The 56621-nt window shown below is 37.8% G+C and carries 62 protein-coding genes (2 of these 62 cut by a window edge); 48 read left to right on the plus strand and 14 right to left on the minus strand.

Annotated elements, in window-relative coordinates; genetic code table 11:
- Together CEQ21_RS20435 and coaW are read left to right on the plus strand one after the other, a co-directional pair.
- On the plus strand, window positions 1-44 hold the 3' end of the coding sequence (locus CEQ21_RS20435) for a glutathione peroxidase (RefSeq protein ID WP_185766086.1). The gene continues 433 nt to the left of window position 1, outside the view; the window shows 44 of its 477 coding nt (coding positions 434-477); the start codon falls outside the window, past its left edge; its stop codon occupies window positions 42-44.
- A 60-nt stretch (window positions 45-104) separates the two neighbouring features.
- Window positions 105-905, plus strand: coding sequence for a type II pantothenate kinase (gene coaW, locus CEQ21_RS20440; RefSeq protein ID WP_185766087.1), 801 nt, complete (start codon window positions 105-107; stop codon window positions 903-905).
- Between the two features lie 72 nt (window positions 906-977).
- On the opposite strand, the gene CEQ21_RS20445 is transcribed toward coaW, so the two are convergent.
- On the minus strand, window positions 978-1562 hold the full coding sequence (locus CEQ21_RS20445) for a MerR family transcriptional regulator (protein ID WP_185766088.1): 585 nt from the start codon (window positions 1560-1562) through the stop codon (window positions 978-980).
- A gap of 270 nt (window positions 1563-1832) precedes the next feature.
- On the opposite strand from CEQ21_RS20445, the gene CEQ21_RS20450 reads away from it, so the two are divergent.
- From CEQ21_RS20450 to CEQ21_RS20520, 15 genes are all read left to right on the plus strand, one after another.
- Window positions 1833-4916 (plus strand): GNAT family N-acetyltransferase, encoded by a 3084-nt coding sequence (locus CEQ21_RS20450; protein ID WP_185766089.1) that lies wholly within the window; start codon window positions 1833-1835, stop codon window positions 4914-4916.
- A gap of 32 nt (window positions 4917-4948) precedes the next feature.
- A complete protein-coding gene (locus CEQ21_RS20455; protein ID WP_185766090.1) occupies window positions 4949-5803 on the plus strand; it encodes an amidohydrolase family protein in 855 nt (284 codons plus the stop codon).
- Window positions 5804-6125: 322 nt separating this feature from the next.
- Window positions 6126-6782: an HD domain-containing protein gene (locus CEQ21_RS20460; protein WP_185766091.1), complete on the plus strand. Its 657-nt coding sequence runs from the start codon at window positions 6126-6128 to the stop codon at window positions 6780-6782.
- The gene (locus tag CEQ21_RS20465; protein WP_185766092.1) at window positions 6763-8646 is read left to right on the plus strand and encodes an ABC-F family ATP-binding cassette domain-containing protein; all 1884 of its coding nucleotides are present in this window, start codon (window positions 6763-6765) and stop codon (window positions 8644-8646) included. The genes CEQ21_RS20460 and CEQ21_RS20465 overlap by 20 nt, the downstream gene beginning before the upstream one ends.
- A gap of 33 nt (window positions 8647-8679) precedes the next feature.
- Complete coding sequence (locus tag CEQ21_RS20470) at window positions 8680-9810, plus strand: conserved virulence factor C family protein (protein WP_185766093.1); 1131 nt, start codon at window positions 8680-8682, stop codon at window positions 9808-9810.
- A 92-nt stretch (window positions 9811-9902) separates the two neighbouring features.
- Entirely contained in the window at window positions 9903-10181 is a 279-nt protein-coding gene (locus CEQ21_RS20475) for a YrhK family protein (RefSeq protein WP_185766094.1), read from the plus strand.
- Between the two features lie 78 nt (window positions 10182-10259).
- Window positions 10260-10694: a BrxA/BrxB family bacilliredoxin gene (locus CEQ21_RS20480; protein WP_185766095.1), complete on the plus strand. Its 435-nt coding sequence runs from the start codon at window positions 10260-10262 to the stop codon at window positions 10692-10694.
- Between the two features lie 92 nt (window positions 10695-10786).
- A complete protein-coding gene (locus tag CEQ21_RS20485) occupies window positions 10787-11557 on the plus strand; it encodes a class I SAM-dependent methyltransferase (protein ID WP_185766096.1) in 771 nt (256 codons plus the stop codon).
- 178 nt (window positions 11558-11735) lie between these two features.
- Window positions 11736-12326: a YpjP family protein gene (locus CEQ21_RS20490; RefSeq protein ID WP_185766097.1), complete on the plus strand. Its 591-nt coding sequence runs from the start codon at window positions 11736-11738 to the stop codon at window positions 12324-12326.
- A 95-nt stretch (window positions 12327-12421) separates the two neighbouring features.
- The gene (locus tag CEQ21_RS20495) at window positions 12422-13003 is read left to right on the plus strand and encodes a TerD family protein (RefSeq protein ID WP_185766098.1); all 582 of its coding nucleotides are present in this window, start codon (window positions 12422-12424) and stop codon (window positions 13001-13003) included.
- Window positions 13004-13129: 126 nt separating this feature from the next.
- Entirely contained in the window at window positions 13130-13912 is a 783-nt protein-coding gene (locus CEQ21_RS20500) for a TerC family protein (protein ID WP_185766099.1), read from the plus strand.
- A gap of 251 nt (window positions 13913-14163) precedes the next feature.
- Window positions 14164-15363 (plus strand): HpcH/HpaI aldolase/citrate lyase family protein, encoded by a 1200-nt coding sequence (locus CEQ21_RS20505; protein WP_185766100.1) that lies wholly within the window; start codon window positions 14164-14166, stop codon window positions 15361-15363.
- Complete coding sequence (locus CEQ21_RS20510; protein ID WP_235907292.1) at window positions 15302-16660, plus strand: phosphoribosyltransferase family protein; 1359 nt, start codon at window positions 15302-15304, stop codon at window positions 16658-16660. The genes CEQ21_RS20505 and CEQ21_RS20510 overlap by 62 nt, the downstream gene beginning before the upstream one ends.
- Before the next feature lies 1 nt (window position 16661).
- Entirely contained in the window at window positions 16662-17777 is a 1116-nt protein-coding gene (locus tag CEQ21_RS20515; protein ID WP_185766101.1) for a cysteine protease StiP family protein, read from the plus strand.
- Window positions 17774-18595: an HAD family hydrolase gene (locus CEQ21_RS20520; RefSeq protein WP_185766102.1), complete on the plus strand. Its 822-nt coding sequence runs from the start codon at window positions 17774-17776 to the stop codon at window positions 18593-18595. The genes CEQ21_RS20515 and CEQ21_RS20520 overlap by 4 nt, the downstream gene beginning before the upstream one ends.
- Here CEQ21_RS20520 and CEQ21_RS20525 read toward each other — a convergent pair.
- Window positions 18570-18824, minus strand: a complete 255-nt coding sequence (locus CEQ21_RS20525) for a hypothetical protein (RefSeq protein ID WP_185766103.1) — start codon at window positions 18822-18824, stop codon at window positions 18570-18572. The genes CEQ21_RS20520 and CEQ21_RS20525 overlap by 26 nt on opposite strands.
- A gap of 307 nt (window positions 18825-19131) precedes the next feature.
- Here CEQ21_RS20525 and CEQ21_RS20530 point away from each other — a divergent pair, with 307 nt between their 5' ends.
- The 7 genes from CEQ21_RS20530 to CEQ21_RS20560 all read left to right on the plus strand — a co-directional run bounded on the left by CEQ21_RS20530 (window position 19132) and on the right by CEQ21_RS20560 (window position 25411).
- Complete coding sequence (locus CEQ21_RS20530) at window positions 19132-20775, plus strand: YceG family protein (protein WP_185766104.1); 1644 nt, start codon at window positions 19132-19134, stop codon at window positions 20773-20775.
- Between the two features lie 8 nt (window positions 20776-20783).
- Entirely contained in the window at window positions 20784-21881 is a 1098-nt protein-coding gene (locus CEQ21_RS20535) for a toxic anion resistance protein (RefSeq protein WP_185767356.1), read from the plus strand.
- A gap of 62 nt (window positions 21882-21943) precedes the next feature.
- Window positions 21944-22558, plus strand: a complete 615-nt coding sequence (locus tag CEQ21_RS20540) for a TerD family protein (protein WP_185766105.1) — start codon at window positions 21944-21946, stop codon at window positions 22556-22558.
- Window positions 22559-22588: 30 nt separating this feature from the next.
- A complete protein-coding gene (locus CEQ21_RS20545) occupies window positions 22589-23167 on the plus strand; it encodes a TerD family protein (protein WP_127737700.1) in 579 nt (192 codons plus the stop codon).
- Between the two features lie 225 nt (window positions 23168-23392).
- Window positions 23393-24100 carry an anthrax toxin lethal factor-related metalloendopeptidase gene (locus tag CEQ21_RS20550; protein ID WP_185766106.1) on the plus strand — a complete coding sequence of 236 codons (708 nt, stop codon included), beginning with the start codon at window positions 23393-23395 and terminating at the stop codon, window positions 24098-24100.
- A 31-nt stretch (window positions 24101-24131) separates the two neighbouring features.
- On the plus strand, window positions 24132-24926 hold the full coding sequence (locus CEQ21_RS20555; protein WP_185766107.1) for a thymidylate synthase: 795 nt from the start codon (window positions 24132-24134) through the stop codon (window positions 24924-24926).
- Window positions 24923-25411: a dihydrofolate reductase gene (locus CEQ21_RS20560; protein ID WP_185766108.1), complete on the plus strand. Its 489-nt coding sequence runs from the start codon at window positions 24923-24925 to the stop codon at window positions 25409-25411. Before CEQ21_RS20555 ends, CEQ21_RS20560 begins: the two co-directional genes overlap by 4 nt.
- A gap of 35 nt (window positions 25412-25446) precedes the next feature.
- On the opposite strand, the gene trhA is transcribed toward CEQ21_RS20560, so the two are convergent.
- Window positions 25447-26070, minus strand: coding sequence for a PAQR family membrane homeostasis protein TrhA (gene trhA / locus CEQ21_RS20565; protein ID WP_185766109.1), 624 nt, complete (start codon window positions 26068-26070; stop codon window positions 25447-25449).
- 112 nt (window positions 26071-26182) lie between these two features.
- Here trhA and CEQ21_RS20570 point away from each other — a divergent pair, with 112 nt between their 5' ends.
- The 7 genes from CEQ21_RS20570 (at window position 26183) to CEQ21_RS20600 (ending at window position 33247) form a co-directional block, all read left to right on the plus strand.
- Complete coding sequence (locus CEQ21_RS20570) at window positions 26183-26887, plus strand: tubby C-terminal domain-like protein (protein WP_185766110.1); 705 nt, start codon at window positions 26183-26185, stop codon at window positions 26885-26887.
- A 140-nt stretch (window positions 26888-27027) separates the two neighbouring features.
- The gene (gene ilvA, locus CEQ21_RS20575; RefSeq protein WP_185766111.1) at window positions 27028-28293 is read left to right on the plus strand and encodes a threonine ammonia-lyase IlvA; all 1266 of its coding nucleotides are present in this window, start codon (window positions 27028-27030) and stop codon (window positions 28291-28293) included.
- Window positions 28294-28580: 287 nt separating this feature from the next.
- A complete protein-coding gene (locus tag CEQ21_RS20580) occupies window positions 28581-29423 on the plus strand; it encodes a DegV family protein (protein WP_185766112.1) in 843 nt (280 codons plus the stop codon).
- Between the two features lie 319 nt (window positions 29424-29742).
- The gene (locus tag CEQ21_RS20585) at window positions 29743-29901 is read left to right on the plus strand and encodes a YflJ family protein (protein WP_185766113.1); all 159 of its coding nucleotides are present in this window, start codon (window positions 29743-29745) and stop codon (window positions 29899-29901) included.
- 128 nt (window positions 29902-30029) lie between these two features.
- Window positions 30030-31604 carry an ATP-binding protein gene (locus tag CEQ21_RS20590; RefSeq protein ID WP_185766114.1) on the plus strand — a complete coding sequence of 525 codons (1575 nt, stop codon included), beginning with the start codon at window positions 30030-30032 and terminating at the stop codon, window positions 31602-31604.
- Between the two features lie 225 nt (window positions 31605-31829).
- On the plus strand, window positions 31830-32660 hold the full coding sequence (locus tag CEQ21_RS20595) for an SGNH/GDSL hydrolase family protein (RefSeq protein ID WP_185766115.1): 831 nt from the start codon (window positions 31830-31832) through the stop codon (window positions 32658-32660).
- Window positions 32661-32662: 2 nt separating this feature from the next.
- Window positions 32663-33247 carry a YpmS family protein gene (locus CEQ21_RS20600; RefSeq protein WP_235907293.1) on the plus strand — a complete coding sequence of 195 codons (585 nt, stop codon included), beginning with the start codon at window positions 32663-32665 and terminating at the stop codon, window positions 33245-33247.
- A 42-nt stretch (window positions 33248-33289) separates the two neighbouring features.
- On the opposite strand, the gene CEQ21_RS20605 is transcribed toward CEQ21_RS20600, so the two are convergent.
- Window positions 33290-34048, minus strand: a complete 759-nt coding sequence (locus tag CEQ21_RS20605; protein WP_185766117.1) for a DUF4397 domain-containing protein — start codon at window positions 34046-34048, stop codon at window positions 33290-33292.
- A 324-nt stretch (window positions 34049-34372) separates the two neighbouring features.
- Between CEQ21_RS20605 and rsgA the strand changes: the two genes are divergently transcribed.
- From rsgA to msrB, 3 genes are all read left to right on the plus strand, one after another.
- Complete coding sequence (gene rsgA, locus CEQ21_RS20610; RefSeq protein ID WP_185766118.1) at window positions 34373-35431, plus strand: ribosome small subunit-dependent GTPase A; 1059 nt, start codon at window positions 34373-34375, stop codon at window positions 35429-35431.
- Between the two features lie 182 nt (window positions 35432-35613).
- Window positions 35614-36153, plus strand: coding sequence for a peptide-methionine (S)-S-oxide reductase MsrA (gene msrA, locus CEQ21_RS20615; RefSeq protein ID WP_185766119.1), 540 nt, complete (start codon window positions 35614-35616; stop codon window positions 36151-36153).
- Window positions 36146-36577, plus strand: coding sequence for a peptide-methionine (R)-S-oxide reductase MsrB (gene msrB / locus CEQ21_RS20620; protein ID WP_185766120.1), 432 nt, complete (start codon window positions 36146-36148; stop codon window positions 36575-36577). The genes msrA and msrB overlap by 8 nt, the downstream gene beginning before the upstream one ends.
- 38 nt (window positions 36578-36615) lie before the next feature.
- Here msrB and CEQ21_RS20625 read toward each other — a convergent pair whose 3' ends face one another.
- Window positions 36616-37704 (minus strand): SGNH/GDSL hydrolase family protein, encoded by a 1089-nt coding sequence (locus CEQ21_RS20625; protein ID WP_185766121.1) that lies wholly within the window; start codon window positions 37702-37704, stop codon window positions 36616-36618.
- Window positions 37705-37897: 193 nt separating this feature from the next.
- Here CEQ21_RS20625 and CEQ21_RS20630 point away from each other — a divergent pair, with 193 nt between their 5' ends.
- Window positions 37898-38134, plus strand: coding sequence for a YozE family protein (locus tag CEQ21_RS20630; protein WP_144453003.1), 237 nt, complete (start codon window positions 37898-37900; stop codon window positions 38132-38134).
- Between the two features lie 388 nt (window positions 38135-38522).
- Window positions 38523-39218, plus strand: coding sequence for a hypothetical protein (locus CEQ21_RS20635; protein WP_185766122.1), 696 nt, complete (start codon window positions 38523-38525; stop codon window positions 39216-39218).
- 8 nt (window positions 39219-39226) lie between these two features.
- On the opposite strand, the gene CEQ21_RS20640 is transcribed toward CEQ21_RS20635, so the two are convergent.
- Window positions 39227-39379, minus strand: a complete 153-nt coding sequence (locus CEQ21_RS20640; RefSeq protein ID WP_185766123.1) for a hypothetical protein — start codon at window positions 39377-39379, stop codon at window positions 39227-39229.
- Between the two features lie 189 nt (window positions 39380-39568).
- On the opposite strand from CEQ21_RS20640, the gene CEQ21_RS20645 reads away from it, so the two are divergent.
- Window positions 39569-39739 carry a YozD family protein gene (locus tag CEQ21_RS20645; RefSeq protein ID WP_127737719.1) on the plus strand — a complete coding sequence of 57 codons (171 nt, stop codon included), beginning with the start codon at window positions 39569-39571 and terminating at the stop codon, window positions 39737-39739.
- Window positions 39740-39917: 178 nt separating this feature from the next.
- Complete coding sequence (locus tag CEQ21_RS20650) at window positions 39918-40688, plus strand: sporulation protein (protein WP_185766124.1); 771 nt, start codon at window positions 39918-39920, stop codon at window positions 40686-40688.
- Between the two features lie 46 nt (window positions 40689-40734).
- Here CEQ21_RS20650 and CEQ21_RS27295 read toward each other — a convergent pair whose 3' ends face one another.
- Window positions 40735-40860, minus strand: a complete 126-nt coding sequence (locus CEQ21_RS27295) for a hypothetical protein (RefSeq protein WP_259347199.1) — start codon at window positions 40858-40860, stop codon at window positions 40735-40737.
- 239 nt (window positions 40861-41099) lie between these two features.
- Between CEQ21_RS27295 and deoD the strand changes: the two genes are divergently transcribed.
- The 5 genes from deoD to CEQ21_RS20675 all read left to right on the plus strand — a co-directional run bounded on the left by deoD (window position 41100) and on the right by CEQ21_RS20675 (window position 46191).
- Window positions 41100-41801 (plus strand): purine-nucleoside phosphorylase, encoded by a 702-nt coding sequence (deoD, locus tag CEQ21_RS20655; protein ID WP_185766125.1) that lies wholly within the window; start codon window positions 41100-41102, stop codon window positions 41799-41801.
- A gap of 48 nt (window positions 41802-41849) precedes the next feature.
- Window positions 41850-42683 carry a M15 family metallopeptidase gene (locus CEQ21_RS20660; protein ID WP_185766126.1) on the plus strand — a complete coding sequence of 278 codons (834 nt, stop codon included), beginning with the start codon at window positions 41850-41852 and terminating at the stop codon, window positions 42681-42683.
- Between the two features lie 106 nt (window positions 42684-42789).
- Window positions 42790-44286 carry a lmo1851 family serine protease gene (locus CEQ21_RS20665; protein ID WP_185767357.1) on the plus strand — a complete coding sequence of 499 codons (1497 nt, stop codon included), beginning with the start codon at window positions 42790-42792 and terminating at the stop codon, window positions 44284-44286.
- 80 nt (window positions 44287-44366) lie between these two features.
- Window positions 44367-45272: a CobW family GTP-binding protein gene (locus CEQ21_RS20670; protein ID WP_185766127.1), complete on the plus strand. Its 906-nt coding sequence runs from the start codon at window positions 44367-44369 to the stop codon at window positions 45270-45272.
- An 85-nt stretch (window positions 45273-45357) separates the two neighbouring features.
- Entirely contained in the window at window positions 45358-46191 is an 834-nt protein-coding gene (locus tag CEQ21_RS20675) for a hypothetical protein (RefSeq protein WP_185766128.1), read from the plus strand.
- A gap of 78 nt (window positions 46192-46269) precedes the next feature.
- On the opposite strand, the gene CEQ21_RS20680 is transcribed toward CEQ21_RS20675, so the two are convergent.
- Window positions 46270-46512 (minus strand): DNA alkylation repair protein, encoded by a 243-nt coding sequence (locus tag CEQ21_RS20680; RefSeq protein ID WP_144453017.1) that lies wholly within the window; start codon window positions 46510-46512, stop codon window positions 46270-46272.
- A gap of 444 nt (window positions 46513-46956) precedes the next feature.
- Between CEQ21_RS20680 and CEQ21_RS20685 the strand changes: the two genes are divergently transcribed.
- Together CEQ21_RS20685 and CEQ21_RS20690 are read left to right on the plus strand one after the other, a co-directional pair.
- On the plus strand, window positions 46957-47706 hold the full coding sequence (locus tag CEQ21_RS20685) for a CAP domain-containing protein (protein ID WP_185766129.1): 750 nt from the start codon (window positions 46957-46959) through the stop codon (window positions 47704-47706).
- A gap of 283 nt (window positions 47707-47989) precedes the next feature.
- Window positions 47990-48493, plus strand: a complete 504-nt coding sequence (locus tag CEQ21_RS20690; RefSeq protein ID WP_185766130.1) for a GNAT family N-acetyltransferase — start codon at window positions 47990-47992, stop codon at window positions 48491-48493.
- 36 nt (window positions 48494-48529) lie between these two features.
- On the opposite strand, the gene CEQ21_RS20695 is transcribed toward CEQ21_RS20690, so the two are convergent.
- Both CEQ21_RS20695 and CEQ21_RS20700 read right to left on the minus strand, forming a co-directional pair.
- Window positions 48530-48946, minus strand: coding sequence for an Hsp20/alpha crystallin family protein (locus tag CEQ21_RS20695; protein ID WP_185766131.1), 417 nt, complete (start codon window positions 48944-48946; stop codon window positions 48530-48532).
- Between the two features lie 22 nt (window positions 48947-48968).
- A complete protein-coding gene (locus CEQ21_RS20700; RefSeq protein WP_185766132.1) occupies window positions 48969-49445 on the minus strand; it encodes an Hsp20/alpha crystallin family protein in 477 nt (158 codons plus the stop codon).
- Between the two features lie 180 nt (window positions 49446-49625).
- On the opposite strand from CEQ21_RS20700, the gene CEQ21_RS20705 reads away from it, so the two are divergent.
- Window positions 49626-51122 carry an HD-GYP domain-containing protein gene (locus CEQ21_RS20705; RefSeq protein ID WP_185766133.1) on the plus strand — a complete coding sequence of 499 codons (1497 nt, stop codon included), beginning with the start codon at window positions 49626-49628 and terminating at the stop codon, window positions 51120-51122.
- A 34-nt stretch (window positions 51123-51156) separates the two neighbouring features.
- On the opposite strand, the gene CEQ21_RS20710 is transcribed toward CEQ21_RS20705, so the two are convergent.
- The 4 genes from CEQ21_RS20710 to CEQ21_RS20725 all read right to left on the minus strand — a co-directional run bounded on the left by CEQ21_RS20710 (window position 51157) and on the right by CEQ21_RS20725 (window position 55170).
- Complete coding sequence (locus tag CEQ21_RS20710; RefSeq protein ID WP_185766134.1) at window positions 51157-52515, minus strand: MATE family efflux transporter; 1359 nt, start codon at window positions 52513-52515, stop codon at window positions 51157-51159.
- 88 nt (window positions 52516-52603) lie between these two features.
- Window positions 52604-53701, minus strand: coding sequence for a mechanosensitive ion channel family protein (locus CEQ21_RS20715; protein WP_185766135.1), 1098 nt, complete (start codon window positions 53699-53701; stop codon window positions 52604-52606).
- A 113-nt stretch (window positions 53702-53814) separates the two neighbouring features.
- Entirely contained in the window at window positions 53815-54372 is a 558-nt protein-coding gene (locus CEQ21_RS20720) for a GNAT family N-acetyltransferase (protein ID WP_185766136.1), read from the minus strand.
- 258 nt (window positions 54373-54630) lie between these two features.
- A complete protein-coding gene (locus tag CEQ21_RS20725) occupies window positions 54631-55170 on the minus strand; it encodes an undecaprenyl phosphate transporter UptA (protein WP_285849543.1) in 540 nt (179 codons plus the stop codon).
- Between the two features lie 306 nt (window positions 55171-55476).
- On the opposite strand from CEQ21_RS20725, the gene CEQ21_RS20730 reads away from it, so the two are divergent.
- Complete coding sequence (locus CEQ21_RS20730; RefSeq protein ID WP_185766137.1) at window positions 55477-55812, plus strand: DUF4870 domain-containing protein; 336 nt, start codon at window positions 55477-55479, stop codon at window positions 55810-55812.
- Window positions 55813-55922: 110 nt separating this feature from the next.
- Window positions 55923-56621 carry the 5' portion of a patatin-like phospholipase family protein gene (locus tag CEQ21_RS20735; RefSeq protein WP_185766138.1) on the plus strand. Its footprint extends 156 nt past the window's final position, so only the first 699 of its 855 coding nucleotides appear in the window; the start codon lies at window positions 55923-55925; its stop codon lies off the right edge, out of view.

Raw genomic sequence — 56621 nt, forward strand, 5'->3', positions numbered from 1 at the left:
CATCTCCTTTAGAGATGAAAGAGGATATTGAAAAATTGTTATAATAATTCAAAAGGAAGAATAGAGCAATCTGTTCTTCCTTTTTTTCAATGGAGGCGAGCAACTTGGCTGTTATTGGGATTGATGCAGGCGGAACGATGATAAAGTTGGCGTATAAAGATAAGGACAGAGTTCATTTTAAAAAGTATCCCAACACAGAAATAGATGCAGCGATGGGCTGGCTTAAGCTGTTTAAGTGGGAGCAGATAGCTTTAACAGGCAGTCAAGCAGCACATTTGCAATCAAGGCATTTTCCTGACGCACGAATTGTTTCCGAGTTTGATGCTGTATGTAATGGTGCTAAATGGCTGCAGGTAAAACAAAACCAAAGCAGTCAGGACGAATTTATCCTTGTTAATTTGGGAACAGGCACTTCTTGGTTTCACGTAACCAAAACTAGTAATAAACGAATTTTAGGCAGTGGAATTGGTGGCGGTACAATTTTAGGCTTGTCTTCCATGTTGGCGAATGAACAGCATTTTTCCGCGATTACAGACCTTGCAGCAAAAGGCAACCATCACAAGCTTGATTTCCTTGTAAAAGACTTATATACAAAAGAAGATATCGGCATTAATGGAGACCTTACTGCCAGTAATTTCGGCAAAGGACAAGAGGCTGAGGGAAGTCAAGCGGACGTCATTTCATCCTTATTTCAAATGGTAGCTGAAACGATCGTTCTGTTAACACAACAAGCAAGCACTATTCATCAAGTGGATAAGATTATCTATGCCGGCGGTGCTGTATATGGCAATAAACCACTGCAAAAAATCATTACTTCCTTTGATTATTTGTTTCCTACAAAGCAGGTTTTTCTGCAGGACGGCCAGTTTTGCGGTGCGATTGGGGCATTTCTAGAGATTGAGTAAAAAAAGAAGGGATGATGGAATTTATATAGAGGTGATAAGCGTCTATACAAATTCCATCATCCTATTTTGGTGTTAACGGAAAGAAAATAAACGGAAAAACGATCCTCTTCTTACAGGCACTTCCTTTTCCTTTTGCTCCTCTTTCGTTTTTCTGGCACCATAAGTATGCTCATACGGTCTATCTGCGGCAATAGCTAAGGCGGAAATTTGCTCTTTTTGTGTTTCGATGAATTCTTGCTGGCGGTCCATTTCCTCCTGCTGCTTCTTCAATTGCTCTACTAGAACAGAATTAAAGTTAATTTGCAGTTGCAGCTGTTCCTTTGCTGCTTTTAATTCTTCTAAAATCTTTTCTGTCGATTCATCTGTTTGCAGCATAATCGGAGCTTGCTGGGAATCGTTAAGTGTTTCTTCAATTTCTCGCAACGATAATTTGTCGTCATTACGCATTCTTTTTACCTTTTCCAATACTTCCATTGCATTGCTGTCAAAGTAGCGATAGCCATGCTCACCGACGATAGTTGGAATAACACCTTTCAATTCCCTTAACCAATTGCGCACAACTCCAGGTGTTTCTTCAATTTGTACAGCAGCTTCCTTAACACTTAATAAAAGTTCCTCTTTGGCAGCGATTATTTCCTTAACTTGTTCCAACATCATGCTTCAGCACCCTTCTGTTTTGATAGATTAACAAAGACCAAAAACAAAAACGAATCGACTTTAATACTAGTTCGATATAGAAAAAAATTCTCCTTTAGCGAGGTTTGTCTAGTTTTGTTGATTATTAGTTTCTGAAAATTTAAATATAAACTTTACAATAATTTCCATGCATATTAGGATAGATTATAGGGTTAATAAGCGATTTGTGGAAGTAGAATAGAAGGAATGTCATGTAAGAACAATATAGCGAAAAAAGGATGCTGATTCGTAGTGACCAGGGAAAATACTATTTCAAGCATACAGATTGTTGAGTATGAGGACAAGTTTGCAAGCAGTATCGCGAAGATGTGGAATGACAGTAAGGATGCATGGGGAGGCAGTGTCAAAACAGAAGAGCAAATCATCGAAAAGCATCGAAGTTCTGATAATCTCCATACATTTTTAGCAATCGACAATAATCAAGTTGTCGGCTATTGTGGTTTATCTATTTATAAGGAAGATATCGGTTCACTGTATATTCCGTTGTTAAATGTTCGTCCAGACTATTATGGGAAAAAGGTTGGTAAATTACTGCTGCTCCATGCCTTAAAGGTTACTGTTGCAAAAAAATGGCCACGGCTTGATTTATATACATGGGCAGGGAATACAAAGGCTGTCCCACTTTATAAACGGTGCGGATTTTTTTGGGAGGATGAGGACAGCTATACACATTTAATGAATTTCATTCCTGCTGTATTAAATGACAATCTTCTTGCACCATATATAGGTAAAATAGATTGGTATAAAGATATGCTGCGTACTTTGGAATTAAAGCCAGATGGCAGGCAAGAGAATGGCTTTACTTATTACGATTATGAATGGGCAAATGCAGATACATCTTTAACAGCAAGCTTCGAACGAACGGGCAGAGGGTTAAGCAGAATTGAAACAGATGACTTTATTATTAAGCTGTCATTAAAGGAACATGAATTACTAGAAGGCGAAGACCATGAAATAAAATGCTATGTGAAAAATAAATCTGGCAAACCGCTTGCTGTTGAAATTTCTTCCTGCTCGCATGAAAGAGTAGTATGTGATTTCGACCATAAATATTCTGTTGAGGAAGAAGTAACAGCAACAAATACCTTTTATTTAAAAGCAGGACTTGAGCCTGAAAAGGGAAAAACGTTTCCAACTATTTTTGTCGATGTGAGTGTCAATGGTTTGATGACGACGTTCAAGCTAGGGATTAATCCAAAAACACCAATCACCATTGACACAAAAACAATTCCCCATGTGCTAAAAGAAGGTTTTAAGACAACTGTTGATTTGGAGCTGGAAAACAATTTGTTTGAGCCTGTATTGCTAGAATTAGAGCTTCCTAACAATAAATACTTATCGTTTCATAACCCTACCTATCAACTATTGTTAGAGGGGAAAGGAAGAAGATATATATCTATACCTGCGACTGTTTTGTCATTAGGTTTTTTTCAGGAAGACATTATTTGTCGCTTAAAGCTAGAGGGTGACAAGGAGAAGATTGTTACAAAAACAATTTCTGTTGGATTGAAAGGAGCGGGAGAAAGGTTTTTCGGTGAAAACAAACACTCCTATTCTATTTATAATGGAACCTACCGCATCAGGATTTATAAAGCAGATAATGTCATGAAAGTGGGCACCAACCGCATAGGAGAATTACCTTTCGTCATGTTTGCACCAATGCTGGGCAAGCCGTTCTCTAATGAATTATCAAAAAATAAACCGGATAAAACGGAAACTACATTTGACAAGACATCTATCATCCTTGCCCTTTATTTCCAATCTACAGCTCATCCGAACATTCACATCGTACTGCGGATTCAGCTTTATGCGGAAGGGATTGTTAAAAGATGGGTAACGCTGGAAAACAGACAATCATCTCCTGTAAGTGTTCATGTACAGGAAACCTTCTATCATGATTGGTCAGAGCTTTACTTTCCGCTAAAAGGTGATGTTGTGATGTTTAATGAGGCAGATACAGTGGAGCCAGGTGATATTGCATCAAAGGATATAAGCGGCAACTGGTATTTTTCTAAAGATGAGGTAAATCCAATTGGCGTGTTTTGGACAGAAGCAAATAAAATGACAATGGAAGGCTGGAAGATGCATTTTCAGTCGCTGAAAGACTTGAAGGGACATACTAGCTGCAGCTTTCCGCCCATTTATATGTCTATTGGTGCATATACAAGCTGGAGAGACGTAGAACAAGCTGCAACAGGAATGCAGTCTTCTCATACAGCACTTAAAGGGGAAATAATCTTTGCCATAAATGCGAACAATCCTGTTATCGATAACAGCGAATCTATATCCATATTGTTTTCAAGCTATCGAAACAATCAAGCTGATGGCGAAGGCGAACTATTTGTTAATGGCAAATCAGTATCTAAACAGACTTTTCCTGCTAACAATAAGATAAATCTGCCGCTTGAGGAAACAAAATGGAAGGCTGTGAATAAAGTACAGACAATCATTTCGACAGACAAAAGGCAGTCTTACTTTAATACTATCTTATTGCGACCACATGGAGAGATTTTACAGAGCAGGACGACAGAAGAAGGATACGAAATATATAGTATTGATAACGGTATAATAAATTTTCGAGCAGCTCCGCATTATTATCCAGGGCTTTTTTCATTAAAAGTTCAGCAGACTGAATGGCTTGACCAAGCGTTTCCGAACCTAATCCCGAAAAGCTGGTGGAATCCTTGGGCAGGCGGGATAAAAGCAGGTCCACCTGATTTAAGTGTTCATTCGTTATTAAAGGAAAAAACAAAAGCGGAGTTTGTGGAAATTCTAGATAACTTTGATAATGTATGGTCTGGCATAAGGCTTGATACGGATATTAGCCACCATGCAAAATGGAAAGGACTTTCATACTCTCAATATTATGTCACAATGCCCAACATCCCAATTCTTGCTGTTTTTGTCCAAGTACATAATACGGCAGGTAAACGGATGACAGAAGAGGAGTGGCATCATAATCTGTTTTTAAAGACAGGGAAAGAGAGCTGTATACTGCATTTGCATCAGAAAAAAAATCATAATCAAATGTATACTGTTGGCAGGGAGGAGCAGGAAATAATTCTTACAGAAGACTTTTATATTACACAGGCAGCATCTAAGGATAAACTGCACCTGCTAACAGATACAAACAGTCCAGTCCAGTATTATACGAACAAAGAAGTTATTCAGCTTGTTTGTACGAATACGTGTGAAAGGGAGAAGGATGGTTATATCCATATGCAGCCAAGCTTTCTTTATTTTGATGAAGATAGTGTTCCTTTTCACCAGCTAGAATCAGTTCGGCAGCTTCAGTTTAGGCTGTCAGAGGATTGATTTTAAAAAACTTACAGGATAAAGGAGACCGAATGAAAAAAATTATTGACGCACACATTCATCTTTCTAATATTGAATCATTTAAGGAAACAGCGCAATCGCTCTCTAAAGTGGATTATAGCCTAGAAGGCGTCCAAGCAGAGATGGAGGCTGCCAATATTGTCCTGGCCATTGGGATGGGAGTGACAGAAACCCCTAAAATGGGGTTTCCAGATTATGAAGCGAATACTCCAATGGGCCTTGATCTTGGGGAGTCACTGCCGAAAACAATAGTGTATTGTGCAGGCATCAATCCATACAAGCTAGATGCTACTGCAATCGCTGAACTAGAACGGGAGATACAAAAGGACTATGTTGTTGGGATAAAAATTTACTTAGGGTATTATCCGTTCTATGCGTACGATCAAGTTTATGATCCAGTTTATGAGCTTGCCGAAAAATACGACCTGCCCGTCGTGTTTCATACTGGCGACACATATTCAGAAAGGGGATTGTTAAAATATTCTCATCCTCTTGCGATTGATGAAGTAGCGGTTAAACATCGCAATATTCGGTTTATGATGGCGCATTTTGGTGATCCGTGGACATTAACCGGTGCGGAAATATTGTATAAAAACCGCAATGTGTATGCCGATTTATCTGGATTGGTGGTTGGTGCTAGAAAGGAGCTAGAGCAGGCGCAGGAAGGAATATTACTTCAGCATTTAAGACATGCACTTGTGTATTCCAATTCTTATGATAAGCTTTTATTTGGTACAGACTGGCCATTAGCACCATTCGGCCCCTATATCGAATTCATTCAAAATCTGATTCCGGAATCGTACCATGAAGATGTCTTTTATAACACGGCACTTAAGGTTTTTCCGAAAATCAAAAAATTTCTTTAATTGGTATACAACGGGAACGAGACTGCTGTCTTCGCTTATTAATTAAGCTGGCGGCAGTTTTTTTATGCCGGTAAAGCAGAAATAAATTATTCTCCTTAATGGCTCTTAGCAGATTTAGTATAAGTCCACATACTACATCCACATACCACATTCGTAATCACCAGTGATATTCTTCGTATTTGTGTGCTAAATGTCCATTCTATTGCCTTTTTTACATAGTGTTAGGAAAATGGAGTTCCTACCATAACAAACGGTATTGTAGTTGATTTTTTTCTTTCATGTTACAATATTTCGGTAGGATATAGATTGGAGAACTAATACAATGAATATCATTCAATTAACAGAAGCATTTGTGAAGGATAAGTTGAAAGGTGATGTGTCAGGTCATGACTGGCATCATATTGATAGAGTTAGAAATACGGCGCTTTTCCTATGTAAACATGAAAACGATGGTAATTCATTTATTATAGAGCTGGCTGCATTACTCCATGATGTGGCAGATGCAAAATTGAACGAATCTAAGGAGGAAGGTCAGCGCTTGCTTGAGCAGTTCGTTGAAGCCCTTCCTATTAAGGCCAATGAAAAAAAGGAAATTCTTTCTGCAATAGCGACAGTTTCCTATAGTGGTGGCAACAATGAAAATCCTCAAACGAAAGAAGCGCAAATTGTTCAGGATGCAGACAGACTTGATGCAATTGGAGCAATAGGCATTGCAAGAACCTTTGCTTATGGCGGGAAGTCTGGGAGTCCCATTTACAATCCAGCAGCAATTATTCGCAAAAGCATGACAGAAGAGGAATATCGCAGCGGTGAATCCAGCTCCATTCAGCATTTTTATGAAAAGCTGCTTAAATTAAAAGGCTTGCTTCATACAGAATCGGCAAAGGTTATTGCCGAAAAGCGGCATGAGCTGATGGAGGATTATTTGAGAGAATTCTATAAAGAATGGAATGGTAATTATGAAGAGTATTTCAGTTGAGAATTTAACAAAAACATATGGGGAAAAAGAATTATTTAATTCCATATCTTTTGCGATAAGTGAAAAAGAAAGAGTAGGACTAATTGGTATAAATGGGACAGGAAAATCTTCGCTTTTGAAGATCGTCGCAGGAATTGATTTGCCTGATGAAGGAGATATTATTGCCCCAAAGGAATACCGAATTGCTTATTCCTCTCAAAGCCCTGACATTGACCCGGATATGACCGTGTTAGATTATGTCTATACAGGAGACGCCCCTGTTTGGAAGATTGTCCGAAACTATGAGGAAATCTTGCTGAAGCTTGAAACAGACCCGGAGAACAATAAGCTTCATAGTGAACTGTTTGAAGTTCAAAAAAGAATGGATGCGCATAATGGCTGGGATGTTCATACGAACACAAAAACCGTTTTGACTAAGCTGGATGTCAGCTTTTACGACAAGAAAATCGGAGAGCTGTCTGGTGGTCAGAAAAAGCGTGTTTCCCTTGCACAGGTTCTTATCCAAGAACCGGACTTGCTTATACTGGATGAGCCTACAAACCATCTAGACTTTGAAGCAGTTAAGTGGCTGGAGGATTATTTAGGGAAATTTAACGGAGCACTGTTGTTGGTTACACATGACCGCTATTTCTTGGACAGGGTGACAAACAGGATGTTTGAGCTTGAAGGCGGAAATCTATACAGCTATAAAGGAAATTATGCTGAATTCCTCCAAGCTAAAGCAATCAGGGAAGAGAACGAAGCAGCAACGATCGACAAACAGCAAAATTTGTTCAGGAGAGAGCTAGAATGGATTCGCAGGGGTGCTAAAGCTCGTTCCACAAAACAAAAAGCAAGAATTCAGCGGTTTGAAGAGCTGGACGATAAGCTTTCATCCGTTTCTGAAAAAGGAAAGCTCGATATTTCTTTAAAAGGCAGCAGATTGGGCAAACAGGTTTTTGAGCTTGTTTCTGCTACTAAATCGTTTGGAAATAAACCGATTTTAAAGGATTTTAACCTGCTTGTTAAGCCAGGCGACAGAATTGGGATTATCGGTCATAACGGTACAGGAAAATCAACCTTGTTGAATATTCTTGCAGGAAAGATTCCGTTGGATACAGGCGATTATATTATCGGTCAAACCGTGAAAATCGCTTATTATACGCAGGAAAACGAAGAAATGGATCAAAGTAAGCGGATGATTGAGTATTTGAAGGAAACAGCTGAAATCATTGAAACAACAGATGGAAAAACGATTTCTGCTGCTCAAATGCTGGAAAGATTTTTATTTCCGCCACACACACATGGGACAATCATTGGGAAGCTTTCCGGTGGTGAAAGAAGAAGACTGTATTTGCTGAAAATATTAATGGGCGAACCAAATGTTCTTCTTCTCGATGAGCCGACAAATGATTTGGATACACAAACCTTAATGGTATTAGAGGATTATTTAGATGAATTTAAAGGTGTTGTCATCACTGTATCCCATGACCGTTATTTCCTTGATAAAGTTGCACATGAGCTGTTAATCCTGCAAGGAAACGGGCAAATTGGCAGCTATTATGGCAATTACACAGAATATCTGCAAGCAGAAAAGCAAAAGGAGCAGGCAGAGAAAGCAGTAAAGGAAAAGCCGAAGCAGCAGGAACAGCCAAAGCAAAAGAAAGTAAAACTAAGCTATAATGAACAAAGAGAATGGGAAACGATTGATGGAGATATTGAGGCATGCGAACAACGCCTTGAAGAAATCGAGAAGGAAATGGAAAGCATAGGAAGTGACTTTGAGAAAGCAAATGCTCTTCTAAAGGAGCAAGAGGAACAAAATGAAAAATTGGAACATTTAATTGAACGCTGGAGCTATCTTTCTGAAATTGCGGAAGGGTAAACATGGATTTAGTAGATTTGAGGGGGATGCAAGATGAAAATTTTGGCGATTGAACCAACTCCAAGTCCAAATACGATGAAAATCAATTTGAATGAAGAGCTGCCAATGGGTAAAAGCAATAATTATAAACAGGCAAATGCAGAACAGGCACCACAAGTGATTCAGGACATTTTGGCGATTGAGGGAATAAGAGGGGTCTATCATGTAGCTGATTTTCTTGCAGTGGAACGAAATGCAAAATATGACTGGAAGGAACTTCTCTCGAAAGTACGCAATGCATTTGGTGAAGAGGCAGACAGCACAGAAAATGGTCAGGAAATAAATGATCACTTTGGAGAAATCAAAGTATTAGTGCAAATGTATAAAGGAATTCCAATGCAAATCAAGCTAACAGATGGAGCAGAAGAAAAGCGTTACGGTTTGCCAGAGCAATTTATGAAGGCTGTTGCTGAGGTTAGAATGCCGAATGATAATGTTGTTGCCAGCAGAAAGTGGCAAGAATTTGGCGTCCGATACGGTGAGTTTGACGAAATAGGACAAGCTGTGCAAGAGGAATTAATGGCTGCCTATCCACAAATAAGAATTACCACACTAAGTGATGCGGCGAAAAATCCAGAAACAGCAGAAGCAAACGTAATGAAAAGAGAAAAAATCAAGCTGACACTTGAAGATTTGGATCATGAAGATTGGAAAGTAAGATATCAAAAGCTAGAGCAAAGCGAAGATCCAACTGTAGAGGATATCCCTGTTTTAACGAAGGCCCTTGCTGATGACAAACCATCGATTCGCAGACTGGCAACTGTATATTTAGGAATGATAGAGGACCCTGCGGTCTTGCCGTCCTTATACATTGCATTAAAGGATAAGACGGTAACAGTAAGACGAACAGCAGGTGATTGCCTTTCTGACTTAGGCTTTGCTGAAGCAATGGACGAGATGATAATAGCACTTAATGACAAAAACAAGTTAGTAAGATGGCGTGCTGCCATGTTCTTATATGAGGTAGGGGATGAAAGGGCGCTTGAAGCATTAAAAGCCCACGAAGAAGACCCTGAATTTGAGGTAAGTCTGCAAATTAAGATGGCAATTGAAAGAATTGAGCTTGGAGAAGAGGCTAAAGGCTCTGTTTGGAAACAGATGACAGAAGCACGTAAACAGGATTGATTTAGAAAATATTTCTTGTTTGTATAGAATGGTTTATAAACCCTGCTAAAAGGAATAATTCCAGTAATTAATGTTGGCGGGGTGTATAAAGCTTGAAAAAACATATAGATGAAGATAATAATCTCAATATTGCTTTCGGTTCTTTAGCGATTATCCTCAAGGATAAATACCAATTGATATATACGATTAATGATATTCTGATAGGTCTTTTATTCTTACTTGGTACGATTTTTAACATGCTGCTCGGGTGGAAGGTGTTGGGCGCCGTTTTGTATATTTGCGGAAGTATCCTTCTCCTCATTCGCCCAGTAATTCGGACATGCCGCCTTCTGCGAGTGAAACGGTTGAATAAGGAAAAAAGACGGTTCTAACAGAGTCTCATTTCGTTGCATGAACAATTGCAGTGTTGTATGCTATATTCACATGCAATATTAAAGGAGGACATAAAAATGTCAATGGCATACGAAGAATATATGAGACAAATGGTTAAACCAATGCGAGCAGAGCTTGTAAACGCAGGATTCGAGGAGCTGACTTCTGAAGAGGCAGTTGAGGAGTTCATCAGCAATAGTGAAGGGACTTCATTAGTGGTCGTTAATTCTGTGTGCGGATGTGCAGCAGGACTTGCAAGACCTGCTGCAACACAGGCTGTTTTGCAGGCGGAGAAAAAACCTAACCATCTTGTAACAGTTTTCGCAGGACAAGACAAAGAAGCAACGGCTAGAATGAGAGAGTTTTTTGGAGATATCGAGCCATCATCTCCTTCTATGGCTTTAATTAAAGACAACCAAGTCGTTCATTTCATTCCTCGCTACGATATTGAAGGTAACTCAATGGAAGCAATTATGGAAAACTTAATCTCGGCTTTCGAGCAAAACTGTTAACTGCAGCAATAAAAGACGTAAAAGGAGGGCGTGTATACACTGCCCTTCTTTTTTTAACGCTAACTTAGGTTCTGTATGAAAGGTGATAAATAATGATTGTGACAACAGCAGGAAGAACAAATGAAATGATGAAACAGCAGGCGAAAGCCGCTGCTTCCTTTTTGGGATGTAGGTTTGTGGACAGAAATAAAAAGACAGTCCGCTCTCTGTTATCTTTTTATAATGAGGATGTATTAGTAGCAGGCAAAGACAGATATGAGCTGTTCGTCGTAAATGGAGAACAGCCTTTTTTCTTTCATCCCAGCTCTGCTATGTTCCGTGTGAAAAGACTGCAAAAAAAAGAGCATGACCCATTTATAGAAGCATGCAATCTATCAGCAGGAAAGTCGTTTCTCGATTGTACGCTTGGACTCGCATCTGACAGTATTGTCGCAAGCTACGCAGTTGGCGAAAATGGCAGCGTTGAAGGCTTTGAGGCAAGTTCGGTCATTGCCTTCATCGTTAAAGAAGGGCTTGTAAGCTGGCAGTCAGAGGAAGAGGATATTGATAGGGCAATGAGAAGAATAAAGGTTACAACAGGTCATGCCCTCGATGAATTAAAGAAGCGCAAGGATGATAGTGTGGATTGTGTTTATTTCGACCCGATGTTTGAGGAGCAAATTAATTCAGATGGAATAAAGCCATTAAAGAGCCTTGCTGTTTATGAGGAATGGACGAGTGCGATGATAGCGGAAGCTCGCCGTGTTGCAAAGGAAAGAGTTGTCCTGAAGGATCACTATAAAAGCAGCAGGTTTGAAGATTTTAATTTTAAACGCATCGATCGAAAAACAGCAAAATTTCACTATGGTATTATCGAATTATAGGAAAAATTAAGGAAGGCCAGCTATTATTTTTCTTAAATGCTGTATAAATAGTAGCTGAATAATTGAACTTTATTATATACTTGAATAGTACTGTAAATTATTAAGCAAGAACCATTTTAAAGAGATAGAATATTCTTTACATGGATAAGCAGGACCTTTGAAAGTGAGGTGTTTAAAAATGCCTAATTGGATTCGGAAAAGTCTTGTTGTCTTTGTGTCAATTTTAACATTTGGATTGGTTACTCCTTCCCCTTCCGCTTTTTATACTTCGGGAAACGGGGACGAAAAGAAGCCTGCAGATGAGAGACAGCTCCCAGTATCGTCAGAGCTGGAGTTTGAGCCTGTCGGAGTTCTCGATGAACGATCGGAAAGAGAAAAGGTCGTGGGCATGCTGATGGAAGAAGCTGAAGTGCAAAGTTATACGAAGTTCGGAAGCAAAATTAAACCAGTCATTGAAGATGAATTTAAACTGGCGATTTTGCCGAATATAGAAAAAGCGATAAACGATGTGACAAGCAGCTTCCCTGATGAAGATTTGAGCCAGCTTACCATAACTGAAATGCCAAGCCCTGGGACGAGCGAACGAATTTTTCACATTTTGAAAGAAGATCAGGATGTGATCCGTTTTCATGTAAGAAGGGATCGCCCCCCACAAGAAGGCTATTGGTTCAATTTTCATTATCACACGTTTCAGGATAACTTCCAAAATCATTATGCACTAGGCAACATCTATTGGGATAAGAATATGCCGCCAAGATGGATGAGCTAATAAAAACTTTCCCAATAAATTATAATAAAATGTGAAACCCTTGGAGCATCAGAAACGTAGATAATTAAAATGAGAAAAAAATGGAGGAATTAATCATGGCAATTAGTTTATCAAAAGGACAAAAAGTGGACTTGACAAAAGGAAACCCTGGATTAACAAAGGTGGTTGTTGGTTTAGGATGGGACGTTAATAAATACGATGGCGGAAACGATTTCGACTTAGATACATCTGTATTTTTGTTAGCGGAAAATGGAAAAGTAGCTTCTGACGCTGACTTTGTCTTTTACAACAACACAACTGGCGGTAATGGATCTGTCGTTCACTCAGGAGATAACCGCACTGGAGATGGAGACGGTGATGATGAATCTGTCATTATTGATTTGCAAGGTGTACCTGCGGGAGTGCAAAAAATTGCCTTTACTATCACTATTCATGATGGAGACGCTAGAAACCAAAACTTCGGACAAGTTTCTAACTCATATGTGCGCATCCTGAATGAACAAAATAATGAGGAGCTTATCCGTTATGACTTAGGAGAAGACTTCTCTATCGAAACAGCATTAGTTGTCGGAGAACTATACCGTCACAACGGCGAATGGAAATTCAGCGCTACTGGCAGCGGTTATCAAGGCGGCTTGGCAGCGTTAGCAACTGATTTCGGACTACAAGTAGGCTGATTTTAGTAAAAGGGGAAACTCTTTTCGGTTGCATTTCCATTTGATTGCAGGCTGATAAAAAGAAAAAGCAGCATGATTGTTTAATCATGAATGATAAGAGCAATCAATTAGGAGGAACATACACGAATGGGAATTATTGAAAGCATTATCCATACATACTCTCAGTTTTTTAATTGGGAAATGTGGGGGCAGGTACTGACAGACCCAGTAAGCTGGGGATATATTGGAACACTTGTTATTCTTGAAGGGCTATTATCAGCAGACAACGCACTTGTGCTTGCTGTTATGGTAAAGCATCTTCCGCCGGAAAAACGAAAAAAAGCACTTTTCTATGGTTTGCTTGGCGCATACATCTTCCGTTTTATTGCAATCGGAATCGGTGTATTCCTTATTAAATTATGGTGGGTTAAAGTGCTTGGTGCAGCATACTTGGCATATCTGGCAATCAAGTACTTCATGGATAAGCGCAAGGAGAAGAATGCATTAGAAGTTGAAGGCGAAGAAGAATCACATGGCATTAACAAAAACGGTCTCTTAATTCGTCTTTTCGGAACATTCTGGGGTACAGTTATTGCAGTTGAAATGATGGATATTGCTTTTTCTGTAGACAGTGTTCTTGCCGCATTCGGTGTCAGCAACCAGGTTTGGGTACTGCTTGTCGGCGGTATGCTTGGAGTCTTGATGATGCGCGGTGTCGCAGGTGTATTCTTGAAGCTGATTGACCGCGTACCAGAATTGGAAGGCACAGCCTACATTTTGATTCTGATTATTTCTGTGAAAATGCTTTTAGGTGTTATTAATATTCATGTACATCATTACGTATTTTTCAGTATACTGGTTGTCGCTTTTGCCGCAACATTTGTTGTTCATAACCGCAACAAGAAAAAAGCAGAGCAAGGCGAAGCATAAGATAGTAATACTTTAAGAAGGGATAAAGACATCAGGTCTTCCCTTCTTTTATTTCCTTTCCAACCTCCTTTCCTCCCTGTAGCAAAGATAAATCAATCCAATTGATTACAAAATTCCCTATAAAAAGAAATATATTAATGCAAGAAAAACTATATTATATTAAAATAAATAGGTACTATTTTTATAAAATTATTATCGGAATAATCTGAATATATATATATAGGTATTATAGTTGAATGGAGTTAGTGAAAATGAAATTATTTGCTGATTTAAATGATAAGCAACGAGAAAAGCTTTTTTATAAAAAACCTGAAGAGTTATCTATTAATTCGGATAAAGAAATTTTATCCTATGCACTTGCTTCCACCCTGTATATGCCTGCAACAAGACCGAATATATATCATGACCTTCTCATAAAGAAGCATTCTGGGTTAACATCTATGGTCATTTGCCTGGAGGACTCCATTGGTGATCATGAAGTGGAGCTTGCTGAAGCAAAATTAAAAGAAGAGCTTATTAATATAAAAACAAGCATTGAGCAGGGCATTTTATTAAAAGCAGAGATGCCGCTGATTTTTATTCGCATTCGTTCTGTTGAGCAGTTTTTGAGGCTGATGGATTCCCTCCATGAGTGTATCCACTTATTAACAGGAATTGTCATTCCTAAATTTGATGCAGCATTTGGAAGTATTATCCTACAGAAATTGGAAGCATATAATAGCTTAGGCAATTTGCTATATGCAATGCCAATCTTAGAGACGAAAAGAATCATAGAAAAAGAAACTAGACTAGAAGAATTGTTGTCGATTAAGGCAGTTCTCGATACATATAAGCATCTTATTTTAAATGTCCGGATTGGTGCGACTGATTTTTGCGGTTTATATGGGATAAGAAGAAATACAGATACAACTGTTTATGATGTGGCCATTATCCGTGACTGCATCACTGATATCATTAATGTGTTTTTGCGTGCAGATAGTCCTTATGTCGTTTCCGGACCTGTATGGGAATATTTCTCTTCCAAAGAAAGAATGCTGATTCCACAGCTACGGGAAACGCCGTTTAGGAAAAGATATGGCAAGGCGGGCATGCAAATGAGGACACAGCTAATCGACAGACATATGGACGGCTTGATAAGGGAAGTGCTAATGGATATTACTAACGGTTTAACTGGAAAAACAATCATCCATCCATCCCATATTAAGCCTGTACAAGCATTAAATGTTGTCAGCTATGAGGAATATTTAGATGCTGCAAATATCATTGCAAGCAATAATGGAGATATCGGGGTTATGAAAAGCTCCTTTTCCAATAAGATGAACGAAATAAAGCCACATTTTTATTGGGCACAGAAAATCATGCTAAAATCTAGAGTTTATGGGGTGTTCCATGAAGAATTTACATACATTGACTTACTCACACAAGAAAATTTCGTTACCAATCCTAAGTGAATTAAAAATGCATATTGAAATAACGGAAAATCCTTTTGAACTGGAAGTACAAGAGCTGTTTCAAATGGCAGCGAGAATTAATAAAAAAAGATCCTTTTTATTCGTCAGCAAGCTACTTGGAAAACATATTCCTATTAAACCAAAATTAGGATTGTGGACCGGATTTGCGCTTGCTGCCAGATATGAAGAATTAAAGACTGGCGTTGTATCTGCTTCTAGAGATGTATTGCTGAAAGCCTATTATGACAATATTGCCAGCTTTCGTGATGAACCGATTATTGCCAAGGAAATAGCAAGCCCAATTATCATTGGATTTGCAGAAACAGCAACAGCGCTTGGCCATAGTTTTTATAAGGCGTTTTCTCATGCAGCCTTTTTTCATACCACGAGAGAAGTGGTGGATGGTATGGAATCTATCATCTCTTTTGAGGAGGAGCATTCCCACGCTACCTCACATCGCTGTTATATCGACGCCTCCATGCTTGATACACAGCGAGAGGTTATATTAGTTGATGATGAACTGACAACAGGCAATACGGCCATTAATATCATTCGAGATATACAGGCGAAATATCCGCGCACAGAATATACAGTTGTCTCGATACTTGATTGGCGTTCAAAGGAAAATGAAGCAAAGCTTAAAAGCCTTGAACAAGAGCTTGGGATAACTATTCGTTGTGTAAGCTTAATAAAAGGTGTTTTTCAATTAGAAGGTGAGTTAAATAATGTCAGTGACGGACAGGAAGAAACAGGCATATCAACAAATATTGTGGAAACAGAATATATTAGCTTAGCCGAATTTACGAAGGATAACTTGCTGCCTTTTTCCTCAAGAACGCTACTTGACGAACGCAATGTAAGCCCTTATTTAAAGAATACAGGCAGATTTGGTCTCCACTCAAGTGAAATAGATTGGGTGGAGGCAGCGGCGTCCTTTCTTGCCCAAAAGCGCATTGGCAGTCAAACACTTTCCATAGGAACAGGCGAGTTTATGTATATTCCAATGAAGATTGCATCTCTGATGGGAGATGGGGTCTACTATCAATCAAGTACGAGAAGCCCTATTTATCCTCATAATGAACATTATTATGGAGCAAAAACAGCGATTCACTTCCTTAATCCGGAAGATACTAGTATTGACCACTATTTGTATAATTTAACAGAATATGCATATGATGATATTTTTGTATTTTTTGAGAGAAAACTTGACGAAGCAAAGCTCAACCCATTGCTTGACAAGCTAAAGGGCACTGGAGCTAGAAAAATAAACATAGTGTATGCAGCGGGAGGTAAGTGAGATGAAACAGAAAACTGGACAGAGAAGGTTTGGATCATATAAGCAGGAGGATGTCGTTTTTCTGTTAAAGGACTTAAGTGACTTCAGCTTAGAGGGGAATACAGAAGAGCGGGAAAAACGTATACAAGGTGGTCAGCATTATAGTGAGACATTGCCGATTGAATACAATCCTCCAGAAAACTATTTGCAGGTTTTTTGGGAAACTCTCGCAGAATACAAAACTAAGGTAGCCTTTTGCACCGCAGTCGTTGCAGAGCAAATATACAGAAGAAAAGGGCAAAACACTGTCCTCGTTTCTCTTGCAAGAGCAGGCACACCAATCGGTATATTGATGAAGCGATACCTACAATTTAAGTATAGTGAAAACATTCCTCACTACAGCATCTCCATTATCAGGGATAGAGGAATAGACGAAAATGCGCTTAACTACATACTAAACTCTCATCCTGGCTGCAATATTCAATTTGTGGACGGCTGGACAGGTAAAGGAGCAATTTCCATTGAATTGACAAAGTCCGTGCAGGACTTCGAAGAAAAGCATGGCGTAAAGCTTGATGATAGTCTTGCTGTTGTCGCAGATCCAGGCTATTGTACAGATTTGTTTGGCACTAGAGAGGATTTTCTTATTCCAAGCGCGTGCCTTAATTCGACCGTTTCAGGACTTGTCAGCAGAACAGTCCTTAATGATGCTTACATCGGAACAAATGATTTTCATGGCGCAAAATATTATCAAGAATTAGAAGAATATGACGTTTCAGAACAGTACTTAGAACAAATCGCTTCGCGATTTCTACACATAAATGAACATGAATTAGAAGAAGCGATTGCGGAAATCAGAAATGCTGAAGAAGTTTCCTTTAAAGGAATGCAGGAGGTTTTAGAGATAAAGGAAGCCTTTGGAATTGAAACGGCCAATTACGTTAAGCCGGGAGTTGGAGAAACAACAAGGGTGCTTTTAAGACGTGTGCCATGGAAAATCTTAATGAAGGACCCTGATAGCCCTTATGTACGTCATATCATCATGCTGGCAAAGGAACGGAATGTAGAAATAATCCCATATCCAAATATGAGTTATACATGCTGTGGTCTCATTAAAAAAGTGGGTGAAGAAAAATGATGATGTTCGCATCCGATTTGGACAGAACGCTAATTTATTCACAACGTGCCCTTTCTGAAATGGGTACACCACTTAATAAAGAAATGGTCGCTGTTGAAAAAAGGAATGGAGAGAATATCTCTTATATGAAGGAAACAGCACTGAATCTTCTTAAGGAACTTTCTGGTGAACTCCTGTTTGTCCCAGTTACGACAAGAACATATGAGCAATATAAGCGCATCTTTATTTTCACAGAGGAAATACCAGTGACATATAGTGTGACTTCAAATGGAGCGAATATCCATTATAAAGGAGAAATCCTTACTGACTGGACAGAAACAGTACAAAGAAAGCTTGCAGAAGAATGTAGCCATAAAGAAGATTTAATGAAACTTCTGCAAGGATTTAAGCTTCCAGGGGAAATGAAAATAGCAGATGATCTGTTCTTTTATTTTATATTAACAGAACAAATAACGGCGGATACCAAAAGACAGATAGGAGAAATTGCTGCAGAAAATGGCTGGAAGCTGTCATTGCAGGGAAGAAAACTGTACTTCATGCCATCTCCTGTATGTAAGGGAGAAGCAGTAAAGTTTATTCAAAAGCGCGAGGGCATAACACAAATAGCAGGTGCAGGAGATTCCCTGCTTGATGTCCCTTTATTGGATGTGTGTACACATCCATTTATGCCAAGGCATGGAGAAATGGCTTCAGAGCTGATGAGTGCTAATACATTTTCTTTCACGAGAACCAAAGGAGCAAATGCTGGTGAAGAGATTATTGAGTCTGTTCACCAGCTTGTAAAGCGAAGTTCTATTCCTCTGCAGGAGAGTCTTTGAGCCATTTGGATAGAAAATGAAAAATGGTAGCGAAAACTGTATAGAAAATGAAGAAGGCGACTGCGCCAACTAACAGGGAGTTAAAGCTGATTGAAACGGCGAAACTGATCATGATACCGATGAGAAAGAGGTCAATGTACAGGAAAGACTTAGAGCATAGTACTTGCTCCATTTGTTTCATGTCTTCTTTCATTTGATGATAAGACATTTTTCGAAACAGTAATCTCATATTAAACACCTACTTAGCCTAAATTACTGTATTATATGCATTTTGCAAAAAATGGTGAAAGATAGATAGTCTTTATATAAAGGTTATCTTCTTCTGACTTAAATGGCAGCAGGCTTACGTTTAACCTTAAGTAAGGAGAAACGTAAGATTGATGTAGAAAAATGAAACTTTTTGGACAAATAATCGTACTAATTTATATAGGGTAAATATTTAGCAATATTAATATACTGTGCTATGATACATATAAAGCTTTACGCGAAAAGATTATTTTTTATAAAGAGCAGTTCGTTTAGGGAAGTGGAAAAAAATGAATGTTAATTTACACACACTGAATGGGCAGATACTTCCTGTATCATTGGAAAACTGGTACACAACCATGCAACAGCCGCTGAAAAGCCGGCCTTTTTATAAGGAAGAAAACGGAACCATTACCTTTGGGCAAGTGTTTGTTAAGCTTCTTGGTGTGCCGATGGATGAAGATGAATATTATAACCAGCTTTATGATTGGGTTCATGCAGAAGACAATAACTTAGAACTGATTAGCAATAATCATTTGAACCGTGTTTTCGATAACAAGCATTTTCAAGCGATTCAAAAACTAATGAATTTACTTCATGAACAAAATCTTTCTGTTAATCGGTTTGTTGCCTTTTTGGATGGAGAAAATCTCATATTAAAATCAACCAGCCCTTCTATACACCGAAAATTAAGGGAAAGCATGATAAAGCTTGTTGAACGCTTTGCTGAAACAGAACCAAATGGCTTAAAGAGCAGTGAGCTGCGCAGGGTGCTTGTTGATGTTATTAAATGGTCTATCAATCACCTTCAGCCAAGTCTTGAGGCATGCGGTGATAGTGAGAGACTTCCGCAATACTTGTGGTACGGTGCAGGCAATAAAAGCCAAGCCTATTTTTTAACATATTTATCGCAAATCGGGTGTGATTTGTTGATTGTTAGTCCAGATGGGAACGATGTTTTCGAGCAAATTGCCGGTGACGTTCAGCCTGTTTTTATCCATAGATATCCGCAAGCAAAAGAAGCAGAGGAGTTTCCGACGGAAAAAAGGAGAAGAACAGCAACTGTTGCTTACAGAGCGTCAAAAGAAATAGAGAGCATTTTAAATCATGAAGGCTCTGGCCTTTATAAACCATGGCAGCTGAGGGATTACACACCAATGTCCGTCACGCTCAAGACAACATATGACGAGCTTTTTTTGCTGGAAAAAGAAAAAGCGATGATACGTCCAAATTTTGAAGTGAGTAATGGAGAAGTGAAAATTCCTACTATTTTTGCTAAAGTATTTGGTGTAAGCAGCAATAGGAAAGAATATTGGGATAGGATGCATACTCTTGTTAATGTGGAACATGCCCTGTTAATAAAGAATTTTCCTTTTACAAGGGCAATCGTCAGCGATTATCGTTTTCATTATCGCAATGCTCTTGGCAAAGATGGGAAATTGGACATAAACAAAATGATGGGATCAAACTATTGGAGCTACGGCCGTTTGCCAATCGGATTGCAAAAAGGAATCGCATCAAGCATTCGCTCTATTTGCCATAACCCCCGTCTTCAGGCATTGCCGCATGAAACTTCAGAAGAAGCAGCTATTTTCCTGTTCACACAAGGACTAATCATACCTGCTGATATTTTGAAGCTGCTACAGAGGTTTGACTACTCGCAGGAAGTGCCAAGCATCATTCTGTATAAGACAGAGCAAAATGGCATTTTTACGAGAGAGGATGCAGCAATATTGCTGTTATTAAATGCATTCGGAGTGGATATTATTCTATATAATCCGCCAGGCCATATTGACATAGAGCCATTTATTACTGAAGGCTCCTATGATTCCCACTGGCTCGAGGATGTTGTGTTTGAACTGGAATATAAGGAAGAGTCATTCTTTAAGAAAATGATACTGAATGGTTTTAAAAAAAATAGAAGGGGAGATTAGCAGTGAATATGCAATCATCTAATTCTTCAAGCAATGAACACCAAGTTATAGATGTGTTAACGGAAAATAAAGTTTCTGAAATCAAGCTTGCCTTAAGAAATGAACCAGAAGTGCAGCAGTTGGCAAAATCAATTGATGAAAGAGACCAAATTCAAATACTAGAGTTCGGAAAAGAGCCTGCTGTGCAGATTTCTAAATTCTCTGATCAAATCCTCAGCAATATGAGAACAACAAAAGTCGAAGATTCAGGAGAACTGCTGAAGCAGCTTGGCAGGATTATGGATAAGTTCGATAAAAAGGACTTTGAGCAATCCTCAAAGGGCCTGTTTGGAAAGCTGTTCAAAAAAAGCGAAAAAATCATGGAGAAGCTGTTTGGTAAGTACCAGTCAATGGGATCGGAAATTGATAAGGTTTATGTTGAAATTTCCAAATACCAAACAGAGATGGTTGATTCGACAAACATGCTAGACAATATGTATGAGCAAAACTATCAATATTATTTGACGCTTGAGAAATATGCTGTTGCAGGTGCAATGAAATCAGATCAGCTCAAACAAGAGGTGCTTCCGACAATTGAAGCAAAAGCAATCCAAGGAGATCAGCTTGCCTCGATGCAGCTTGATACCTTAAGAAATGCGATTGAACTAATCGACCAGCGTGTGTATGATCTGGAAATGGCCAAAATGGTCGCATTGCAAACAGCACCGCAAATAAGACTGCTGCAGCGCGGTAATACGAAATTAATCGGTAAGATTAACTCTGCTTTTGTTACAACAATTCCGATCTTTAAAAACGGCTTGATTCAAGCTGTTGCAGCTAAAAGACAGAAGCTAGTAGCAGACAGCATGAGCGAGCTTGACCGCCGCACGAATGAGATGCTTGTCCGCAATGCACAAAATATTTCACAGCAAAGTGTGGATATTGCGAGAATGGCAGGTGCGCCAAGCATTAAAATTGAGACAATCGAGGAATCCTGGAATATCATTATGAAAGGTATGCAGGAAACAAAATCGATTGAAGAAGATAATAAGAGGCTCCGTGAAGAAGGTACGAAAAAACTGGAGCAGCTTCACAGTAATTTCAAACAAATGAAATTAAAAGGCTAACAATCAGGGCAGCTCTGCTGCCCTGACATAAAAATACATAATAATAAATTGGAGTGGATAATATGGCAATCAATCTGCAAAAAGGACAAAGAGTAGATTTGACGAAAGGCAATCCTGGTTTATCAAAAATTATGGTAGGTCTTGGTTGGGATCCAGTTCAGCAAAATAAAGGTGGCGGACTGTTTGGTTCTTTATTTGGCGGCGGTTCTGGCGGAGCAAATGTTGACTGTGATGCATCTGTTTTAATGCTTGATGAAAATGGAAAAGTAAAAGGAAACAGTGATGTAATATATTTTGGAAACTTGAAAAGCAGAGATGGCAGCATTCAGCATACTGGCGATAATTTGACTGGTGATGGTGCAGGGGATGATGAACAAATTTTTGTTGAATTAAGCCGTGTTCCTGCTTCCGTACATAAGCTTGTTTTCGTTGTTAATATTTATGATGCAGTGAAAAGAAAACAGCATTTCGGAATGATTCAAAACGCATTTATTCGCATTGTTAATCCAAGTTCTAATGAGTCACTGCTGCACTACAATTTGACAGATAACTATAATGGCATGACAAGCTTAATCGTTGGTGAACTGTACAGACATGGTCAAGAATGGAAGTTTGGCGCAATTGGTTCTGGTACAACTGCTGGCAGTCTTGGTGAAGTAGTAAAATCTTATTCTTAAATAACAAGGATATAAAAGGAGGAGAAAAGAATGAGCATCAATCTATCAAAAGGACAAAGAATTGACCTGACAAAAACGAATCCAGGCCTAACGAGAGCTATTATCGGATTAGGCTGGGACACAAATCGCTATGACGGAGGAGTTGACTTTGACTTGGATGCATCCGCATTTCTGGCAGATGCAAACGGCAAAGTGATAAATGATGTAGATTTCATTTTCTACAACAACCTTGCACATCCGAGCGGCGGTGTGGAGCATACAGGCGATAACCGAACAGGTGAAGGGGATGGGGATGATGAACAAATCGTCATCGACTTTTCCAAAATCCCTGCACATGTTCACAAAGTTGGCATTGCAGTGACAATTCATGATGCAGATTCTAGAAGTCAAAATTTTGGTCAAGTTTCCAACGCGTTTGTTCGTGTTGTGAATGAGGAAACAAATGTAGAAATACTTCGGTATGATTTAGGAGAAGATTTTTCTGTAGAGACAGCCGTTGTCATTTGCGAATTGTACAAGCATAATGGCGATTGGAAGTTTAATGCGATTGGCAGCGGATTCTCTGGCGGCCTTGCAGCACTTTGCCGCAATTACGGATTGGACGTATAATTTTTTGCTGTCAAACAGTTAGTGTGTATGAAACAAACAGCAAGCTAAGCAGCCTTTCAGAAAAGAAGCCTTTCTTGTTTCTTTTTTGAAGGGTTTTTTTTGAAGGTATTGCCAATATTTTTTCTGCCGTAATTAATCTCTCATTCTATGCTATAATCTAAGATATTATCAATCTCCTCAAACATTAAACTTATACATCGGAGAGAAAAGTTGGAGAGAGCAAGGATGAAGCAGTTAAAAAAAATCATGCCTTTTTTTATGATTGGCATCGTTTCTATACTGATGGGTAATTCTCAGCAGGACTCAGGCGGAATCATGCTGAAAGATTTTCCTGTCCAATCGATTGTTAAGGATCATCTTTCAGCAGCTGAACAAAAAAATCTGCAAGCTATTATTTTGCTTCCAAAAGGAAGTTTTGATCAAATGGAAGCAGCAGCAATTGTGAAGCGCCTTAATAGGCTACCATTATCTCTGTTGTCCAAAATAGAAGATAAGGGAATAAGGGTAAAGCTTTTTACGGGGAAGCTAACCGATAATCCAACTGCAAAGCAATTTGCTGGAATTATACCAAGAGGGTATATGACGACAAAAACGTGGGATGATGTACCAGGAATTGGCGGCGGACAAACTGTGCTCGTCAAGATTGGTTCAAGCAGAAAAGGGAGCGGGCACGGTTCGGTAAACCTGGAGCTTCATGAACTGGCTCATTCCATTGACTATAAGGTATTGAATTATTATAGTAAAAAGGAACAATTTCTTTCAGCTTGGAATAAAGAGAAAGCTAGTCTTTTTCCACATAGACTGTATTTTCTAAACTATCCTGAGGAATACTTTGCGGAAGCCTTTGCCATGTATTACCTCGGCGGTTCTTATAAAGAATCATTAAAACAGCTGGCACCTTTAACATATAAACTAATTGCCAGCATTAAATAAGCAAATTTAGCAGGAAAAGGATGTTGAATAAATGAAGCAATATTTAGATCTATGCAGACATGTCTTGACAACAGGAACGAAAAAAGAGGATCGTACAGGAACTGGCACTGTTAGTACATTCGGCTACCAAATGCGTTTCGATTTGGCAGAAGGTTTTCCGCTGATCACGACGAAAAAGCTCCACTTGCGTTCAATTATTCATGAGCTTTTATGGTTCTTAAATGGGGATACAAATATCAAGTACTTACAAGATAATAATGTTCGCATTTGGAATGAATGGGCAGATGAAGAAGGCAATCTTGGACCAGTATACGGCCATCAATGGAGATCATGGACATCAAGGGATGGTAGCACGGTAGATCAGATAGCTGAATTGATTCACACAATCAAAAATAACCCGGATTCGCGCAGAATGATTGTAAGTGCATGGAATGTCGGTGATATACCTGAAATGGCATTGCCGCCTTGTCACTGTCTGTTTCAGTTTTATGTAGCAGACGGGAAATTGTCTTGTCAATTGTACCAGCGTTCTGCCGATGTATTTTTAGGTGTGCCTTTTAATATCTCCTCATACGCTTTATTAACCTATATGATCGCCCAAGTATGTGATCTTGAAGTTGGGGAGTTTATCCATACATTTGGTGATGTTCATATTTATAATAATCATATAGAGCAAGTGGAATTACAGCTTACAAGAGAACCAAAGCCACTGCCGTATCTTGTGCTGAATAAAGAGGTTAAAGACATTTTCTCGTTCAAATATGAAGATTTTGAAATCGTGAATTATGAAGCACACCCACATATTAAAGGAGTTGTTAGTGTATGATTTCTTTAATTGTAGCGATGGACGATAAGCAGGCAATCGGAATAAATAACCAATTGCCTTGGCATTTACCCGAAGACTTAAAGTATTTCAAAAAGGTGACAACAGGTCACCCAATCATAATGGGTCGTAAAACGAGAGATTCGATTGGAAGAAACTTGCCTAACAGGGAAAATGTAATTTTAACGAGAGACAAAAATTATACTTGTGAAGGTTGTACAGTATTGTATTCTATTGATGAATTTAAAAAGTGGCAGGAAGCAAAGGATGAGGAGATTTTTATCATCGGCGGGTCTGAAATTTTTAAAGAAACAATCGACATTACGGACAGACTGTACATTACGGAAATTAGCGGAGAATTTGAGGCAGACACTTATTTTCCTCAAATCGACTGGAATGAGTGGCATGTTATTAGTGAAACAAAAGGCATTAGAGATGAAAAGAATAATTATGATTACCGCTTCCTTGTATATGAAAAGAATAAATAACAAAAAAAAACCAAATCACAGTTGATTTGGTTTTTTTATACATAAAATAAGATGCAAAAATACATGAACGAGCTTCCAGCTAACACAAATACATGCCAGATTGCATGGAAGTATGGGGTTTTTTGGAGCACATAAAATATGCTTCCGATTGTATAAAACAAACCGCCAATAATGAGCAGAATGGCACCTTGTGTTCCAATAGCATGGAATAAAGGAACAATTGCTGAAACTATCAGCCAGCCCATAATGACGTACAGAATTGTGGAGGCAATAATAAATTTCTTCACAAAATAGCATTTAAATACTATCCCTGCAACGGCAAGTCCCCAAACAATCCCGAATAATGTCCAGCCAAGCGGTCCCCTTATTGCTACAAGTAAAAAGGGTGTATACGTTCCTGCAATCAGCAAATAGATGGCAGAATGATCGAGAATTTCAAAGAAATCCTTAAGCTTACTGTATGTTGTGCTGTGAAGAAGAGTCGAGCATAAATACAAGATGACCATTGTTGCTCCAAATATCGTAAAGCTGACGATTCTCCACGGATTATCTGTTTCAGTTGCATAAAGGATTAAAAAAACAAGTGCTGGAATGCTTAACAAAAAGCCGATTCCATGTGTAATGCTGTTGGCTATTTCTTCTTTTACAGAAAAATTCATTCCATCACCTCATCTTTATTCTAAAGGAACAACGGTCGAAAAACAAATGAAGACAAAGAAATGAAACAAAAATAGGTCAGAAACGTACTACTTACTAAGGAGGCTTGGACATTTGATACACTTGAATTTTATATTTTTGCTTATATTGATTGGAACATGTCTACGTTATCTTATTTATGGCGAGTTTGATGCATCATCTATTGTCTTGGCTTCTTTGTTTCCCATTACGTCTGTCTTCATGTATATTGCTGCAAGCCATTTAGCTAAAAAGGAACAAGCATATATACCGAAAACTCACGACAACTGGTCCTTTTATGTGCTGCAAAAACTGCTGCACAAACCGAAGCCTCTTTTTAAAGGGAAGGAAAGTATAGGTGTTTACAAACGCTTTTATGTAAAAGGCTGGCACAGGGTTATCGACAGCCTGTTGGAAGGGAAAGCACCAATGTACTATTCCTTTTTCCTAACTATTGGCGAACATAATTACAAAGTAGAGTGGCAGCGGAATAAGTTTTTTTCCAACAATGATAACTGGGTCATTTATAAAGATGGGAAGTATTTTGGTAAAGCAGCAACTGTTTTTCATTTGAAAAATGCGGTCCAATTAAAAGAATGCATAAAAGCAACATTTGATAATACCGAATTGGTTGCCACCTCACGTACGATAAAGGGGGAAGCTGTTCTACAATGTGATGATAAAGTTGTAGGAACCATAAAGCGCAGCAGTCTGGTGAGCAGTGCTCATATATTATATATGGATGAAGATTTAGATATTTACATTTTGGTATTATTGCTTTTCCGGATGTATTATAAGTGATACTGAAGATGGATTAATAAAAATTCCGATACCTTTCAACTATTTAATGTGAAAAAACAAAAAATTTAGAATTATTTTATGGTTTTACCCTTATGACATGTTATAATGTACAAATTAATGGTGGAAATGAGGGTGTGGATATGGAACAAAATGTAATGAAAAAAATGGTGCAGCTGGAGGATATTCTAATTGCATACCAGCGAATTAAAGACATAGTGGCCCATACTCCTTTACAAAAGAATCATAGATTATCAGAAAAATATGATTGTAATATCTATATCAAAAGAGAAGATTTACAGCATGTTCGTTCCTTTAAATTAAGAGGAGCCTTTTATTCTATGGTAATGCAGGAAAAAGAAAAAATGAAAAATGGAGTAGTATGTGCAAGTGCAGGGAATCATGCGCAGGGAGTCGCCTATTCATGCCGGTATTTAGGTGTGCATGGGAAGATTTTTATGCCTGCAACAACACCGAAGCAAAAAGTAACACAGGTGAAAATGTTTGGTAAAAATTATGTCGAGGTTGTTCTTGTTGGAGATACGTTTGACGACTCGTACGAAGAGGCAATCAAGTGTGCCACTGGGGAAGAGCGCGCATTTATCCATCCGTTTAATGATGAGCATGTGATTGCAGGGCAAGGAACAGTTGGGATTGAGATTATGAATGACATTGATGAGCCTGTCGATTATGTATTTGCAAGCATTGGCGGGGGCGGACTTATGGCAGGATTAAGCACTTATATTAAAGGTGTGTCTCCTGCAACGAAAATGATCGGTGTCGAGCCAGCAGGCGCTCCTTCGATGAAGGAGGCTATCCTGCAGCGCCAAGTTGTCACCCTTAATAAGATTGATAAATTTGTTGACGGTGCTGCCGTCAAGCGTGTTGGCGAAAAAAGCTATGATGTGTGTAAACAGCTGCTGGAGGATATTCTTCTTGTTCCAGAAGGAAAGGTGTGCACATCTATACTCTCCCTTTATAATGAGCACGCAATTGTCGCAGAGCCGGCAGGTGCTCTCCCTGTTGCTGCATTGGATTTATATAGGGACAAGATTAAAGGCAAGAATGTCGTTGTTGTTATAAGCGGAGGCAATAACGATATTGACAGAATGCAGGATATTAAAGAAAGATCCTTGTTATATGAAGGACTGCTTTATCATTTTATCGTCAATTTCCCGCAAAGAGCAGGAGCACTAAGGGAATTCCTTGATGAGGTGTTAGGGCCTGATGATGATATAACAAGGTTTGAATATATTAAGAAAAACAATAAGGAAAATGGACCAGCGTTAGTCGGACTGGAGCTAAAACACAGGGAAGACTATAAAGGACTTATTGAAAGAATGGACATTAAGGGCTTTGCTTATACAGAGCTTAATAAAGATTCTAATTTATTTAATTTGCTCGTTTAAAATCAAGTGCACGGTTGAATGAAACATAAGGAGTCACTTAAATAAGCCTCGGCTGTTATGCGAATTTCTAACTAAATTTCGTTTAATAGCCGGGGTTCTTTCTTTGCAGATTTGTGACTTTCCGGACAAGCCATTTGGATTTGTTAAATCATACAATCTGAATGGATTTCTATATAGAAAGGTTGTTAGATTAGGATATTACTTGCTAACTATAGGTCTAATGTTGTATAATTTATGTTTAAGAAAACGCTTAACAATTGATTAGATTTTTAAAAGGGAAGTGTAAAATGAAAAGAGTTAAAATTGTTACTGACTCCACCGTAGATTTGGCAGATGAATTAATTGAAAAATATGAAATTGAAGTGATTCCTTTATCCATAACAATTAATGGGGAAACTTTTTTAGATAGAGTAGATATTGAACCAGCAGAATTTATTCAAAAAATGAAGGAAGTAGACAATCTTCCGAAAACATCTCAACCTCCAGTAGGCTTGTTTTTGGAAACCTACAATAAGCTTAATGAACAGGGATATGAGATCATTTCTATTCATATGACTGGCGGAATGAGCGGAACAGTCGATTCTGCTCGCAGTGCTGCTTCTTTAACAGAGGCAAATGTTACCGTATTTGATTCTGAGTTTATTTCGAAAGCCTTATCCTTTCAGGTTATAGAAGCAGCAATATGTGCACAAAATGGCAACAACAAAAATGAAATCCTCGAAAAAATTCAGCATATTAAGAAGCATACGAAGCTATATGTTGTGGTGGATACACTTGAAAACCTGATAAAAGGCGGAAGAATAGGCAAAGGGAAAGCTTTTATCGGTTCACTCTTGAACATAAAGCCGATCGCCTCATTAGAAGAAGGAGTATACAACCCTGTCACAAAAGTACGAAGCAGAGCGCAAGCAGTTAAGTATTTGGCAAATGCGTTTGCAGAGGATTGCTTAGGTAAAACAATTAAAAGAGTTGGTATTACACATGCAGACAGTCTCGACTATGCCAAAATGCTTCAGGAAGCAATTGAAAAGGTGTCAGGCTTTAATAAAATCGAAATAGATTTCACTACACCAGTTATAAGTACACACACAGGACCAGGAGCATTAGGATTCAGCTACTACGTTGAATAGACTGAAAATTTTTAAGGTTTGCAGAAAAAGGAAATGCTAGTATTTGCTTAAAACTACATGCAAGCTCCAGTTAAATGAAGTTCACGCTGTGAATTTGTATGTGTTAGCACCTTACAGACAACGTGCATCTTGGTGGAGCCTTTCTCCACAGAATGCTTCAAAAAATTTTCACATTATCAACAAACGTAGAATAAAAAAGTTCGTCGACAGAATAAGGAGATTGATACTATATCAATCTCTTTTTTGTTGTTTCATAGGACTGTGACATGCTTTTGGAACATATATTGTAGTGGGGAAGCGATAAAGGGGGAGTTATTAAATGGCGTATTTTGGTTCGAAAGGCTGGTATGTTAGCCGTCTGAAAGAATTGGGAATAAACCGACATCCACAAGAACAAAGGAAGCTTGAATTATACAAAACATATATGTTAAGGAATTTATATCAGGAGCAGCTCGAAAAAATAAAAGGAGAAGTTTAGTGATATGAAAGTAGTTAGACGCCAACTTGCTTTTAAAAAAAGTTAGCGAAATAAGAGGGAATTAGTATGAATCTGTCGAATTCTTTTAATTAAATTTCTAGAAAAGGAATAAAAAGGATTTGGTGGATATGATGATAAAAAAAATGAAGCAGATTCCTCTATTAAATAAAATTCAAATATTCTCTTTCTGTATGCCTTTATTTCTTTTAGCGTGTGCTGCTATAGCTATTTTTGCAATCTTTTCCTACGAATGGAAGGAAGACTTGACTTATCGTGCTGACAGTCTGTTAAAGAATGCAGAATATCAGCTAACGAATGCTGATAAAAGCAGCACGATAAGTGATCAAGATAAGGAAATGCTCACATCCTTTCTAACAATACAAAATGAACCGGTAGAGAATACATATATTTGCTTATATGATGAGTCCTCTGCATGCCAGGAGTGGTCAGTCATTCATCAGGACGGCACATATTCGTCTGTAAGCAGTACGGCATTACAGGAAATATACAATCAAATTGGGCGAAAAGGCGTTTCACATAACAGTGATGATTTTCTTGGCTTTCATAAGGAAAACAGCAGCTATTTTTATACTGCCTTCCTTCCTTTAAAGGATGAATATGACAATATAGTCGGTGGAATTGGCATGGATATATCTGCAGATGATTTATTTCAGCATATTCATAAGCTACTTGCTGCTATCATTGCTATATTTGTTGTGACTGCACTCCTTTTGTTTGTATATACGAAAATAACCATAAGTAAATACCTCCTTCCATTAAAGGAGGTTATTTGGGGACTTCAGGAGATTAGCAGCGGCAATTTAGAGGTAGAGCTAACTAGCCATGGTGCTTCTGATATTAGGATGATAAGTGAGAGCCTTAACGAGATGGTTAGGAAACTCGCTATGCTATTTACAAGACTGTCTAAAACCTCCAAAGAATTAGGTACTTTATCGCGTGATATCGAATTGAATTCGGTGGAAGAGGCACTGAATGAAATGGATAATATTATGAATTACACGAAAATCCACCGGGAATTGCAGCGTGCAGAAAAAATGAATGCAATCGGTCAACTTGCGGCATCTGTTGCACATGAAATAAGAAATCCGATGACGGTTGTTAAAGGGTTTCTACAAATATTCTTGGCGAAGGAGCATATAAGCGAAGAGGAGCGTATGTACATAAAGCTCATGATTGAAGAAATGAATCGGGCTGAGACAATCATCAATGATTATTTATCCTTGGCTAAGCCGGGAATTGAGCAAACAGAAAAAATTGATGGTCAAGATATGATAATAAAAGTCATTGATCTTATGTACTCCTATGCCATGATGTCGAAAAGTATTACATTTGAACGGGACATCCAGCAAGTATTTTTACGTGCAAACAACAGTGAATTAAAGCAAGTATTAATCAATATTCTTAAAAACGGGATTGAATCGATGCAGCAGGGCGGAGTATTAAGTGTTTATCTATATACAAAAGAAGGGTATGGAATATTTGAAATAAAGGATACTGGTATTGGAATGACAGAGGAAGAATTAAGCAGGCTTGGCACTGCCTTTTATTCCTTAAAGGAAAAAGGAACAGGCATGGGATTAATGGTCAGCTACCAAATGATTGAACAGATGAAAGGCAAAATAGAAGTGGAAAGTAAAAGAGGCGTTGGAACAACATTTAAAGTATTTATTCCACTTTATTAAACATGAAAAAAACTCTATTAGCACTTTGTACATTCTTAAACATTATTGGATTGTTTATATTATTATAAGGGCCTAAAGGATAGGTCTTTTTTAAATAAAACAAGGACGAGTAGAAAAGATTTTCGTATAGTTTTCGTTGATATGTAGAAGGATAAAAATGTAAAAAATATTCTACTGACGATATGTTATAATGATTAAAAATGGAATAAAGGTAGGTGTATATAAATGAGACCATTTACCTTAATAATTTCTATTATTACGCTTTTATTGCTTTCTTCTTGTGGCAACAATACCTCTTTTCATAAAAATAATGGAAAAGAAACTGTATTGGCCATGAAGCAGGAAGTCCCTGAGAGCTTTGTTTCGGAGGAATTGAATGTGGTCGCAGCAGGTGATTCCTTAACACAAGGGGTCGGTGACAGCACTGGTACAGGAGGCTATGTCCCTTATTTACAGAAATTATTTCAGCAAGAACAGGGAATAGGCACCGTAACCATTAGCAATTATGGTGTAAAAGGCAATAGGACGGACCAGCTTTTGAAAAAAATTAAATCTGCTGAAGTGAAGCAGTCCATTAGTGATGCTGATATGGTTATTTTAACAATCGGTGGAAATGATATTATGAAGGTTGTTAGGGACCATATCTCAAATTTACAGCTTGATGATTTTACACCTCAGATGAAAACCTTCGAAACAAATCTTTATAACGTTCTGAGAGAAATTCGCAAAGACAATCAACAGGCAGCAATTGTTCTTGTTGGAGTATATAATCCGTTTACGAAGTGGTTTGCAGATGTTGATGAGATGAATGATATTGTGGCAGAATGGAATCGGACCGGGGAAAACATACTTACCCTTTATGACAACACGTATTTTGTCCCAATTGAACAAATCTTTTCAGATACAACGGAAAACCTATTGTATACAGATTATTTTCACCCTAATGATAAGGGCTATAAGTTGATTGCTGATGAAATATACACGAAAGTTAAAGAAACAGCCATTGGGGATATTTTGGCGACAAAGCGCATGAATAGAGAGAACAGGGGAGAATGAGTTTGTTTAAGAAAAAATGGAAAGCAGCATTTTTACTATTAGCAGGCATCAATATTGTTATACTGCTTGCACTTGTCCTGCTTATATTTTTACCTGCGGACAGGTCAACTTCGGACAATGCGGATGCAGGAAATGATGAGGTTATACCGTTTCAGGTCACAACGAATAAGGAAGACTTGACACTGCTCATCAACAGCTATTTGGAAAAGGAAGGCTTAAATGGACCTGTCCATTATGAGGTTAACCTATCAGATGAAGTAGAGCTTTTCGGTTATTTACCGATTTTTAACAGCGACATTGAAATGAAATTAACATTTGAACCAATCCCGCTTGAAAATGGAGATCTCACATTAAAGCAAAAGTCAATCAGTATTGGACAGCTGTCCTTACCAGTATCTTATGTGATGAAGTTTATTGAAAATCAATATAAGCTCCCAACCTGGGTTAATATTAATCCAGATGATGAGACGATTGATGTACATTTAACAAATATGAAGATTGGGGACGGCATGAGTGCGGAAGTGAAGGAGTTTGATCTTGAAAATGACCGCATTCAATTTAATCTTCTCCTTCCTGTTAATGAATAAAAGTAAATACTTAAAAAAGGGCAGAATGAAATTTCTGCCTTTTTATATGGAAATCAGCAATATTTCGGCGCTTACATCTGCTGAGGTACCCTCTAGAATTAGAGCTGAATAAGCTTTGTTTTCCTTTAATGTGAGCGGAGGAAAGCTTGCTAGTTTGCTGTTTGTTTCCGCATCCTTTGCCTCTAAGTAGACAGTCATAGGGTAAAGTCCAAGATAGGAAGTAGCCGCCTTTAAATGTAAATTGGGGAAAACAACATCACCTTTTTGAACGGCAATATTTAATGCATACATTTTGGGATGAAGATGTATGATACGCAGCTTTGTTTCTGATGGATGGACAAAAGGGTCTTCTTGGTAGGTATAAAGCTTTAAGTAATTATTTGCTGATTCTAAAAAGGTAATGGTATGAAAGATATTGCTTTCAACAAGAATTTTTTGGCTGCAAAGGGAGTCAACCATTGCGCCTGTTTCATAGATGTCAACTTGATAGCGGCCGACTGGCAATGTCATGTCATTTGTTACCGATTTAAAGGAGACCTCTTTAAACAGCTTTACTCCATTTATATAAATATCGACAATAGGCTTTTGGGCAGCTGTATGGATGAATCTTAGTTTGCCGTACTCTGTTTGCCTGTCTAAGTCTGTTGTTATCGAGTTTTGGGGCAATGCTTTTCTAAGAACTTCGAGATGCTTTTGATAATAGTATATATGGAGGTCTGGATTAGTATATTTATAATAATCACTCAGCAGATTGTACATTCCGGCTTCTTGGAAGGGATAGCTGTCTCCTTGTTTTTGCATGGTTTTCACTCCTGTTTCCTAAAAGATGATAACAGTTTATGCATGCATTAAGATACAGTGCCTATTTTAAAAATAATCTTAACAAGGTGAATTTTATGTACAAATTAGAAAGAATGGAATATAATAGTTATTAACTACAACGGAAAGGGTGATGACGATGAAAACAACAATCTGTGTAAATAAGGCAATTGCATTCATCGTACAGCCCACTGCTTACTTGCACCTTAAGTAAGTATCTTTTATCCTGCATATTTCATGCATGAGAAAACCATGGGCTGTACGTCGCTTATGGTTTTTTATTATGCTTAAAAATGGAGGATAAAAATGGATTTAACTAAAATGGGTTTTAATGACAATATAAATAGCGCTTTAGCACAATTAAACAAGGAAGGTCTCATTGCTGGACGGGTTGCTTTAGAGCATAAGAGACTTTATCGAGTATATACGGAAATAGGAGAATTATTGTGTGAGGTTTCAGGGAAACTTTCCTTTGATGCTGTTGGCAGAGACGATTATCCAGCTGTAGGCGATTGGGTGGCTGTATTGCCTCGCAATGGCGAAGCGAAAGGAACCATCATTTCCGTCCTTCCGAGGAAAAGTAAGTTTTCCAGAAAAGCAGCAGGATTGACAACAGAGGAGCAAATTGTCGCCGCAAATGTCGATACTATTTTCCTTGTCAATTCCTTAAATGAGGATTTGAATTTACGAAGAATAGAAAGATACTTGACACTGACATGGGAAAGCGGAGCAAATCCAGTGATCCTGCTTACAAAATCTGAGCTTGCTGACAATATGGCAGACAAAATTGCCAGTGTGGAATCCATTGCATTTGGTGTTCCAGTTATCGCTCTCAGTGTCCATGAAAAGCAGGGGCTTGACTCCTTAAATGATTATTTGCTCCCTCAAAAAACAATTGCGTTATTAGGGTCCTCTGGTGTTGGAAAGTCAACACTGACTAATTATTTGCTTGGTTATGAAAAGCAATTAGTGAAAAACATTAGAGAGGATGATGATAAGGGGCGTCATACAACAACATATCGAGAAATGGTTGTACTGCCTAATGGCTGTGTGCTGATTGATACACCAGGAATGAGAGAGCTGCAGCTTTGGAACAGTAATTCCGGTTTATCAGAAAGCTTTACAGATGTCGAGCACCTTGCAGCAGATTGTCGTTTCAGGGATTGCAGCCATCTAGGTGAAGCCGGTTGTGCTGTTAAGCAGGCCGTAGAGGACGGCAGATTGGAAGAAAGCCGTCTCAACAGCTATTTCAAGATGAACAAAGAGCTCGCCTATTTGGAAAGAAGGCAAAGCAAAAAAGCACAGGCAGATGAAAAGAAGAAGTGGAAAAGTATTCACAAGGCGATAAAAACAAAGCGTAAATAAGCAGACTTTTAGGGAGTGCGGGTCATGCACTCCCATTATAATTTTTCTGATATACAATCATTTTGAGCCGTCTTTTTGCTTTATTGAGCGAATTTGTTTAAGCTAAATAAAAGATGTGTTGTCACACTCCCTTTGGGGAATATAAAAAGATATTTAATATATAGAGAATAGAGGTGTGTCGTATGGAACAACAATACGAAAAAGCAACATTTGCCGGCGGCTGTTTCTGGTGTATGGTTAAACCTTTTGACCAGCAGCCTGGAATTATTTCAGTCGTTTCAGGCTATACAGGCGGACATAAGGAAAATCCTACTTATAAGGAGGTCTGTTCTGAGACAACAGGTCATTATGAGGCAGTCCAGATTACGTTCGATCCTTCGCTGTTTCCTTACGAAAAGCTTCTTGAAGTCTACTGGCAGCAAATTGACCCGACAGATCCGGGCGGCCAGTTTTTTGACAGAGGGTTGTCCTATCAAACCGCGATATTCTATCATAATGAAGAACAGAAAAAAATAGCTGAGGAATCAAAAAAAGCTTTAGGAGAACGCGGCAAATTCAACAAGCCGATTGCGACAAAGATCATTCCCGCAACTGCGTTTTATGATGCGGAGGAATATCATCAAGATTACTATAAGAAAAATTCGCTGCATTATAATGCCTATCATGTAGGATCAGGCAGAGCCGCGTTTATTAAAAATAACTGGGGGGATAAGCATGAATAAAAACGAATTGAAAGAAAAGCTGACACCAATTCAATATGAAGTGACACAAAACAACGGAACAGAACCGCCGTTTCATAATGAGTATTGGAACGAATTTGCGGACGGCATTTATGTCGATGTCATCTCAGGCAAACCATTGTTCAGCTCAAATGACAAGTATGATGCAGGCTGCGGCTGGCCGAGCTTCACAAAACCAATCGCAGAAGAGGATCTTGTTGAAAATACAGATACAAGCCATTTTATGGTGAGAACAGAGGTAAGAACAAAGGAAACTGATTCCCATCTTGGCCATGTCTTCAACGATGGACCACATCCAACAGGATTACGCTACTGCATGAATTCTGCATCGCTTCGCTTCGTTAGAAAAGAAGACCTAGAAGCAGAAGGTTATGGGAAATATAAAGTTTTGTTTGACGAAGATTGATAATAAGGCAAAAGGCAATCCTTTTAGGATTGCCTCTTTTAGTTATCTTGCACGATAACTGATGAAATCTGTACCCTGTGAAAACCGGAAGTATTATGAGAAGAAGACTTTCCTGTCGTCCGAAACGACACTGTGTGCTTGCTGTCAGAAAGCCCGCCGGCTATATAAAGGGAACGAGGCTTTTTGAAGGGCCACCATGTTGAAATGCTCGTGACAAACTCGTCATCAATATAAACATCCACCAAGCCTCCTAAAGGACTTCTTATCATATTTGCCCCAAGATATGTGCCCGTGAAGGTAAAGTCAATGCTTGCTCCTTTTTCATCAGAAGTATAATAGCCTTCCCTTTTAATAAAAGAGCTGTCTTTAAAGATATAGTTGTTTTTTGTTTCCATATTGATGGCCATTGCAGAATACTCATTTTTGGGAACATCTGTGTTTGTATTCCCTGCTTGAATTCTTGCTTCTAAATACTGATAAATATAATCACTATATAGCAAATAGCCATCGTCATTTGGATGGATTAAATCTTTTGTTAAACGTTTCATGCTCTTGCCTGATTCATTAAATGGAATTCTCATATCCAGATTTATCGCATTTACCTCTTTTGATACTTCCGCAATTGTATCTACGAAATTTTCATTGTCTAAGCTGCTTTCCGTTAGTGTAATAATTTCAGCAACCGGGTATTTCTCCTTAACTTGCATAAGCAGCTGGCTGTAAAAGGTGTAGAATACTTCCTTATTCATATATTTACGATCATTTTCACCGAATACGATAAAAACAAGATCAATATTCTTAAGGGAGGAATTTCTGAATTTATATAAGCCTTCGAAAGCTGTAGCCCCGCTTTGTACAAGCATATTCCTCTGCATTGGTGAGCCATGCGTTTCAAACATGGACTGCTCTAACAAGTAAAACCATTTTGTTTGATCCTTGCTTGCACCAGACCCTCTGCCGATACTGTCACCAATTACTAAATAAGATATTGGCTCACTTGATCTAATTTTGTCAAAGACATTTTTGGCGGTAGAGCTTGTCTGTTTTGGCTGGTAGAGGCAATAAAGCAAAACGAAAGCTAATCCAATCACACAGCTGATTAAAAGAGTATAGGTTTTGGTTTTCATAGGATTAACTGTACGCCCTTTCTAATTTTTTTCATGGTTTATTATATCCTAACGAATCTTCAATAAACATAAAGAATAATACTTTTAAGCTTCATAGAATGCTAATTATCTTTCATTAGTGAATAATGCTTGCACCATTATTTCATGTTATGTATAGTATACGTTATATCATTTCGGATAAGGAAGATGCACGATGACAAAATCTTTTTACCATTTTTTAATGAAATTCCGACATCCCGAGCCAAAGGACGCCATCAGCAGATTTGCAAATCATGCTTATTTAGATCACAGTTTTCCTAAAAACAGCTTTGACTATGATGAAGTGAGCAATTATTTGGAGCTTAATGGCCATTATTTAGACAGTATGAGAATCTTTGATGAAGCATGGGAGACCTACTTATTCCAAGAAGAGAAGGAAACACGCTATTAGCATTTTGCAGTTGCTGCTGCAAAATGCTTTTTTTTGTTTAGGAACTTGTAAGCGGCTTTTCTATAATGAGTATTCTAAAATAGTTTGTCAGCTACATATATTGGATTAAACAAAACACCAATTTCTAACTTGCCATATTAATTTTAAAAAAACGGAGGGGAAATAGGGTGGAGCATTGGCGATTAGCAAGTGAGATGCATATATTATTTCAAGAATAGATAAAAAGAGAACAAAAAAGGATGAAGATGAGATGTTGATTGATGAAAGGTTGCGTTGTTTCATTAATCCCCCAACGTAAACGTTCAAGTCTTTAAGCATGAATGTGGGGGAGTGTCGCCATACCAGTGGCAAAAATATCGCACAATCTGTTTAGAGAGGACTTTTAACTATGGGAAATCGAAAAAAACCGAAATTTAAAATTGGCGATACAGTTGTCATCACCATATACGGTACTGTCGGAAAAATCACGAACGTAAAGTGGCTTGATGACATGCATGTCTATGAAGTGAATAAAAGTGAGGGCTTGTACTTAGAATCCAGCCTGCAAATGCTTTCCGAATTTGAAGGTGAACTAATGGATACAGAAAAAATAGACATTGAATATCGCTACTTTATAGGTGATCTTGTCAAAGTAAAAGGCTATGGTTCCAACCTCTTTAAAATAATGGGCTTCCGAACTGAAATATGGCGTTATAAGTCAGATGCATGGGAAGACATCATTTACGAGTTGTCTAGAGTAAGTGATGGGGATTGGCTTGAGGCTGGTGAAGAGGAGCTGACATTAGTAGCAGACGCAGAAAATGCCGACAGTTTTATTCAGAAATTAGGACTTTTGTATATAATGGATAAAAAGAAGAAGCCTGTTAATCTGCAAAAAACAAATAGCTCTTACCGAAAAACGGAAAAAGAGCTGCTGGAAAGCACGAAGGAAAAACAGGAATTAATCGATGGTTTACTTGATATTTATAACGATTATCATATACTACATGAATTATTTCAGGACAATGAGTATGAACAGGCGATGAGACTGACAATAAGAAAGCTGAAGCAGCTAAGCAGTAAGGATGATAAGCCTGCACTATAATAATTGAATTACAAGATTAAATAGAGAAAGTATGGGATGCATCCAAATACTATTAGAGAAAACAAAACTTGAAGCCCTTTGTCAAAGATTCTCAAGATATTACCGTTTTCCTCATTAACATCTTCTTTCACTACTGCGACTAAATGCTGCAACGTTTTCATGGTAATTTTCCCCCTATAAATCTCGGATTATAGTAATGTTTTCTTGTTATTAGTAATGAATATGAGCATGACCATCTAAACATGTCTCTATTTACTTGAAAAATATTTTAATTTATCACATAATTTGTACAAATGCTTTGCATTTTTTATGCATTGTGACATATATTCTTACTAAAGGGGGCGATATGCTTGAAAGAGATTGATGTAATAATAGATACGGAGGAAATTGCTGAGTTTTTCTTTCGTGAGCTATTAAAAAGGGGATACGTTCCCACAGAAGAAGAGATGGATGAATTGGCTGACATCACGTTTGAATATTTGCTTGAAAAATGCATTATTGATGAAGAATTGGATGACTAGCTTGCGATGTAAGTTTGTAAAAAACAGTTAATTATATAAAGATGTATGAATGCATATGGCAGGAGATTACTCTTGCCATTTTTTTATGGAGAAAATAATGAGTAATCATGAAACCTTTTTGTTATTGATGCGTAAATCAAATTACTAAATTCAAATTACGGTAACAGGAGGAAAAAGAATGTCTATATTTAAAAAAGCGTTGGCAAGTGTGGGGGTTGGTGCTGCTAAAATTGATGCAGTGCTGGATAAGAGGGATTATATGCCAGGTGAAAAGTTAGCGGGAGAAATAAATATTGTCGGCGGCAATGTGGAGCAGAATATTGAAGCAATTTATGTAAGACTGTATACAGAATATGAAGTGGAGCACGATGATAAAAAAGAAACACGCACAGCTTTAATAGGAGAATTTATGGCAGCAGGCGCCTTCACGATAAGTGTAAAGGAAAAAAAGGTAATCCCATTTTCTGGTACTCTTCCACATGATATTCCTTATACCATAGGAAAAACAAAGGTATGGATTTCAACTGGCCTCGATATTAAGCAAGCTATTGATCCAAGCGATGTAGATCCAATTAATATTATTCCATCTCCACTTGTTGATGAAGTGTTTCGTGCATTTCAAGAATTAGGCTTTAAAATGAAAAGTGGTGTTTGCAAGGAGGCTGGCAGGCGGCATCAACTGAGACTGCCATTTGTACAGGAATTTGAGTTCATCCCATATGCAGGAGACTTTCGCGGGAAGCTGGATGAAGTGGAACTTGTGATACTGTCTTCTGGTGAAAATGCAATGGAAGTTATGTTGCAAATTGACAGGAAAGCGCGTGGACTTTCTGGCTTATTCGCAGAAGCACTTGACATGGATGAAAGCTATGTATCATTAAGTATTCACAAACATGAGTTGCCAGGATTAAAGAATACTCTTTACCAGTTGATTAATAAATACGCCTAAAGACCTTCAAGCGTGTACCATTGTTGCACACGCTTTTTGTTTTGACTTAGTTCTTTCTTTCTCTTGCAGACATTTCCTTACCATGTGCTTCTTGTTCTGCTATAATAGCCTCTTTTGGTATATGATTATTCTTTTTAGGAGAGTTAATTCGATTGCGATGCTTTTTTCCCATAATATTATCTGTCTCCTTACATGTCTGTTTTTAGAATATTATCATTGATTAAGCATGTTTTCCCAAACCTATGGAAAACCTAAAGTTAGTATTGCCGATTAAAGATTTGTTATCCTGCAATTAATTGTATTTAACCTAAAACTAGAATATGATATAGTACAAATAGTGATTGTTTAAGATATGGAAATGATTCCTATTATTATTTAAAAGAATGTTCTTAAAACTTGGAGGTACTTAAAATGAGTGTACATATTGGAGCAAAAGAAAACGAAATCGCAGAAACGGTTCTTCTGCCTGGAGATCCTTTGCGAGCAAAATATATTGCAGAAACCTTTTTAGAAAATGCGGTTTGTTATAATGAAGTGCGCAACATGTTTGGATATACTGGTACATATAAAGGAAAAAGAATCTCTGTACAAGGGACAGGCATGGGAGCACCATCCATTGCCATTTATGTTAACGAATTAATGACTAGCTACAATGTCCAAAACCTAATAAGAGTTGGTACCTGTGGAGCAATTCAACAGGACGTTAAGGTTCGCGATGTTATCCTTGCTATGAGTGCATCAACGGATTCGCAAATGAACCGTCTAACGTTCGGCGGTGTTGATTATGCGCCGACAGCTAATTTTGATCTGCTTAAAAAAGCGTATGATGCAGGCATTGAGAAGGGGCTTTCCCTTAAGGTTGGAAATGTATTTACAGCAGATAGTTTCTATAATGACAACTCTGAGCTGGAAAAATGGGCGGAATATCAAATTCTTGCTATCGAGATGGAATCAGCTGCATTGTATACATTAGCAGCAAAATTCAATCGCAATGCATTATCCGTACTTACTGTCAGCGATCATGTACTGACTGGTGAAGAAACAACGGCTGAAGAAAGACAAACAACTTTCAATGAAATGATTGAAGTATCACTTGAAGCTGCAATAAAGTAACGTAAGCGTAAATCGTTACCTGGAACAAAGAGTAATATGGGGTGTAGAATGAAAAAACTATTGCTGCTGCTGCTGTTTACTTTCCTTTTAACAGGATGCAGTAAATTGGATGGCATTACAGATCATATACCTTTCTTAAACAAAGAAAAGGAATCGGAAGAAACAGCCGTGAATAATGACAATTCTGGACAAACAAACGATCAAGATACGGTAGATAGTACAGAAGAAGAGCTTCCATGGACTTTAGAGGCTGCTTTTTTCAATGATATTAAGGTTGTGGATGGCAGAAACATCATCCAAAATCCAACCAATACAGTGTCATTAGTTAACAAAAGCTTTGGGCTGCCAGATGGATACGCACCTGAGGATCTTATCAGGCCAGAAGTTCAGTTTTCCTTTGGTAATCAGGATATAGAGAAAAGCTATATGAGAAAGGAAGCTGCTGCATCTTTAGCTGATATGTTCAATGCTGCCAAAAAGGACGAAATCATTCTTTATGCAGTATCAGGCTATCGTTCTTATGACCGTCAGTCCGTTTTGTATGATGCAGAGATTGACAAGGTTGGACAGAAGAAAGCGGAGGAAGCAGTCGCATATCCTGGTAACAGTGAACACCAGACAGGGTTAGCAATGGATATATCTGCTAAAAGTGTCGACTTCCTGCTTACAGAGGACTTCGAAGATACGAAAGAAGGCAAATGGCTAAAAGATAATGCACATCTTTATGGGTATATTCTTCGTTATCCGAAAGGAAAAGAGGATATTACTAAATATAAATTTGAGCCATGGCATTTCCGTTATGTCGGCGAAAAATCTGCAAACGATATATATGAAAACAATTGGACACTTGAAGAATATTTTGAACAGGTTAGAAAAATCTAAGTTAGGTTAATTGTTCAAAATTTATTCATAATTATGTCATGATTTAAACCAATTTTTTTGATACTGTTGAGTATAAAAGGCATGTATCACGGTGCCTAAAGGGCAAATGAAAGTGGTGAATTATTTGGAGAATGAAAACAACGTAAATGAAGAAACGGAAAAAGAAGCAGGCGATAAAGATTCCAGCTTTATCCGCATTAAGAAATTTCACTTTGTTATGCTTATCTTCTTTACTGTTATTTTGGCAGCTGGTATTACAACGGTTGCCTTGGCATTTGGTGAGGAGCCAGCGGTGACGGTAGGCACAGATCGAAGTGAATTTTCAAAGCTTTATTCAGCATATGATACTATCAAGGATAAATATTATCAGGATGTTGAAACAGAGGACCTCGTCAATGGAGCGATTGACGGCATGTTCACAGCACTAGATGATCCATATTCCGATTATATGAACCAAGAGGAAGCAACAAGCTTTAATGAAAGTATTTCTTCTTCCTTTGAAGGAATTGGAGCTGAAATTCAGGAAAAGGATGACAGCATCATTGTTGTATCACCAATTAAAGGCTCACCTGCAGAAAAAGCAGGAATTAAGCCGAATGACAAAATTTTAAGTGTTGATGGCAAGAGCTTGCAAGGGATGAGTTCATCTGAAGCAGTCCTTCTTATAAGAGGTAAAAAAGGGACAACGGTCAGCCTTGAAATTGAAAGACCTGGTGTTGAAGATACATTAAAAATTGATATTGTTAGGGATACAATTCCTATTGATACAGTATACGGAGAATTACGTAAGGACGGTATTGCTGAAATACAAATTACGAGCTTCTCCGCTGATACAGCACAAGAGCTTACAGATAAACTGAATGAGTTCAAGGAAAAAGGAATGAAGGGGATTGTACTTGACTTGAGACAAAATCCAGGCGGATTATTAACTCAGGTGCAAGCAATTGCCAATTTGTTTGTTCCAGACGGAAAGGTGATTTTCCAAGTCGAGCATAAGAATGGAAAAATCGAACAAGTCGCATCAGACAATGAAAATTCCAATACATTACCGCTAGTTGTATTGATTGATGAAGGCAGTGCCTCAGCTTCTGAAATACTCGCTGGAGCAGTTAATCAATCTGCGGACGTTCCATTAGTGGGTGTAAAATCCTTCGGTAAAGGAACAGTTCAAAGTGCAATAGAACTATCTGACGGAAGTAACATTAAGTTTACAACAGATAAATGGCTGACACCGAATGGCAGCTGGATTCATGAAAAAGGAATTGAGCCAACGTATAAGGTGGAGCTTCCAAGCTATGCGAAGCTGACAGTTATTAATCCAGAGACAAAGCTGAAGCTTGATTCAAATTCCAATGAAGTAAAGTCAGCGCAAGAAATGCTGAACGCGCTTGGCTATAAGGTCGACAACGCAAACGGCTACTTCGATGAGAGCACAGAAGAAGCAACTAAGGAATTCCAAGAGAAGGAAAAGTTAAAAGTTGACGGTGTAATTACTGGAGATACGACAACAAAGCTAATGGAAAAACTTAGTGAAAAGATCCAAAAAAACGATACACAAATGAAAAAAGCGATTGAAATACTGCAAGAAAAACTGAAAAAGTAACAAATGGAAGGAGCGGCACTCTATTTGCCCTCCTTTTTCCATTGTTTCTACCTTATGAGAAGAGAATTAGGGGGATAAAGATGAAAAAAACAGAAGTGTTTATATTGTCAGGGTTTTTAGGCAGCGGTAAAACAACCTTATTAAAAGAATTGCTTTTACATGAAAAAGCACAAGGCAGAAAAGTGGCAGTTCTCATGAATGAATTTGGGGATATATCCATTGATTCGAACGAAGTCGATGAAGATATACCGTTAAAGGAGCTGTTAGGAGGCTGCGTTTGCTGCACCATACAGGATAAGCTGGAAGGTCAGCTTCAATCCTTACTGATTGAGGAAAAACCAGATGTAATCTATTTAGAGACAACTGGAGCGGCACATCCGGTTGAAACGATGGATAGCATTCTTTCCCCATATTTCGCAGATAGATTAAGCTTAAAAGGGATTATTACAGTAGTTGATGGCAAGCTTTGGCTTGAGCGTAAAAAAATGAGTCCAAGCGTGCAGCAGCTGCTGATTGAACAGGTTCGTCATGGAAATATGCTGTTAATTAATAAACAGGATCAACTGACAGAGGAAGAAAAAGCAAGGATTACATTTGAGCTTCAAAGTATAAATCCACAGGCCTTTACGATGTTAACAAACTATTCAAAGCTGCCCTTTCATAGGTTGAAGGATATGGTTATGCAGTTTGCAAATGATACTGTTAAAACAACGATTCAAACATTACAGTTAAGTTCGTTTGTTTATCAATTTCAGCATACCATATCAGCAGAGAAATTTGAGACATTCTTGAAGGAACTGCCAGATACTATTTATCGCATTAAAGGCTATGTACAATTTCATCAAAATAGCTATCCAGACCTTTTTCAATATTCCTATGGAATGCCTTTAATGATGAGAGAAGACATGAAAATGCCGTTAAATTTAGTGTTTATCGGTGAAGATATAGACTGGAAGGAAATGAAGGACAAGCTGGATATGCTTTAATATATAAGATTTCCAGCCATAGCCAGAATGGAACTTTCGTAAAAAGGGCAAACTTTCTTTAGTTAAAGGAAAGAGGAGGATAATCTTGTTCAAGAAGCGAAAGTTTTTTCCTTGTTTTGTACTTTTGGTCAGTTTGTTTTGTACATCAACGGCAAATGCCGCACCAGTGGACAGCATTTCACCTAAATATGGTATCCAACTGCTTGAATGGAAGGATGCAGATGTAATTATTCCTCGCTACAGCAAGTTTTCTATCTATGATGTCGAAACAGGTAAAGTATTTCATGTCCAGCGGAGGGCAGGTTCTCAGCATGCAGATGTCCAGCCTTTAACCACCGCGGACACCGAGATTATGAAGGGAATTTATAATGGCAAATGGAGCTGGAAACGAAGAGCAATATTTGTTTTACAGGATCAATACATGCTCGCTGCATCCATGCATGGAATGCCACATGGAGCAGGATCTTTAGCTAATAAATTCCCAGGCCATTTTTGTGTGCATTTCTTAGGAAGTACTACACATAAGACGGATAATATGGATCTATCCCATAAATTGATGGTATATAAAGCAGCAGGCATCCTGACACAAGAATTGGATAAACAAAATCCAAATGAGACTGTGCAATCCTTTGTAGCTGGAATGAAAGAACAGGATAATACAATCCTTAACCATTTAAGCTCCAAGAAAATAAATTGGACTAAGGCTTTGGCAAATGTTGAAAATGTTAAGCTGTTAAGAATAGAGGAAGTGCAAGCAAAGGATTACCTATCCAAAACATCTGTTCACATAACAATAGAGTGGCAGCTGTATATCCAAAATGAAAAAAGGAAAAGTGAGAATAAAACACTAACGCTTGTTAGAAGCACGCCACTTGATCCATGGAAGGTGTTAACGGACGATGGGTTAATGCCATTATGAGTAAAAAAAGCCGTATGCAGCTAGCATACGGCTTTTACGAGCAGCCACTTTTGGAATGCTAAATACATTCCTTTTTCCTTATTTCATCTCTCCAAATTTGGCGAAAGTCCGTTCTTCATCAACTAAACCACAAGCAGCACATTGGATACGATAGTCAGGTCCCTTATATCCCATATGAAAGGGAGAAAGATTTTCTGCTGTGTATTCTTCTACTATATCCCCAGTCTGTGGGTCTAATTTTACTGATTGAGGCACTTGCTGAATAATATTAAAGCGACTCCGATTTGTTCTGCAGTTCGGACAAGCATACGGTGTACTCATGACCAAACTCCCTTCTTTAAAGAATGCATTCTGTTATTACTATTCCATCCTTTAACTGTTTATATACCTGTTAAAAGCCAAGTTTACAAGGCATTTATTGAGATAGTTACAATTATTGCGCTGATGATATGTACGACAAGTTATTGTCATAAATGTTATATAACAATAGCCACTTTCATGCTGTCAATACTAAAAAAACTGAATTATATTACTCATATGGGATATTAAGGGAAATGAAATATTTTATTGATTCACTATTAAATATAGGAAGATGTAATGCGGGAGAAGTGATTGCTAGCTTGATAGATTCACAATCAAAAAAGTTAATAGAGAATGAGTTGGTTATTGGAAGAATCATCCTTAAATATGACAAAAATCGTATGTTATGATTTGTCTGTAAGCAAGCACGAATACAAGCTTTATATTCAAGGAGGATATAATCGAATGAACAAAAAAGTGATTTTATCAACTGCAGCTGCAGCAGCTCTATTAATGTCAAGCCCATTAATGCAAAAAGCAAATGCAGCATCTAACACTACACAAGAATCTACAAAAGTAGTCTATCAATCTTACAATTTAAATGAAGATCAAATAAATGCATTAATAAAACAATTTTCAGGTCGTGTGGACGTTAACAAGCTATTAAGCTCATTGGAAGCAAGGTCTGGTACGACAGCAAATAAACAGACAGAAAGCACGAAAGCTCCAGAGAAAACAACAACAACTGCAGAAAAAACAACAAGCACTGCTAAGCAACAAACGAATACAACATCTAAACCACAGCAAGCAGCAACAACAACTCAAGCAGCTTCTTCTGTTAGTGCGTTTGAAAAGCAGGTTGTTGAACTAACAAATGCAGAACGAGCAAAAAATGGTCTTCCTGCTCTGACACTTGATACAAATTTAAGCAAAGTTGCGCGAGCTAAATCAGAGGATATGAGTAAAAATAATTATTTTGACCATACAAGCCCAACTTATGGAAGCCCGTTTGACATGATGAAGCAATTCGGGATTTCCTATAAAGCAGCAGGTGAAAATATTGCTAAAGGCCAAACAACTCCAGAACAAGTTGTAAAAGCATGGATGAACAGCGAAGGACACCGCGCCAATATTCTAAGTAACAAATTTACACATATTGGTGTTGGCTACGTGGCTAACGGAAATTACTGGACACAACAATTTATTGGTAAGTAAAAAAAGGGCACTGTACTTTACTATGGAGATTAGTTCTGTAGAAAACCAAAAAAAACGAACAATAAATTCTGACCAAAGGTTCCATTTCCTTTGGTCCTTTTTTATACGAAAATTTCCGCGGTTTTGAATATTATTATTTTTACCTATAACCATATACTTTAGTGGTTTTTTTGCTGAGAAATTTATATAATAGTTTTTCAAATGATTCACTTGAAGAAAATGATAAAAATAAGATCAAGCAAATAGGGAATAATAAAGAAATACTATTATAGGAGAATTCAGCGTGGAAATTAGACAAGCAACGATAAATGACTTAGAAAAAATCATGCATATAGCAGCAAAAACAGTGAAGATAATGAATGAAGAGGGTAATGACCAATGGTCGGATAAATACCCTGCTGAAAAGGATTTTAAGGCAGATATTGAAAATGATGCTTTGTTCGTAGCAATCATGGACGATAAAGTAGTTGGATCCATTGCGATTGACCGTCTTGGCGGGAAGAATTATGACTTGATAGAATGGACATTGTCTGATGATAATTATTATGTTATTCACCGTCTTATGGTCAATCCAGAAATTCGTGGCGGAGGCATTGCAAGCAAGCTTCTATCCTTTGCCGAAGCCTTTGCTAAAGAAAATGATACATTTTACTTAAAAACAGACACTTATGCTATAAACGAAAAAGCGCAAAATCTTTTCTTGAAGAACGGCTTTAACAAGGCTGGGGAACTGCATTTTCCTGGAAAAGAGCGCCCATTCTACTGCTTTGACAAAGCCTTTAAATAAAAAAAGAATCAACTCAGCTTCACGAGTTGATTTTTTTTATGGTTGAGGAATTTTAACGGAAAGTATTCCGTATTTCAATTCACATGAAATGTCTTCTTTTATGAAAGTAGTTGGCAATGTGATTACTTTGTGAAAGCTTCTGTTTTGTCTTTCCTTCAAATAATAAGCGTATTCCTCGTGCAGCGTTTTGTATTGACCAGCTATATGGAGTTCATTACCTTCACATTTTATCCCAATGTTTTCTGACATAATGCCAGGAAGCTCTACTTCAATAAAGTAATGGCCATCTTTTACATAGAAGTCACAGGGTGGAAATTGATTATTGCTTTTAATGCTATTCCGATTACTGAAAAAAGCCTGCTGACTTGCGTCTTGAAAGAGATTATTCCAAAGCTTTTCATTTGTTGGATTTTCGTGAAACTGAAAAATCTTTTCGAGATTTTCGAAAGACATTGTTTTTCATCCTTCCTTATAGCTATTGCAATTCTGTCACTTCAATTTCTGAATATTGGTTTTGCCCATTTTTCTGAATCATAATTTCTAAAACGCCTTCCTTATAATTAGCAGTTGAGCCTTTTTTTCGAACGAGTGAAGGAAGATTGATCGTATGCCTGCTTTCGAATTCAGGAATGTTCTGAATAACTAGTTGGCTTGATGTATAGTAAACCTTAATTCTTTCAAGCCAAATTTCTTCTTTTATAGGAATGCGAATATAAACATGGTGATGTGTTTCAAATACGACGTAATCAAACTTTTGCTGGGTTGAGCCTTGCTGGTTGTTTGCCATTTGGGACATATTCTTAAACATATCTTCACTATTCATTTTTTGAAGGGAATCTGGCATCATTTTATTCATCATATCTTGAACATAATTCTGGATATCTCCAGGTTTCATTTGGTTCATTTTGTTTTTGGAGTCTTTATTAAAAGGGAATAAATTCCATGGGAACATTGGAAATTCATCCTTTCTTTCATTAGTTGCTGAATTTTTTATATCATATTCAAGTGCACCCAAATCGTGTTAGTTAGGCATGTATTTATTTTCCTTTTGGTTATGAGTAGAAGGAACTAGTTATTTTAACCTAATGATGTTAATATTAAAGTACATTTTAGGAAAATTAGGTGCATTGGTTTGGAAACTTACAAAAAGCTGTTGAACAGTCTGTTTTACAATTATATAATTGGTTCTTTTCTGGCTGTATTTGGGGTAGGCGGTGCCTTTATGTACACCAGCTTGAAAATTAGCAGCGATGACATGAAAATTCTTGGGTTTATTATGGTACTTTCTTTTATATGCATGGTTTGCGCAGAAGGTGCCCTTTTTTATAAGGATATAAACCCGTTACGAAGTGTGCTAAAGCATGGACGAAGAGATGTAAATAGCCTAGTTGAGGCATATCACCGTTCGAAAAGCTTTCCGTTGTTTTCGGTAAGAAGAATTCTTATTCCTCACTTATTTGGAATGTCTGTTCCGGCAATAATATTTTCCATTTATTTTATTAGATCAGGCCAGCTTGAACTGCCGTCCATTTACATTTTATATGCGACTGTTGCGGCGATTATTGTTGCCATATTGCATGCATTTATTGAATTTTTCCTTACTATACGGACAATGAAGGGGATCACTATTTATATTAAATCTTTAATGCCAAAAAGCTTGGTTATTGAAGAGAAGGTGTTTATATCCATTCACAGGAAGTTTTTACTGACTGTTGTCAGCATAAGTGTATTACCTTTAGTAATCATTCTGCTTTCAACAAGAGTTAAGTTGATTGATAATGGCAATCTTACAGAATTACCTTATTGGAATTGGGCAATTGTCATATTATTTATTACTCTAGTTTATTCCGTTCTATCTGCGAGATTTCTGTCAAGAGATATAATAACACCTATCTATCAGCTGAAAAATCTGATGAAAAAGGTTGGCACAAGTCAATTCACCCAGCCGAACAGTGCGGTTTATACAGATGAATTTGCTGATCTTTTTAAAGGCTTTCACAAGATGAATGATTCAATCATTCAACGTGAAAGGGTTAATAAGGAGCTGCTTGACAGCTTTATGATGGTATTGAGTGCTACCCTTGATGCCCGTGATCCATATACGGCAGGTCACTCCACCAGGGTTGCAGGTTATTCACAGTTAATAGGAAAAAGTTTAAAGCTGTCGAAGGAAGATATGGAAGTATTATATAAAACAGCTATTTTGCATGATATCGGCAAAATAGGGGTTCCTGATAATGTTCTATTGAAAGAAGGCAAACTGACAGAGGAAGAATTTGCTTATATTAAAGCACATCCGGTTATTGGAGAAAATATCTTAAAGCAGGTACAGCCCCAGGAAGAAATGGCAAGAATTCTAGAAGGTGTCAGGTCCCATCATGAAAGATTTGATGGCAAAGGCTATCCTGATGGTCTGAAAGGGGAAGAGATACCTTACTTTGGCAGAATTCTTGCTGTTGCTGATGCCTTTGATGCAATGACGTCTGACAGGCCATATCGGAAGGGAATGCCATTTTCAAAAGCGCTGTCCATTTTGCATGAAGGCAAAAAAACACAATGGGATGGAGAAATGGTAGAAGCTTTTATCGGAAAAATGACAGAAGGAAAGATGGAAAAAGAAATAAGTTAAGAAAGGGCGGATCAAAAATTGATCCGCCCTTTTACTATTTTGTTGCTAAGGTAATATGCTTCTTTTGGAGAGAATAAAGTCTGCTCGATAAGAAGGCAGCACCAGTTGCTAACCCAACGATTAAGCCAATCCAATAACCATATGGACCAAGACTTGTGTAATTAGCAAAAAGATAGCCTGAAGGCAGGCCGATTACCCAATAGCTAATAAGCGTCATAATCAAAGTGATGTTAACATCCTTATAACCCCGTAATGCTCCTTGAACTGGTGCCTGGATGGCATCTGATAGCTGGAAGAAAATCGCATATATAAGGAAGCCAGCTGTAAGCTTAAGTACTTCCGCATCATTTGTATATATTCCTGCAATTTGTTGGCGGAAAGCAAGCAGAATAATGCCGCTCACAAACGCGATAATGATAGCAGTTAATACTCCCATCCAACTGTATTTTTTTGCATCCTTCAGCCTGCCTGCACCAACTTCAAATCCAACTAGAATGGTCAAAGCAGTTGAAATGCTAAGCGGAACCATATAAAGGAGGGAAGCAAAGTTTATAGCAGATTGATGGGCAGCAATCGTATTCGTATCATAATTACTCATTAGCAGTGTAACTGCACTGAAAATGCTTGTCTCAAAAAAGATCGAAAAGCCGATGGGTACACCTATCTTCAGAATCTCTTTCCATTTTTCCCACGAAATACGATGAAGCTTACTTAACAGCTTAAATCCAGCAAATGGTTGATTATGATAAACAATATGAAGAGCAGTCAGCAGCATATACCAATAGGTAATGCTTGTAGCATATCCTGTCCCAACCCCGCCTAACTCAGGGAAAATCCAAATGCCGTTTATCAATAAATAATTCAGTAGAATATTAACAGGTAATGCCGAAAGGGTGATAAACATCGTCACTTGAGTTTGCCCAAGTGCATCAATAAAGGACCGCAATACAAAATATAAAAAGATAGGAATAATACCTGTGCTAAGTGCGGCCAAATAACGAAAGGCAATTTCTTGGACATCTGACTCAAGTCCCATTAATTGAAGGATTGGCTTCAAAAAAATAAAACCAAAAACAATTAATAAAACTGCCATGGATAAACTTAAATAGATGGCTTGAATAACAGAAAAACTTACTTTTGATTCTTCTTTTCTTCCAACCAGCTGTGCGACAATCGGAGGAACAGCAAGCAATATACCGCTTAAGCCAGTATAAATCGGTGTCCATAAGGAACTGCCAACAGCAACCCCAGCTAAATCAGTTGGGCTGTAATGACCAGACATGGTTGTATCAAAGAAGGTAAGACCAAACATACCAACCTGTGTAACAAGAACAGGCAGTAATATAACTAGCATCTGATTTAGTTTTTGCTTTGTTGTAAAGGTTTGTTTCATTCTTTTTCCTCTCTTTAGTTCAATAACGTTACGATTATATCACAGATAAAAGGAAAATATGGCAAATACACTTTTTTTGCTAATAAAATTACCCGTGGGAAAGAAGGCGCTCCATCGACTCTTTGTTGTTATCCTGTTTTGCACTTTCTAAATAAATAGCACTTTTCGGAACAGAAAATAATACATTTCTCTTTTCTAGAATACTAATTATTTGAAAATTAATATCCTCTTTTGTTTGTAAATAGCCGACATAATCAGTTGCCTTTGTAAAGAAATAAATTAATATGTCAGCACTAGTATCATTCATTGACTCAAAGGAAACGAGAATGGTTTCAGGATGTACATCCTCATGATGCTGCAGTAATTGCTTTATGTCAGAAATAGTCATATGTAATTTTTCTGTTTTTGTAAGAATATCTAACTTTAAGTAAAAGGAGACTTGCCGCTTCCCCATTTTAGACCAATTGATAATCGGTTCATTGGCAAGGGTCGAATTAGGAACAGTTACGAGGGCTTGTGCGAATGTCCGGACCTTTGTACTGCGGAAGGTGATATCTTCAATCGTGCCTTCCACACTTGGAGTCTTAATCCAATCACCGATCGTAAACGGCTTTTCTGTAATTAACACGATACCTCCAAAAAGGTTGCTGACCGTTTCCTTTGCTGCAAGAGCAAACGCAAGTCCACCTAGACCAAGTCCAGCGATAAAGCCGTTTATGTTAAAGCCCCATTCTTGGGCAATAATGCTGAATCCGAACAGGAAAACAAGTGTTTTTAGCATTTTTGTCAGAAAAGGAACAATAATTTTATCAACATTTATATCCAGCTTTGTCATCAGCTTTGGAAAGAGCAGTGTTGTCACATTGCTTAGATTAAACAAACCCCATGTTAATAAGGCAACAAAGCAAGAGCGGACAAGGCTTGATTCCCATGCTGCAGATATGGTTTGAAAGGGGAGGAACTGGAAAGCTAACTGCATGCCTATCACGACAAACACCCAGCGTATCGGTTTTTCAAAGGCAACAAGAATAGTGCTTGCTGCATGAATCTTTTTCGTTTGTGTATAGGAAAGGACCATTGCAAACAAATGGCTGGTAAACCACTTTCTTAGCAATAGACTTGTCGCAACTACAATTATAGACAGCAGCAGGCTGGCCCAAATATTGGTGTCTAAAAAATCACTCATAAATAATACACTCCTTCTAAATATAGTTGTCCTATCTGTACTATATTAGAAGAAGTAAGCAAGTATGCATGCATGAAAAAAGCTTGAAGCGCATAAGCCTTCAAGCTTTATATTTAAGCCTCCATAAGACCATCTGTCTGGTCTATCGTTGAGCGCATTGTGTATAGTGTAAAAACATCCTTAGGAACTTCAAATAATTCGTAGCTGACTCCTGTTTCTTCCTTGAGTTTTTCTACAATTGTTTTTCTTGTTTCATTGGCATGGACGGCATAAGGGAGCTTTTCTGCTGCTTTAATAGAACGAAGATTATGCTCTCTTATACGCATTAAGATACTGTTAATATTTAATTCAAAGAAAGCTTCTGAAAAAAACAGTTCCTTGGCAATTTTATTGTATCCTTTTCCGTGATATGGCTTGCCAATCCAGGTTCCTAAAAAACCGATTCCGTCTTGTATATCATACAGATTGATCGTTCCAATCGGGTTATGCCATTCATCAAGAATGGTGCGAGAAATTAGTTCTCCTTTTTCTTCCGCTTCAATTGTTTGTTTTGTGACAAACAAATATTCTTCATAAGATGCTGCCTTTTGGCGAACAAATGGAAACACATCTGAATGCTTCATTAATTCATAAAGAACAGCACAATCTTCCAATTCACGTTTTTTCAGCATAAAAATACCCTCCTTATACATGAGGGCAGAAAACAGAAGAATGACAAATACCGCTCCGCCCTCGAAATTTTTTATCAACTTGTAACTTGTAAAAAATTTCGGGGTGGGAATCGAACCCACTAGAACCGTAAAGGTGGCGCACCATTTGCCTTCCCTATATTTTATTTATTGTTTTCCTGCAATAATGTCGAACTGCTTCTATTGTACAAAAAAAGTTTTAAAATTCCTATAGGTAAATGTAAGGTTATTGTAAAGTCTTTATTTATTTTTTTTGCGGATTTGCAGAAGTATATACGCACCAAGCAATAAGACTGCTGCAATGATAATTGGTGTGATGTATGGCTTAGCATATGTCTCAATATTCTCCCAATGGTCGCCAAGTCTCATTCCCAGCAATAAAAACAAAACGGTCCATGGGATGATGGCTGCAGTTGTATATAACGTAAACTGCCCAATCGGCATTCTCGCAAGACCGGCCGGTATGGAAATAGCATGTCTAACTACAGGGATAAACCGGGCAAGGAAAATCATGCCTGTTCCGTACTTAAGAAACCATTTTTCAGAAGCATCAACATGAGAGCTTTTGATTAAAATATACTTTCCATATTTGTCGATAAAAGGTCTTCCACCGTAAAGAGCGATCCAATATAAAAATAGCTGGGCAATTGTTCCGCCGATGACACCGGCAAGCAGGGCGCCGAAAAAATTGATATGGCCGGTATGGATTAAATACCCTCCATAGCTTAGCACGATTTCACTTGGAATTACTTCAACCATTAATCCTAATGCTATACCCATATAGCCTAAGGATGATAAAAATTCGAAAATTGTATGTACTAATTCTGACACTTACATCTCTCCCGCGTAATGTAATTATTTGTATTTTCTATAAAGAATAGTCAATCATAAGTATACATGACCAATGGACAAAATAGAAATAAGAAATTAAAATGAGTGTTTAATAGGTATTCATAAAAGGAATACTAAAGTGTTTCCCTTAAATTTTACTTAAAGCGAAAAATAAGTAAATAAAACTGAAACATATTAAGAATATGCTCGTATATAATAAAGACAAATAATTTCAATCTATAAAGGGAGGACATAATGACTTACCGTAAAGATGTACACCAAGACGAAAGACTGTTTGCCATGCTTATTTATGTTTTAAGTTTTTTTACAGCATTTATCGGCCCATTAGTCGTTTATTTAATAAAAAGCGATTCACCATTTGTTAAGTATCACGGCAAAGAATATTTTAATTTCCTTATATCTTATGCTATATACGGAGCAATAAGCTGGTTGCTGATATTTGTGCTGATCGGATTTGTGTTAATGCCACTTGTTGGAATTGCTGCATTTGTATTTACGCTTATCGCTGCAATCAGAGCATACGAGGGTGTTGAATATCGAATTCCATTCATTATCCGTATTATAAGATAGTACCAAGTGATAAAAGACTCGTTCGTCATGAACGGAGTCTTTTTTTTGTCTTTTATTGTAATAATCGCTATGATAGATTGGAATGAAGGGAAGAGAAAGAAGGATTGAAAATGAAAGAAAAGGTAGGACTAGTGCTTGAGGGAGGCGGCATGCGAGGTGTGTATACAGCAGGAGCCCTTGAGTGCTTTTTAGAACATGAGGTATATTTCCCATATGTGATTGGTGTTTCGGCAGGAGCCAGTTATGGAGCATCTTATCTTTCCAAGCAAGTTGGCAGGAATAAAAGAGTTAGTTTGGATTTTGTTACAGATCCCCGCTATATGTCTTGGCGGAACTTTCGGCAAACAGGCCAGTTTTTTGGGATGGATTTCATTTACAATCAAATCCCCAATACGATGGTGCCATTTGATTATCATGCCTTTTACGAAAATGAAGCGGAGTTTAAAATTGGGGCAACTGATATTCAAACAGGTGAAAGTGTCTTTTATGGTAAGCAGGATTATAAACAGGAACTGCTGAAGGCGTTAGAAGCATCGAGTTCTTTGCCGTTTTTGGCACCGATTGTAGATTTTAAAGGGAAAAAGCTGTTGGACGGGGGCATTGCTGATCCTATCCCCCTTAAGAAGGCGGTAGAGGATGGCTTCACAAAAAATGTCGTCATTTTGACAAGGAATTTAGGATATCGTAAATCAAAATCGCGGTTTTCGTTTTTCATAAAACGCAAATACCCTCAATTTTCCGGATTACAGCAAGCTATGCAGGCAAGGTATAAAAATTATAATGAAACGCTTGAATATATTGAACAAGAA

This window comes from Niallia circulans (assembly GCF_007273535.1).
GTDB classification, from domain to species: Bacteria; Bacillota; Bacilli; order Bacillales; family Cytobacillaceae; genus Niallia; species Niallia circulans_B.

What these genes read in the sequence shown, in the direction of transcription:
- CEQ21_RS20490 (WP_185766097.1), top strand. Translation starts at nt 11,736, where the DNA reads ATGCCTAATTGGATTCGGAAAAGTCTTGTTGTCTTTGTGTCAATTTTA.
- deoD (WP_185766125.1), top strand. Translation starts at nt 41,100, where the DNA reads ATGAGTGTACATATTGGAGCAAAAGAAAACGAAATCGCAGAAACGGTT.
- CEQ21_RS20605 (WP_185766117.1), bottom strand. Translation starts at nt 34,048, where the DNA reads ATGCAAAAACAAGGAGACAGCTATCCCTTCCAAGAAGCCGGAATGTAC.
- CEQ21_RS20550 (WP_185766106.1), top strand. Translation starts at nt 23,393, where the DNA reads ATGAAGCAGTTAAAAAAAATCATGCCTTTTTTTATGATTGGCATCGTT.
- CEQ21_RS20470 (WP_185766093.1), top strand. Translation starts at nt 8,680, where the DNA reads ATGAAAATTTTGGCGATTGAACCAACTCCAAGTCCAAATACGATGAAA.
- msrA (WP_185766119.1), top strand. Translation starts at nt 35,614, where the DNA reads ATGGAACAACAATACGAAAAAGCAACATTTGCCGGCGGCTGTTTCTGG.
- CEQ21_RS20485 (WP_185766096.1), top strand. Translation starts at nt 10,787, where the DNA reads ATGATTGTGACAACAGCAGGAAGAACAAATGAAATGATGAAACAGCAG.
- CEQ21_RS20515 (WP_185766101.1), top strand. Translation starts at nt 16,662, where the DNA reads ATGAAACAGAAAACTGGACAGAGAAGGTTTGGATCATATAAGCAGGAG.
- CEQ21_RS20590 (WP_185766114.1), top strand. Translation starts at nt 30,030, where the DNA reads ATGATGATAAAAAAAATGAAGCAGATTCCTCTATTAAATAAAATTCAA.
- CEQ21_RS20640 (WP_185766123.1), bottom strand. Translation starts at nt 39,379, where the DNA reads ATGAAAACGTTGCAGCATTTAGTCGCAGTAGTGAAAGAAGATGTTAAT.
- trhA (WP_185766109.1), bottom strand. Translation starts at nt 26,070, where the DNA reads ATGAATTTTTCTGTAAAAGAAGAAATAGCCAACAGCATTACACATGGA.
- CEQ21_RS20660 (WP_185766126.1), top strand. Translation starts at nt 41,850, where the DNA reads ATGAAAAAACTATTGCTGCTGCTGCTGTTTACTTTCCTTTTAACAGGA.
- CEQ21_RS20580 (WP_185766112.1), top strand. Translation starts at nt 28,581, where the DNA reads ATGAAAAGAGTTAAAATTGTTACTGACTCCACCGTAGATTTGGCAGAT.
- CEQ21_RS20715 (WP_185766135.1), bottom strand. Translation starts at nt 53,701, where the DNA reads ATGAGTGATTTTTTAGACACCAATATTTGGGCCAGCCTGCTGCTGTCT.
- CEQ21_RS20650 (WP_185766124.1), top strand. Translation starts at nt 39,918, where the DNA reads ATGTCTATATTTAAAAAAGCGTTGGCAAGTGTGGGGGTTGGTGCTGCT.
- CEQ21_RS20505 (WP_185766100.1), top strand. Translation starts at nt 14,164, where the DNA reads ATGAAATTATTTGCTGATTTAAATGATAAGCAACGAGAAAAGCTTTTT.
- CEQ21_RS20695 (WP_185766131.1), bottom strand. Translation starts at nt 48,946, where the DNA reads ATGTCTTTCGAAAATCTCGAAAAGATTTTTCAGTTTCACGAAAATCCA.
- CEQ21_RS20670 (WP_185766127.1), top strand. Translation starts at nt 44,367, where the DNA reads ATGAAAAAAACAGAAGTGTTTATATTGTCAGGGTTTTTAGGCAGCGGT.
- CEQ21_RS20685 (WP_185766129.1), top strand. Translation starts at nt 46,957, where the DNA reads ATGAACAAAAAAGTGATTTTATCAACTGCAGCTGCAGCAGCTCTATTA.
- CEQ21_RS20725 (WP_285849543.1), bottom strand. Translation starts at nt 55,170, where the DNA reads ATGGGTATAGCATTAGGATTAATGGTTGAAGTAATTCCAAGTGAAATC.
- CEQ21_RS20680 (WP_144453017.1), bottom strand. Translation starts at nt 46,512, where the DNA reads ATGAGTACACCGTATGCTTGTCCGAACTGCAGAACAAATCGGAGTCGC.
- CEQ21_RS20525 (WP_185766103.1), bottom strand. Translation starts at nt 18,824, where the DNA reads ATGAGATTACTGTTTCGAAAAATGTCTTATCATCAAATGAAAGAAGAC.
- CEQ21_RS20710 (WP_185766134.1), bottom strand. Translation starts at nt 52,515, where the DNA reads ATGAAACAAACCTTTACAACAAAGCAAAAACTAAATCAGATGCTAGTT.
- CEQ21_RS20560 (WP_185766108.1), top strand. Translation starts at nt 24,923, where the DNA reads ATGATTTCTTTAATTGTAGCGATGGACGATAAGCAGGCAATCGGAATA.
- CEQ21_RS20630 (WP_144453003.1), top strand. Translation starts at nt 37,898, where the DNA reads ATGACAAAATCTTTTTACCATTTTTTAATGAAATTCCGACATCCCGAG.
- CEQ21_RS20585 (WP_185766113.1), top strand. Translation starts at nt 29,743, where the DNA reads ATGGCGTATTTTGGTTCGAAAGGCTGGTATGTTAGCCGTCTGAAAGAA.
- CEQ21_RS20520 (WP_185766102.1), top strand. Translation starts at nt 17,774, where the DNA reads ATGATGATGTTCGCATCCGATTTGGACAGAACGCTAATTTATTCACAA.
- CEQ21_RS20530 (WP_185766104.1), top strand. Translation starts at nt 19,132, where the DNA reads ATGAATGTTAATTTACACACACTGAATGGGCAGATACTTCCTGTATCA.
- CEQ21_RS20500 (WP_185766099.1), top strand. Translation starts at nt 13,130, where the DNA reads ATGGGAATTATTGAAAGCATTATCCATACATACTCTCAGTTTTTTAAT.
- CEQ21_RS20720 (WP_185766136.1), bottom strand. Translation starts at nt 54,372, where the DNA reads ATGCTGAAAAAACGTGAATTGGAAGATTGTGCTGTTCTTTATGAATTA.
- CEQ21_RS20480 (WP_185766095.1), top strand. Translation starts at nt 10,260, where the DNA reads ATGTCAATGGCATACGAAGAATATATGAGACAAATGGTTAAACCAATG.
- CEQ21_RS27295 (WP_259347199.1), bottom strand. Translation starts at nt 40,860, where the DNA reads ATGGGAAAAAAGCATCGCAATCGAATTAACTCTCCTAAAAAGAATAAT.
- CEQ21_RS20700 (WP_185766132.1), bottom strand. Translation starts at nt 49,445, where the DNA reads ATGTTCCCATGGAATTTATTCCCTTTTAATAAAGACTCCAAAAACAAA.
- CEQ21_RS20455 (WP_185766090.1), top strand. Translation starts at nt 4,949, where the DNA reads ATGAAAAAAATTATTGACGCACACATTCATCTTTCTAATATTGAATCA.
- msrB (WP_185766120.1), top strand. Translation starts at nt 36,146, where the DNA reads ATGAATAAAAACGAATTGAAAGAAAAGCTGACACCAATTCAATATGAA.
- CEQ21_RS20510 (WP_235907292.1), top strand. Translation starts at nt 15,302, where the DNA reads ATGAAGAATTTACATACATTGACTTACTCACACAAGAAAATTTCGTTA.
- CEQ21_RS20730 (WP_185766137.1), top strand. Translation starts at nt 55,477, where the DNA reads ATGACTTACCGTAAAGATGTACACCAAGACGAAAGACTGTTTGCCATG.
- CEQ21_RS20635 (WP_185766122.1), top strand. Translation starts at nt 38,523, where the DNA reads ATGGGAAATCGAAAAAAACCGAAATTTAAAATTGGCGATACAGTTGTC.
- CEQ21_RS20540 (WP_185766105.1), top strand. Translation starts at nt 21,944, where the DNA reads ATGGCAATCAATCTGCAAAAAGGACAAAGAGTAGATTTGACGAAAGGC.
- CEQ21_RS20665 (WP_185767357.1), top strand. Translation starts at nt 42,790, where the DNA reads ATGAAAGTGGTGAATTATTTGGAGAATGAAAACAACGTAAATGAAGAA.
- rsgA (WP_185766118.1), top strand. Translation starts at nt 34,373, where the DNA reads ATGGATTTAACTAAAATGGGTTTTAATGACAATATAAATAGCGCTTTA.
- CEQ21_RS20535 (WP_185767356.1), top strand. Translation starts at nt 20,784, where the DNA reads ATGCAATCATCTAATTCTTCAAGCAATGAACACCAAGTTATAGATGTG.
- CEQ21_RS20625 (WP_185766121.1), bottom strand. Translation starts at nt 37,704, where the DNA reads ATGAAAACCAAAACCTATACTCTTTTAATCAGCTGTGTGATTGGATTA.
- CEQ21_RS20555 (WP_185766107.1), top strand. Translation starts at nt 24,132, where the DNA reads ATGAAGCAATATTTAGATCTATGCAGACATGTCTTGACAACAGGAACG.
- CEQ21_RS20445 (WP_185766088.1), bottom strand. Translation starts at nt 1,562, where the DNA reads ATGATGTTGGAACAAGTTAAGGAAATAATCGCTGCCAAAGAGGAACTT.
- CEQ21_RS20595 (WP_185766115.1), top strand. Translation starts at nt 31,830, where the DNA reads ATGAGACCATTTACCTTAATAATTTCTATTATTACGCTTTTATTGCTT.
- CEQ21_RS20495 (WP_185766098.1), top strand. Translation starts at nt 12,422, where the DNA reads ATGGCAATTAGTTTATCAAAAGGACAAAAAGTGGACTTGACAAAAGGA.
- CEQ21_RS20460 (WP_185766091.1), top strand. Translation starts at nt 6,126, where the DNA reads ATGAATATCATTCAATTAACAGAAGCATTTGTGAAGGATAAGTTGAAA.
- ilvA (WP_185766111.1), top strand. Translation starts at nt 27,028, where the DNA reads ATGGAACAAAATGTAATGAAAAAAATGGTGCAGCTGGAGGATATTCTA.
- CEQ21_RS20545 (WP_127737700.1), top strand. Translation starts at nt 22,589, where the DNA reads ATGAGCATCAATCTATCAAAAGGACAAAGAATTGACCTGACAAAAACG.
- CEQ21_RS20465 (WP_185766092.1), top strand. Translation starts at nt 6,763, where the DNA reads ATGAAGAGTATTTCAGTTGAGAATTTAACAAAAACATATGGGGAAAAA.